Below are 56,978 nucleotides of genomic sequence, written 5' to 3'. Positions count from 1 at the left end.
GGGCATGATGGTCGACGGACAACATGCGGTCATGGCGATCGCACTCGGATTGATCGCCGGTGCTGTGCTCGGTGCGTTCAACGGCGCCGTCATCACATACGGGAAAGTCGCACCGTTCATTGCGACGCTCGCGACGATGACGATTTATCGGGGTTTGACGCTCGTCTATACGGACGGTCGTCCGATTACCGGGTTAGGCGACTCGACGTGGTTCGAACTGCTCGGACGCGGTTACTTCTGGATCATCCCGGTGCCAGCCGTGACGATGTTGATCGCTTTCGGTGTGTTGTACTTCATTTTGAAAAAGACGACGTTCGGTCGTCATACGTACGCGATTGGCGGCAACGAGGAAGCCGCCAAACTGATGGGCATCGGGGTCAACAAAGTCAAAGTCTTGATTTACTCGTTGTCAGGTACGTTAGCGGCACTTGCCGGCATCATTTTAACATCGCGTCTCAACTCGGCCCAACCGACGGCCGGGACGTCTTATGAACTTGACGCCATCGCAGCGGTCGTTCTCGGGGGAACGAGTCTTGCGGGTGGACGAGGCTGGATTGTCGGGACGCTCATTGGGGCGCTTATTATCGGAACGTTGAACAACGGCTTGAACCTTCTCGGCGTCTCATCATTTTTCCAACTCGTCGTCAAAGGGGCCGTCATTTTATTCGCAGTATTGCTCGATCGAAAATAAAACGCTTAATCATCGAAAGGGGAAAACAGGAGATGAAAAAATGGACAGCTTGGCTACTCGTATTGACAATGGTCGTCATGGCAGCTTGTTCGACGGAACAACCGGGGACAAGTTCGGAGCAAGAGACAAAAGACGGGGACTTCAAAATCGGGCTCTCGATTTCGACACTAAACAACCCGTTCTTCGTCGCGTTGAAAGACGGTGCGGAAGAGCAAGCAACTGAACTAGATGCGACACTTACGGTGGCCGATGCGCAAAATGATGCAGCCAAACAAGTGAGCGACGTCGAAGACATGATTCAAAAAGGGATGGACTTGATTCTCATCAACCCGACGGATTCGGAAGCAGTCGGTGCAGCCGTTCAAAGTGCGAACGATGCGGGCATCCCGGTCATCACAGTCGACCGTAACGCCGAGTCAGGCGACGTGGTCGCGCACGTGGCGTCAGATAACGTCGCTGGTGGGAAGCTCGCAGGTGAATATATGGTCGAACTCGTCGGTGAAGGCGGGAAAGTCGTCGAGCTCGAAGGCATTCCAGGAGCGTCAGCCACGCGTGACCGTGGTCAAGGGTTCAACGAAGCGATTGACGGAAAACTTGACGTCGTTGCCAAACAGTCGGCTAACTTTGACCGGGCCCAAGGGTTGACGGTCATGGAGAACATCCTACAAGACAATAAAGACATCGTCGCGGTATTCGCTCATAACGATGAGATGGCGCTCGGTGCCGTTCAAGCGTTGAACAGTGCTGGCTTGAACGATGTCAAAGTCATCGGCTTTGATGCGACGGATGATGCCGTCAAGGCGGTCGAAGACGGAACGATGGCCGCGACGGTCGCGCAGAAACCGACGGAGATTGGAAAACTCGGTGTCGAGGCTGCTGTGAACCACTTAAAAGGGGAGACAGTGGAAGAGAACATCCCGGTCGACCTCGAATTGATTAAATAATATGAACAGCCGACGCATTCGAGGTGCGTCGGCTGTTTTTATGCTTGATGAATAGGTTGGAGTGCTTGAACGACTTCGTCTTTGATCGTGACGCCGCTCGCTTCGAGTTCAGCGATTTTATCGGCGAACTGCGGCAAGTACACTTTGTGGGCGATGAGCAGTTCATCGAGCACCCGTTTCGTGGTCTCGCCGCTCGGGATAAGCGGATTGATGATGAACGCTTGAAGGGCGAGTCCGTAGTCACCGGTCACGGCCGCTTCTTCGACGCACAGCTCCATGTTCTTCATAACTTGGAGCCATCCTTTTTCAGCGGGGGCGAGCGCGCCGAACGCGATTGGTTTCGCACCGGTCGCACCGATATAGGCCGATACTTCGACGACATCGTCTGGTGCGAGATCAGGGACGGCCCCGTTGTTCTTCGTCGAGACGACGATATGTGTGTTCTTATTGGCGTAAATCGAGGCGATTGTCTCACACGCCGCATCCGAGTAGTGGGCACCGCCGCGTTTAGACAGTTGCTCCGGTTTATGGTCGAGGTTCGGGTCTTTATACAGCTCGAACAGCTCGGCTTCCGTCTGCTTCACTTGCTCAGCCCGCGTGCCGACGGCCGGGTCCCGATATTCCTCGAGCATGTGGGCGAGCATCTCTTCGGCACGATAGTAGTATCGGTGATAGCCGCAAGGAATCAAATTCATCTGTTGCAGTTGTTCTTTGAAGAACGGCATGTCATGAATATTGGCGGGGATGCCGGAATCACCGTCATACATCTTGTCGATGATGTCGCGCGTGACGTCTTGACCATGCACGTCATGAACCCGGTGCCAGTGGAAGTGGTTCAATCCGGCGAACGAGTAAATCAACTCTTCCGGTTTCTTGCCGATTAGTTCCGGTTCTGCCATCATCGCATTGACCGGCACGTTGCACAAGCCGATGACTTTGTCCCATTTGCCGTAACGGATGACCGCATCGGTCACCATTCCGCTCGGGTTCGTGAAGTTGACGAGCCAGGCGTCCGGACAGAGCTGTTTCATATCTTCGACGATATCAAGGATGACCGGAATGGTCCGGAACGCCTTCAAGATGCCGCCGGCCCCGTTCGTCTCTTGGCCGACCATGCCGTACGAGAGCGGGATTCGTTCGTCTTTGATGCGGGCGTCGAGCAAACCGACACGGAACTGGGTCGTGACGAAGTCGGCGTCTTGTAACGCTTCTCGACGGTCGAGCGTCAAGTGGACTTTGACGTCATAAGGGGATGCGTCCCACATCCGCTGCGCCATCTGCCCGACGATGTCGAGCTTGTCCTTCCCGGCCTCGATATCGACGAGCCAAATCTCACGAATGGGTAACTCTTCATACCGCTTGATGAAGCCTTCCATCAATTCAGGTGTATAGCTGCTGCCGCCCCCGATGGTGACGAGCTTGATTCCGGTTGTCATTTAAATCTCCTCCTCATTTGTTCACAAAAAAAGTTCTGGATGTGTAAATATATTTGCTGGCTGAATACAACTCCTCATGTCCATTTCAGTATAAAATAAAGAAAAATGAACACAATAGATTTACAGACAACTCCGAAAGCGTTTACAAAATAAAACACATGTATACTTATTTTTGTGAATTCAATTTACGAGAGGAGACCGGACATGCTATTGACCGAGAAAATGAAACAAGACCTGTTCTCTAAATCGGAACGGACCGTCATCGACTATTTGTTCGCCGAACGGGAGCGAATCCACGACAAGACGATGAAACAAATCGCCGAGGTGACGTATACACACCCGTCGATATTAAGTCGTATCGCCATGAAATTGGAGTTTGCGGGTTGGCTCGAGTTGAAGGAACAGTTTTTGGAAGAAATCGAGTATTTAAATCGTCACTTCTCGGATATCGATGCCAATGAGCCATTCTCACCCAAGGACAACTTGATGGTCGTGGCGAACAAGCTGGCGGCGCTCAAGCAGATGACGATTGAGGATACGCTGTCGTTGCTCGATCACGAGGCGTTCGAGCAGGCCGTAACGATGTTATGTGAGGCGCGGCACATCAAAGTCTTTTCTGTCATCCATAATTTGTTGCTCTGTCACGACTTCAAGTCAAAGATGAACCGAATCGGCAAGCAAGTCAGTCTCTGCGAATTCGACGCCGAGTTCGAAGCGGCCAACTCGGACGAAACGACATGTGCGCTCCTGATCTCCTATACGGGAGAAAGTGATTATACGGTCGGACTTATTCCTTACTTAAAGAAACAACGTGTGCCGGTGCTCGCCTTGACGAGTCTCGGAGAGAACGCGATCTCGCATCAGGCCGACTGCACGCTCCGTTTAACGACCCGTGAGCGCCTCTACTCGAAAATTGGGAGCTTCACGACGAACGATTCGATTCATTGTCTGCTCGACCTGTTGTACGCTGGTGTGTTCTCGAAAGACTATGAGGCGAACATGGCTTACAAAGTGCAAATCTCGAAACGGTTCGATCATCGTAAAAGTTCGAGTGAAGTCATGCAGGAAGACTGAAAACACCCCTTCAAGCGAAGGGGTGTTTGTTCAATCGAGCGAACGCAAGAGCGCGCGCACCGGACTGCCATCTCCTTTGACGATTGGGAGCGGCACGGCGTTCAATTCGTAATCACCAGGGGCGATATGGTCGAGGACGAGTCCTTCGAGAATATGGACCCCGTTCCGGGCGAGTGCATGATGCGCCGCCATCTCTTTACTGTCGATCGCGTCGACCGACGGCAGATCGAGACCGATCAAGTAAATCCCAAGTTCGCCAAGCCGGTCGGCGAGTGAAGGTGTGAGTTCAGGGATATGGCTCGGGAACTCCTGCTTATTCGGCCAGCCGTCCGTCTTTAAAATCAATCGTTCGACGCCGGTCAAGTCAAAGCCGTCCAAGTCTGTCGCCTCGATCCGTTCGCGGCCAGGGAGATGGATGACTCGGGCCGGGCCGATATAGAGACCGGGATCAAGGTCGATGACGCGCTGTCCGGCGTCGTCGAAATGGAACGGGGCATCGATGTGCGTGCCTGTATGAAGGCTCATCGTCACTTTCCCGACATTGACCGAACCGCTGTCGGCCATCGGCCAAGCGATTTCGTAACGGAACGCCGTGTCACCTGGCCATGTCGTGATGGAATCTTCGAGCGGTTGCGAAACATCAATCCATGTCATCGTGTTCGTCCTCCTCACAGTTTTGTCCGGACGGTCCAAAGTTCAGGGAAGAAGCGATGGTCGAGGACGCGTCGCAAATAGTTGACGCCGGACGAGCCGCCGGTTCCCATCTTTTGACCGATAATTCGCTCGACCGTGCTCATATGGTTGAAGCGCCACATCTGTTGCTGGCTGCCGATATCGAGCAGTTTCTCTCCGAGCTCATACAAGTCCCAATATTTGTCCACGTCTCGGTACACCTCGGCCCAAGCCGTTTCGACGCTTTCGTTCCATTCCCAGTCTTTCGTGACATCCCGGTTGAGCACGGTGTCATCGATGGCGAGACCACGGCGATGCATTTCGCGGACGGTCATGTCATAGATGCTCGGTGCCTGTAGCGACGATTCGAGAAGCGGGTATAGCTCCTCATCATGGGCGTACACACTGAGTGTGCGCGCGTTCTTAAAGCCGAGGGCGAACTCGATTTGGCGGTTCTGGTACGATTGGAAGCCAGAAGACGAACCGAGTTTGTCGCGGAACTCCAAATATTCAGCCGGGGTCAACGTCGCGAGGACGCTCCACGACTGGATGAGCTGTTGTTGAATCTTCGAGACGCGGGCGAGCATCTTGAACGAACGCTCGAGCTCTCCCGTCTCGATGGCGGTCACGGCTGCCGTCAGTTCATGCAAAATCAATTTCATCCACAGCTCACTCGTCTGATGGATGATGATGAACAGCATCTCGTCATGATGGTCCGATAAGCGGTGCTGACTCGATAAAATCGGGTCGAGTTGTAAATAGTCACCGTATGACATGTCTTTTGAAAAGTCTGTCTGAATCGATTGCTCGACTTTATGTTCAATCCGTTCACTCATATCGATTCTCCTTAGGCCACGACTTCGCGGACGTTCTCGAACGCCTCGTATTCTTTGTTTTCCATAATTGTCTGTAACGTCATCACGACATCATACACATCGGTGAACGTGTTGTAGAGCGCGACCGGTGCGAGTCGGATGATGTTCGGGGCCCGGAAATCCGGAATGACGCGATGTTGTTTGAGCGCTTTACAGATGCGGGCCGCCTCCGGATGCTCGAGGCTCAAATGTGCACCGCGTTGCGTCTCATTGCGCGGGCTGCCGATGACGAATCCGTATGGGGCAAGCACCTCATCAATCAATGCAGTCATATACGTCGTCAAAGCGAGCGATTTCTCACGGATGGCGTCCATCCCGACCTCGTTGAACATCTCGAGGGCACCAAGTTGCGGGGCCAGACTCAAGACGTGCGGTGTCCCGATTTGGAACGCTCCGGCGTCATCGGCCGGCGTCATCGTGTGATCCATATCGAACTGTTTATCTTTGCGTGAACCGAACCAACCGGCCAGGCCAGGTGTCGTCCCGAAATGACGTTCATGGACGAACAGGCCGCCGACACTGCCCGGTCCGCCGTTCAAATGTTTATAGTTGCACCAGTAGGCAAAATCGACGCCCCAGTCGTGGAATGCGTGCGGGATGGCGCCGACCGAATGGCAGGCGTCAAAGCCGATCAAGATATCCCGTTCATGCGCCGCCTTGGCGAGACGGGCCATATCGAGAATTTGTCCGCTGCGATAGAGGACGGTCGGCAAGACGATCAAAGCGATCTCGTCCGTCATCGCTGCGATGATGTCTTCTTCCTTCAAATAGCGTCCGTCCGGGCTCGAGACTTGAACCAAATGTTCGCTCGGGTCGAGTCCACGGAGCTCGAGTTGACTCTTCAAGGCGTAGATGTCAGATGGGAAGGTGAGCGTGTCGGCTAAAATCTTCGTCCGCTTGCCTTCCGGTTTAAAGAATGAGGCGACGAGTTGGTGCAAGTTGACCGTCGTCGACCCGGTGACCATCACTTCTTCGGCTCTGGCTCCGACGAGTGGGGCGTTAAGTGCGGCTAATTGTTCCGATAAGTTGAACCAAGGGTGGCGTCCCGACATCCACCCATCAATCCCGAGCTCTTTCCAATCGCTCAGTGATTCGAGTAACGTCCGTTCGGCCCGTTTCGATAACAGGCCGAGCGAGTTACCGTCCATATAAATGCCGTCTTGCGGCAAATAAAATTCTCCCCGGTATGGTGCGAGCGAGTCGCTGGCGTCGCGTGTTTCTGCGTACGCCCGTGTGAAATCTTGAGCCATATCATTTCCCCCTTTGACTTGCGTGTCATGCTGACAAAAGCGTAGCAATCAGGGCATGGCGTGTCAACACGAATGACCGCAGTTCGGGCATGGTTCGCACGTGCTTCTCGCGCGTGTATATGTGATGATGAAATGGAGAGAGTCAATCTGAGGGAATTGGGTGATTAGACCCACGTGAAAGGAGAAGAGGACATGAAACTAATTGCCATCGATTTAGACGGGACGCTATTATCTCGGACAGGTGTCATCACGGAGGCGAACCAAGAGGCGATTCGCCGGCGTCAGGCCAAAGGGGATTTGGTCTCGATTTCTTCCGGACGTTCGATTCATGATATTGAGGAGCTGTTGAAGCGGAGCGATTTGTCGTGCCCGATTTTGTCAGGGAACGGCGCGATCGCCTTCTATGAAAATGAGCGGATTTATTACCATGCGCTCCCGAAAGATGTCGTGCAAGAGTTGTGGGATGTGGCCCACGAGCACGGAGCGTACGTTGAATTTTATACAAATGCCGGAGTAAAAGTACTTCGTTCGGGTACCGATTTGTTGAAGGGCGAGTTGGATGAGGTGTTGCCGCACGACCAATCGTTCTCACGGGAATGGGGCGAGCGGGAGATTGAGATTCAAAACGAACAATTCGGGTTGACATACGTCGATGCGATTGAGGACATCGACTTTGAGGCCGACGAAGTGTACAAAGTTTTTGTCTATTCGTTCGACCGGCGCAAGCTGCATGAGCTCCGGAAATTGTATGAACCACGGACAGATATTTTAATCACGACGGCGGGCTGGACGAAGATTGAAATCGGTCATCCGAACGCAAGCAAAGGGATGGCGTTGACGCAGTTAGCGGAGCATCATAACATCCCGCAATCAGACATCGTGGCCATCGGTGACAACTTGAATGATATCTCGATGTTTGAAGTGGCGGAAACACGGATCGCGATGGGGAACGCCGTCGATCCGTTGAAAGACATCAGTACCCATATCACGAAAGACGTCGAAGCGGACGGCGTCGCCTATGCGCTCGACCACTATATCGATAACTAATTTTTGGAGAAATGGTGAACAAGGATTCGTCAATCGATAAAACGGTTAATGTATCTGTGTAGTCCTCATTCAACGTGTTGAGCTGAAAGGGGGCAACGGATGAAACAAAGATTCCATCGTTGTTTGACTGAGGCCGGCTCGGTGAAATGAGAGACATGTTGGATGAAGCATCGGCTGACTAGACGACTCTCCTCGTTCAAGCTGTCGTCCACCTGACCTCGCGTAAGGGGTGAGGGGCAGACAAAAGAGAATCGGTGGGAGACTAGACGTTTAGGCAACTCGGTGTTTCAAAAAGGTGGGCCCGATGAGGTTCATGATTGATTTCAACCACATCCGTCAAAACGCAGTCAGAGTCATTGTGGAGACGAGATTCCCGTCAAGGACTTGATTGCTGTTCAGACGAACGTACGCCCCGAAATCACGTTCTGAACCACGTCCGATTTCTAGTTTATATTCATGTACCGCATGGGACGGTCGGCCGGGAAAATTCTCGGTCGGTTGAAAGTCCGCTTTTCTAGAAACGCTCACCGGAAGCGCCACGTTTGTGGCGCTTTTCTTATGGGGAGAAGGTTGTGACGCGGGCCGGTCGTTCGCCGTTTGCTTGACTTGAAACGTATAGGCGGCGTCCGGCCCCGTCCGCGGACGTTAAACCGTACACGTACGAGGGTACCCGTGTCGCCTGAAATGTTATAATGAATCGCAAGTTGTTGCTGCAAGGCGCGTTCGCTACTGGATCTTAGTCGAGTAGCAGACGTAGAGGCAAGTGGTAGAGGAGTGAGGGTATGCCAAAAATTTACTGGCTCGGGACGTTCGCGAGCGGAGTGATTCTGACGACGATGGGAGAAGCGGGCGGAGTCCCGCGGATCGTTCCCTATTTTTTGATGGCGCTCGGTGTGACCGGGTTTCTCGTTCAATCTTGGTTCGAACAAAAACGACGCCGTTAAGCCGGCGTCGTTTTTCATTACATCGATTCTAGGAGTTGGTCAAGCAGCGTGTCGATGTCAGCTTGGAGGACATCGGCCCGGTGTTGCAACGCCATCAGCTCGGTGAGGTCGTTCGTCTCATTCATTTGATGAAGAAGTTCCTGATGCGCTTCTTCAAGCGCAGACAGACGAGCCTCATCCGCCGACGTGTCTCGGGCATCGACCGTTGTCACGGGCGCTTCTGTTGATTTCGTTTTCTTCGGTACCGCCACGACTGCTTCCGGTTCGTACTGGCGTTTTTCGAGCGCATACGTGACATTTCCCGGGAAACGTGTCGCTGTAACGTCAAGCCAATAGGTGACGGGGAACAGTTTGTTCAAGAAGTAGCGGTCGTGCGAGACGGCGACGAGCGTTCCGGTGAAACGATCGAGCGCGTCTTCAAGCGCTTCGCGTGCTTCGATGTCGAGGTGGTTCGTCGGTTCGTCCAAGACGAGCACGTTCACATCCTCATGCATGAGAATGGCGAGCATGAGCCGCATCTTCTCACCGCCGCTCAAATCTTTGACCGGTTTAAAGACACTCGCACCATAGAAGAGGAATTGGGCCAACAGTTGACGGGCCTTTCCCTCGTCGACGGCAATCCGGTCGCGGAACGCCTCGATGAGCCGGTGGGAGTCCTCGAAGTCGATGTGTTGGGACAAGTAGCCGATGCGGGCGCGTTCCGCTCGTCTTACCGTACCCGAGGTCGGTTCGAGTTGGCCGAGCAACACTTTCAACAGTGTCGATTTTCCGCTCCCGTTCGGACCGACGATGGCGACACGCTCCCCGTGACCGGTGTAGAACGACACATGCTCGAAGACGGTCCGGTCGTAACTCACGGTCACATCGGTCGCCTCGAACACATCGCGGCCGGTCCGTCCGTTCGCTGTGAACTGGATGTCAGGTTGGACGGCTTCGAGGCGAGGGCGCTTAATCGTCTCGATGCGGGCGAGCGCCTTCTCCATCGATTTGGCACGGCGGTAAAATTTCTCGTTCGGCGGATTGCCCTCGTTCGCCCATTGCCGAAGCTGGCGAATCGTCTCTTTCATCTTCTTGATTTTCTTTTGTTGCTCCGTGTAGGCGTGGAACTGATCGAGCAATCGTTTTTCTTTTTGCGCAACGAACGCGCTGTAATTGCCGTCAAAACTCGTCAATTTCCCGTCCTCGCACTCGACGATGCGCGTGGCGACTGCATCGAGAAAGACGCGGTCGTGCGAGACGAGGAGTAACGTGGACGGACTTTCACGCAGGAACGTCTCGAGCCAAGCCATCGCCTCTAAATCGAGATGGTTCGTCGGTTCGTCCAGGATGAGCAGTTCCGGTTCTTGGAGCAATGCCAAGGCGAGGCCGACTTTGGTCCGTTCGCCGCCACTGAGCGTATCGAACGGTCGGTCGACGAAGCGGGTCAGGCGCAGCCCGTCGATCATCGCGTTCACTTTTGAATCGATGACGTACCCGCCACCGTTCTCATAGCGCGTCTGCAAGGCACCGTACGTCTCGAGCAGCGCGTCGATGTCGTCATTTGAGGCCATCTGTTCCTCGAGCTGTCGCATCTCGTCACCGAGTCGCGTCAACTCGGCGAACGCGGTGTAGAGCACGTCTCGACCTGACTTACCGGGATGGGCCGGGATTTGGGCCAAATAGCCGACGTGTAACCGTTGTTTGCGATAGATGGTCCCTTCGTCGGGCGAATCGGCGCCGACGATGAGACGCAGAAGCGTCGTCTTGCCGCTCCCGTTCCGTCCGACGAGTCCGATTCGTTCGCCGGCGTTCACATGAAGATTGGCATCGGTCAAGACGGCATGGCCGCCAAATTGTTTTTGGATGTGTTGTAACTCGATTAACATGAGTGGTTCCTCCTAAAGTAGAGGCCTATCAAAAAAGCCGAGCGCAAAGAAGCGCTCGGCAAGAGAGAGAGGCGCTTTGTCGTATTTCAGCAATGTCTAAAAAAGGACAGACGGGTCCTGTGATTATGCGACATCGTGAAAAATCGCACGCAAAATGTACAAATGTTCTGTTGACCAATGCGTACGTCCGACAAAGTTCACCTTTCTCCCTCCTTTCTATCATCATTACGCTCATTGTAAGCGATTTCGGTCGACTCGACAACTAGTGAGACAGGAATATTAGGGGGCAATGTCGTATTGTTTAGGCATCAGAGAGGAGAGACGTCATGCGCAAAGAATGGTTAGGTGCTATCAGTTTAACGCTCGCCGCCAGCATTTGGGGCGGGATGTACGTCGTCAGTAAATATGCGCTCGGCTATATCGAACCGTTCACGCTCATCTGGATGCGTTATGCCGTCGCGTTTGTCGTCCTGTTCGCGATGTGGTGGGCGTTCGGGCGCGAGCGAATCGGTCGACGCGACTGGAAATGGATTGCACTCGTCGGTGTCATCGGATACGTCGCCTCGATTTCGTTTCAGTTCATCGGCACGAAACTATCCGACGCCCATACGGGATCGCTCGTCACGGCGGCGACACCGGCGTTCATGGTGATTTTCGCCCGAGTCATCTTGAAAGAGCGGCTCACACCTGTCAAAATCGGGTCACTCCTGTTGGCGACGCTCGGAGTCATCATCGTCGTCGGTTGGCACGTTGAAGGCACGTATTTCATTGGGAGCCTCGTCTTGGTCGGTGCGGCCATCACGTGGGCGCTCATGTCCATCTATGTGAAAATCGCATCCGAGACGATGTCGTCGTTGACGATCACGACGTTCGCCATCGGTATCGCCTTCGTGTTGATGACGCCGCTCATGGGAATGGAAGTGGCCGCATCCGGCTTACCGAATATGACCATGGTGCTGTGGATGAGCGTATTGTATGTCGGCATCATCTCGACAGCCGGGGCGTTCTTCTTTTGGAACAAAGGGCTCGAGCTCATGGATGCGAGCGTCGGGTCATTATTCTTCTTTTTCCAACCCCTCGTCGGGGGTTACCTCGGCTGGCTCGTCCTCGACGAACGACTCGACCGCAACTTCTTTATCGGCGCCGCCTGTATCGTCACGGCCGTCACGTGGTCGACACTCGCCGAGCGACGGCAAAAGCGTGTCCGCGAGACACGTCAAGCTGAGGAGCGCCATATCTTATAACCAAAGACGACCGACCCGCTCTGGGCCGATCGTCTTTTTAAAATCCGTGATGATCGAGTTTGTCTTCGTCGCGCTTCATCTCGAGTTCGAGCCGCTGAATCGCGAGTTTCTCTTGCTCGATTTTGAGTCGAAGTTCTTCTAAACGAGCCTTCCGTGTCTTATTAAATGTATCTGCGGCGATGGACACGACGACGATGACCATAATATAGAAAAAGAAATCCATTTGATACGCCTCCTTTTAGTGTGAGCCGAACAAATCCGTCACCAGCTGTTGTGTGAGGAGCGCCTCACGACCGTCCGTCATGATGGCTGTATCCTCGGTCACTGCCGAGATAAAGTGGTCGATTGCCCCTTGGAAGCCTCGTTGGGTCAGGAGCGTGTCCCATGACCCGAACGTCTTCGTTGAATGGGCGCCGTGCTCGAACCGTTGAAGCGTCACCATCTCATCGACCGTCACGCGCAGTCCGTCGCGGATGGCGCTGAGTCCTTCATGATTCGTCCCGGCTTTACGGTGCATCGACGTCGTGTGCAGTCCGTGCTCGTCTTGCCAGATATGGCGCGCGAAGTGGAGACCGTTCGCCTCGGTCGTCGCGATTTGGCCCGTCACTAAGCGTAACTCGCTTCCGGCGAAGTACCGGAGCGTGTCGACGACATGCAAATAGTCATCGAGCAACGTGAACTGATAGTCATGGCCGCGCAATCCGTCCCCGCGATGCTTGACGAAGTCGAGCGTGTGGAATGGGGCTGCTGCTTTCACGTGCTGATACATCGGGGCGAACCGGCGATTGAAGCCGACCATGAGCTTCCGGTTCTTCTGCTCGGCCAGCTCGACGAGACGTTCCGCCTGTTCGATTGTCGCAGCGAGTGGTTTATCGACATACACATCGACACCGTTTGCGAGCAGATAAGAGACGACGTCGAAATGCGTCTCGGTCGAACTGTGGACGAACGCCGCGTCGACGGCTGCCGCGAGCTCGGGCAGTCCCGTGAATGATTCCATCCGGTGGGCCCGACAGATCGCCTCACGTTTGGCGACGGTCGGGGAATAGGCACCGACGAGTTCGAACGACGTGCTGTTCGTTAAAATCGGTAAGTACGCTTTCTGAGCGATGCCGCCGAGACCGACGACACCAATTTTAGGCTGACGCATATGTACCACTCCTTTTCTATCATCATAACGAAAAAAGAACCGAATGACACGTACGCGCGGTGCGTCAGGTCATTCGGTCCTTGCTTATAGGCTGGCACTGAGCAAGATGTCGCCCTCTGGTGTCGTGTTGCCCCGTTCGGGTTCTTTCGTGACAGCAACGGTATCCCAGTCCACCTCTGATTCGGTCGAATCGAGCGTATAGATGACGGTCCCGTTCCCTTTGTCGTCCGTAACGAACGCCCCCGTCGGAATCGGCGAACCGTCTTTTAACAACCAAACTTGATACACTTCGTTCGCTTCGAGCGCATCGAGTCCGTTCGTCTGGACGATGAGCTGGCGCTGGCCGTCCTGTTCGGCGAGGTAAGCCACGCCTTCCGATTCGCCTTCGAGCGGGACGGTCTCGGTCAAGGCGATTCCGCTCGGGTCATCTTGGTTCAAGAGCAGATAGCCGTTCCCGATCAAGGAGAGCATGAGTGCGGCCGCGAGAGCGAGCGCCCCCCATGGCGTCTTCTGTTTCTTCTTCGTGGCTGTGAACGGTGTGATCGGGGTCGGTTCGTCTTGCTTCGACTCCGTCTCCGTCTTGTCTTCTGCGAACACGTTGTCGAGGATGCGTGCCTTCATCCCGCTTGGCGGTTCAGCCGGTTCAGAGAGGAACGCGACGCCGCCGACGAGGGCCTCGAGTTGTTCGAGCTCTTCTTGACATGTTTGACATGTCGCGAGATGCGCTTCAAACCGGATGCGTTCGTCTTCTGTCAAATGCTGGTTGAAATAATCGATCAATTGGTCACAAGCGTTCATCGTTCCACCTCCTTATCATTCAAATCATGGGATAAATGCCTTCGTAACTGTTTCAACGCTAATCGAATCCTTCCTTTTACAGTACCGAGCGGGATGCCGCACGTATCGGCAATCTTTTGTTGGCTGAGCCCTTGGAAGTACATGAGACGGACGACTTGTTGTTGCTCGACCGGAAGCTCGGCCATCGCCGTCTCGATTTGGGTCCGCTCTTCTTGCCATTCGACCTCGGTCTCGACGGACGGGGCCGGGGACGGGATAGCTTCCGCGTAGGACTCATCCAGTTGCAGGTCAGGTTTTCGTTTGCGAATCAAGTCGATTGTGACGTGACGGCTCATCGTGAACAGCCACGATTTGAATTTTCCTTTTGTCTCATCATACACGCCGCCACCGCGCCATAGCTTGATGAATACTTCTTGCATCGCTTCTTCGGCGAGGTCGCGGTCTTTCGTCAACTGCATGACGAACGCGTAGAGGATTCGTTCATAGCGGTCATAAAGTGTCTCGAGCGCTTGTTTGTCTTTTTGCCTGACGCGCTCGTACAATTCAATATCAGTCATGGCTGTCTCCTTTATCCATAAGGGAATCCCTTGTATTGATCTAACGGATGAAACCGTGAAATGGATGCCTATTTGAGGTGACTATTTTGTGAACGGTCGTTATGTAGTCCCGTGTTTAACGGGAGCATGTCGATGTCGCGTCGCCGAGTCGGTGAAAGAGTTTCAAATTCAAGGCACTGAGCAGTCGATACGTCACGTAACTAAACAGCATTGCTGTGAGGAATGTGATGAGAAGCGCAAATCCGTTCGGGAGCCATTGTTGCCAAAATGAATATGTCCGTATGCCGAACAAAAAGGTGAAGACGAGCCCGAACCCGATTACGATTCCGCTATACTGACAGTAGTAGCGGCTTAAACGATTTTTCATGTTGCACGTCCTTTCTCCTTTTACTATACGAGAAGGGGGTATGGCGACACAAGGAGGATGACGATGAAACGATTTACAAAGGAAGGACGGACGCTCATCTGTTTTGATTTCGACGAGACGTACTTCCCGCATGCTTGTTCCGCAAAGCAGTTGGAGCACTTGCGGCAACTCGAAGATTTTCTCGATCATCATTCACATCACTTATCGACGATGTGGGTGACGGGGAGTTCGCTCGAGACGATTATGGAGAAAGTGAAGCGGGCCGAGATGCGTTACTTCCCACATCGAATCGCGGCGAGTCTCGGGACAGAGCTGTATCAAGTGACGGCGTCCGGACAACTGGAGCTTGATCCCGGTTATTCGTCACGGTTTCCCGATGATTTTTCAGACCGCGTCACCCAAGTCGTCGACAGGCTAGGGCGAACACTCACGATTGAACCACAGACGAATCTTGGCACAAGCGGCTGGATGCACAATTATTATTACTTCGGCGAGAGCGCACAGGAGCTCGAGCATATTCGTTCGAGTGCCGGTGACTTCGGAATCGCGGTCAACGTTAGTCGTTGCAACCCGCTCGCCGGGGATCCGGCAGACGCCTACGATATTGATTTCATCCCACGAGGGGCGGGGAAAGTCGCTGCAGTCGACTACGTGTGCGACCGATATACGTTTCAGACCGAGCACGCCTATGCGTTCGGGGACAGTGGGAACGATTTAGGGATGTTGAGGTATGTCGGCAACGGCTATGTACTTGGCAACGGGACCGAAGAAGCCAAACGAGAACATGGTCGTGTCACCGAGGGCATGTATGCGGATGGGATTCTAGAAGTGTTGCATCGAGCGGTGCGGTAGACGGATTTAAGCGCTGGCGACTAGACGTAGCGCTGCGGTCTCCACACGTTCGAACAAATGAGTTTTCAGCCGATGGGTCGTCAAATCGAGCGGCAGACGACGTTTCCAAAGCTCTGTGAACACTTCGGAGAGGACGGCCTCGGCCAAGTCGGCTCGCGTCGTCAAGCGGAGGGCGAGTGAATATAAGATGCGATCATAGCGGTCGTAAAGCAGTTCGAGCGCAGAAGTGTCGCGGTTTAACATGCGTGCGTATAAATCGTGATCGGATATGAATGACATGGTGGACTCCTTCAGAATGAGACTCTCTCGTGGTTGGGTTGCGGGCAAATGACGTAACCTTCTTATTTCACTTATAAGGTGAACGTAAACGGTTACTTTCCGATTCGAGCACATTCAAAAACAGCCAATGTTCCGCTGATGAGCGGAATGTTGGCTGTTTTGTAGTTAAAACGACGTATAACAGTGCGGGCACGTCTGTGTGTTCCCGCCGGACCGTTTGAACGTTTTCTTACAGTTCGGACACGTGACGGTCTCGGTGTCTTGACCGAACAGGCTGCCGCGGTTGAATAAAACATTGCTTAAATTTGGCAAGGCTTTGGCCGCATAAATCATGGAAATGAATAAGACGATGGCCAAAACGGCCAACAGCAAATAGGTCATATCGGGTAAACCCCTTTCGCAAAAGATTCATTTCTTCTAGCATACGGCAAATCGCTCAAACGCACACCTCTAGACTGGAGTTACGAACAAATGTTCGATATAATAAAGGTAACAAAAGGAGGGAAATCAGATGAGGCAAGAGGTCATGCGTTGGATGCGGAACGGACAAGTCGTAGAAATGGTGTATATCGATCGGAACGGGGTCATTTCAAAGCGACGCGTCAAACTGATGAAGCTACAAGGCGATCGACTTGTCGCGTGGGATATACGCAAGAAGGCCCGTCGGACATTTTGTATGGAACGTGTCCTCGCCTGTCTCCCGACGATCGAACGAGATTCAGGACGAGAGGAGGGAATTGGATGACACCACTTCCGAAATGTTCGGCGCCGGCCGAACGGGCGCTCAAGGCCGCCTATATCGATACGCTCGAACAGTTGGCCACGTATACGAAGCAAGAGATTGCGGCCTTACATGGGGTCGGGCCAAGTGTGCTGCGAATCTTGGAAACCGCGCTTCATGAGCAAGGACTTCGGTTCACCGACAGCGAAATACATTCCTAGTCCCGTCCTGGACTAGGAATTTTTTGGTTGGGCGATTGCATTGCACGTAAAAAGGGAAGTAATATATTTGTCATCTCCATTACAGCCTAATATCTAGTACCATGACGATAAGGTTTGCGAACCTAGCGACACCCATGAGAAAGGAAGTACACAGCATGAGGACGAAACGTTTATCCGCCATTCTAGAAAATGAGATGGATGACATCGAACGCGATCCATGGGTGACCGGAATTGAGACAGATTCCAGAAAGGTCAGTCCAGGGAATTTATTTATCTGTATCCGCGGTTATACGGTGGACGGACATGAATTCGCTGAGGATGCCGTCTCCAAAGGAGCGGTTGCTGTCATCTCGGAATACCCGCTTGATCTTGAGGTGCCGAACCTTGTCGTCGCGGACACGAAGCGGACAGCCGGCGTGGTGGCCAGTGCCTTTTATGACCACCCCTCACATCGGATGCGTATTTACGGTGTCACCGGTACGAATGGCAAAACGACGACCGCGACATTGACATATGATTTATTTCGTCTGTCCGGACGGCCGGTCGGGATTGTCAGTACGATTGGAGCACGTTATAGAGATCAAACATTAAAAACACCAAATACGACGCCGGAAGCCGTCGTCTTACATCGTATTTTGGCCGAGATGGCGGATGCCGGCGTGACCGACTGTGTCGTCGAAGTCTCCTCGCATGCAATGATGGAAGGACGTGTCGAAGGCGTCCGATTTCACGCGGCGGCGTTCACGAACTTGACGCATGACCACTTGGATTACCATCGCTCAATGGACGAGTACGCCCGGGCCAAAGCCCGATTATTCGAACAAGTCGAAACGACAGACGGGGACGCCATTATTTTGAACGCCGAAGACCCGGCCAGTAAGACGATGGCCGCGTTTGCCCCGACCCGTCGACGTATCATGTATAGCACGCATGCCGACGTACCGGCCGATATCCAAGTCATTTGGCATGACCAAACGGTAGTCGTCAAAATGAACGCACTGACGATTGAGGCGCCGGTCCGCTTCATGGGCGCATTCAACGCCGCCAACCTGGCTGCGGCCATCGGTCTCGTCTCGACGTCGGAACTGATGTTGCGCTCCATCATCGCCAACGTGCCAGGACTCACGCTTCCAAAAGGTCGTCTCGAGCGACTTGATACGGAAGATGGCGAGATTTATATCGACTATGCCCATACGCCGGACGGACTCGAAAAATGTTTGTCGACGCTTCAGCAAGGTGAGCGAGAGCTCGTGGTCGTCTTGAGTGCGGCCGGAGACCGAGATCCGACGAAGCGGGCAGAGATGGGTCGAATCGCGAGCCGCTATTCAGACGATTTAATCGTGACAGTACATGACGTGCGGACGGAAGACCCGAGGCACATCATCGATGGATTGCTCGAAGGTGTTGATTCGAACACGCATTACGTGACGTTCGAGGAACGGCGAGATGCCTTGCGCCATGCAGCGCAACAAGCGCTCGTCGGGAAACGGATCGTCGTCGTCGGAAAAGGTCATGACCACGTCGAACGAGTCGGACAAGAGTCGATTCCGTTCAACGAATCGGACATTTTGCTCGATGAATTAAAAAAATTAAAAGGCCAAGAACCGGCCGTTTAACGAAACGATGACAGCTGTCATCGTTTTTTAATGTGTAATTTTTGCAAAAGAAGGTAATTACTCTTACTGTAACGCTATCGAAGGAGGGAACTACACATGTCAGTTTTGTACAAAGAGTTCACAAATGATGAAGAAGTTGTGACCGCCATTCAATCGATGAAAGCGAAAGGGATTGAGGACAAGCACATTTATGTCGTCACCCACGATGATGACCGGACCGATCGTGTGGCCGATAACGCCGACGCGAATACAGTATCGGCATCAGACGTCGGCCTGGGGACGGCCGCGAAAAATGTATTCCGTAAAAAAGGGGACGAGCTCCGAGCCCAATTCGAACAGCTCGGCTTCTCATCGACAGAAGCGGACCAACTCGAGAAAAAATTAGACCAAGGCAAGGTGATTGTCGTCGTCAAAGACGCACCAGCCGGATTCACTTTATAATTCCACCACCATGGAGAATACAGGGACAGGGCTGAATCGATGGATTCAGCCCTGTTTGTTAGTCATGGATCCGAACGACGGTCCGGCCGCTCAGTTCGCCGCGCATCATCGCCTCAGCGTGGCGAGGGACGTCATGCAACGGAATCTCATGAATCATATGGTTGAGCACGTTAGAATCAAGCAGCTCATCCAATCGTTCCCACGCCTTCAGACGACGTACGATGGGTTGCATGACCGAATCAATGCCGATGAGCCGTACGCCTCGTAAGATGAACGGATAGACGGTCGTGTGGAGCTCATGGCCACCGGCAAGCCCACACGCAACGACCGTCCCTTCATAGCGCGTTCGGCTGAGGATATTACCGAGCGTCTCGCCTCCGACCGAGTCGATGGCAGCATCGAACCGCTGTTCATCCAGCGGTCGGGCCGGTCCTTCGAGCTCGCTTCGGGCCATCACGTTCTCGACACCGAGGTCGCGCAAATACGCCGGGTCTTGTTTGCCGGTCGAGGCAATCACGTGATAGCCGAGCTTGTGGAGCAAGGCGATGGCAAAACTGCCGACTCCCCCGGAAGCACCGGTCACAAGTACTTCTTGACCAGGATGTACACCCTCGTGTTCGAGCGCCTCAACAGCGAACATGGCGGTAAGTCCTGGCGTTCCGATTGTCATTGCATCTCGCAGCGCCATGCCTTTCGGTAGTTTGATGAGCCAGTTCCCAGGGACTTGAGCGTAACGGCTGAAGCCACCGAAATGTCGTTCGCCGATGCCGAAACCGGTCGCAATGATATCGTCGCCGGCTTTGAAATTGAGATGGTCGGATTCAACGACTTTCCCGACGAACTCGCACCCGGGGATGAACGGATAATGACTGACGATTTTGCCGGATCCGGTCAGCCCGAGAGCGTCTTTGTAGTTGAGCGCTGAATAATGGACTTCGACGAGGACGTTGCCGTCTTCTTCTCTCGGAAGGGCGTCGAATTTGACGTCGGTCACCGTGGAATGGAGACGGTCGTCTTTTTTGTCGAGGACGAGTGCTTGAAATGATTCGTTCATGGTCAATTGGCCCCTTTCGCTGATACGTATTCTATTCCTTTGTTATCATTCCCTACCTGCCAAAATATATACACGAATGTTTCGTTCTAACAGGGAGTGGAATGGTACAATGAAAGAGATTCAACTAGAGTGAGGAGGAATGAAGCATGCGGCACGACGACTATGAGTTTGATGAAGAAGTAGAAGAAGTAGAAGAAGGCGAATTGTTTAACGTATACGACATTCTGCCACCGGATGGAACCATTCTTGAGATGGCAACGGCCGAAGAGATGGTACGTGCGGCGGAACTCGAGGCGACACATAATGCGCTCGAGCGAATCCAAGACTCAAACTTTCAGTTGTCAGGGGTAACCTTTAAAGAGTTGCTGGCAGAGTTCGAACGATACGAGCAAGAATCGATGGAATTCTGGACAGGCGTTTATAGCCGATTGCGCATTCCATGGGCATGGACGATTCGAATCGATGTGGCCAACGGTCCGATTCACGTCGTCAATGACCGCGACATCTTTATCGATGAAGCGGACTTCGAAGAGTATGATTTCGAGGAATATGCTGATGATGATTACGAAGAAGAAGACAATCAATGAATCCAAAAACGTCTTTCCCTCATTCAGGGAAAGACGTTTTTTTGCTGTCGAGGAGAGCAACACGGATGCGCGTTACTTCTGTCGCTCCGAACCAAAGCCCGACGCTACATAAGATGGCGACACCGCTCACCATCGCTCCGACAATCGCCGTGTCCCCAATCATCGTGAACGACAATCCGAGACTGAACAAGCCGAAAAATAATAATCCTCCTGCAATCGTCTTCATGACTTAGCCACCCTTTCTCATTTCATCTGTCTCTAGTGTAGGCGGTTGAACCTAAAAAGGGTGGCTGAATTTTATACCAGGTGAAAAATCAGTCTAGGTCATACACCGAATACGTCTTGCCATTCTCGAACGGCTCGTCTAGCAAGTGTTTCGCCAAAATGCGGGCAACCGTCTCAGGGGTGCGCAATCGTCCTTCCGTCACATAGGAGCGGAACTGTTCAACGTCACGGAACGCGTCTTCTGACGAGGCCCGAATGCTTTCCTGCATCGCGGTGTCCATGACGCCTGGATTGAACAAGGCGACCTTGTCGTCCGTCCCGGTCAATTCAAGGGCGACCGTCTCCGTGAAATGGTCGAGCCCGGCTTTCGTCGCACAATAGGCGCTCCAGCCCGAGATGGGGCGCTTGGCGGCCCCTGAGGTCACATGGATGAGCGAGACGGGCAAGTCGTACGCGAGCACCGCGTTCGTCAAGAGCATCGGGGCGAGCAGATTGGCTTGGACGTGGGCGATAAGCTGCGCATCATCCACTTGACCGGCCCGGTGAATCGGTTCAATCAACGCCGCATTTTGGACGACGAGCAAGGACGTTGCCGTCTCGATGAGCGGCTTCATCTGTCCAATCGCGGCCAGTGTGCTTGTCGGATCGGCTAAGTCGACCTTGACGTGACGGAACGAGGCATCGGTCGCCTGCGTCCGTGAAAAATTGACGACCTCATAATCACGCTTCAATAATTCCTCGGCGATGGCACGGCCGAGGCCGCGCGATGCACCGGTCACAATAGCTAGTTTCATGGCAGTTCCTCCTATTCGTGAATCGTCTTCCGATATCCGTAAAACGGACGGAAATTCAATTTCTCGTAATACGTGTGGGATGAAGCGCTCGCGAGCATCTCGAGGCGCGTTTCGGGGTAGAGCGCATGCACGTGTGACAGCAGTCGCTCGCCAATCCCGAGGCGACGGTGCGAGGCCGCGATGAGCAGTTCGCACACGTACAGGCTCACGGTCGTGTCGGTCAATCCACGCAAGTAGGCGATCACCTGTCCTTCTGACTCGACGACATAGGCGACGTTCGATTGCCGCCACGCCTGTTTCGTCAACTCGTGTTGTCGGACGAGTTGACTCCAACCTTCCGCTTCATTCAACGCTTGAATCTGTTCGAAGTCACGTTCTTCGTATGGGCGGATATTCAAGAAGACACACCTGCTTTCTGTTCGATGACTTTCATGAGGTCGAACGCCCCGTCTGACTCGTTCGAACAGACGACCGAGACGATGTCTGTGGCCGGGTAGTAAGCAGAATGAAAACTGACGCCGGGGTCATAACCCATGACATGATATTTGAAGACGTGTCGATTCGCGTCCAATTGAATCCACAGACCGTAGCCATAATGTGCGCCTGTTTCGTTCACTGGCACGTGAGGCGTGAGCAACCGTGACGTCATCGCCTCCCCAAGCAGGCGATGACCGAGCAGGGCGCTCCAAAGTTTGGCCATATCTTGTGCCGTCACGAACGCGCCGCCGTCCGCGCCGCCTTTGACGGGAATCGAATAGTGGTTCGTCCGCCAAGAGCCGTCCACATTGTCGATATACCCGAGCGCCGTGTGCGCTGGTAAGGCATCGAGGGAGAAGTACCCCGAATCGGTCATGTCGGCCGGCTTGAACACGAATCGTTCGATATAGTTCGAGAACATCAACTCGCTCGCTTGTTCGACGATGAGGCCGAGCAAGATATAACCGGCATTATTATATTGAAACACGCCTCGTTCTTGTCGCATCGGCTCGTGTTGGAACATCGGAAGAAAGTCACGTAGCTGCCTGATGTGATACATCGGACGTTGCCGCCACAATTCCTCAAAATCGTCCATGACAGACTCGTCGAAATAATCGGGGATGCCGGACGTGTGAGTGAGCAACTGTTCGACTGTCACGGCCGGATCGAACGTTGGAAAATCGATGGTGAGGCATTCGCCGAGCGTCGATGTGAATGCCAACTTGTCTTGTTCGATGAGCTGGCAGACGGCGATGGCCGTGAACAACTTACAGCCCGAAGCGATACCGAATCGGGTCGACGTTCGATTTTCGATGCGTTCCGCCCGATTCGCATAACCTTGTTGATGGTCGAACAGGATGTCGTTCTGTCGCATGACGAGCGCCGATCCAGAAAAATCAGGTTTAATGGGAAGGTCAGTAAAGTCGTCGTCCAAAAGCTTGTTCATCGGGCACCTCCGAAAGTTTGTCTAGTGTTTTTAGCATAGCATACGGCCAATCAATCCCTAACCACACAAAAAAATGTCTCCTCCGTCAAAGGCGGAGGAGACGCTGATTATTCACCAATCGCTTCTTCACGGTCAGTGTCCGTCGTACCGAGATTCGTCAAGTAAACCTCATATCTCGGGAGCCAGTAGCGATAGGACGCCCAAACGAGGCCACCCGTCACAACGAACAAGGCGATGGTCGCCGGCCAGAACCAGCTCGAGACAATCCCGTCCGCATAGGCGAGACCGATCGGTGAGAAGACGAAGTAGACGAAAATCATCGACGCGACAAGGATGATGGAAGTCGAAATTGCATGACGCCATGGCTTGACGCGGCCAAGATCGATGCGAATCGGATTGATGTGTTGCATCGGTCGAACTTTTGCGAATACGAGCATGATGGTCGTTTCGAGGACGAACAAAATCCCGTAAATGTGAATGAAGTTGATGCCAAGGTCGAAGCCGAACCACTGCTCCGTTCCCCAGACGAGGAAGTAATACGTGACGACGTGGAAGCCGATGACGAGTTTCGCGGCAATCGGCGGTACGCGCTTCACGAGCATCCCGATTAAGACGATGACGAGAATCGGGATATTGAAGAAACCGGTGAAGCGGCGAATCAAGTCCCACAGTCCGTCCGGTGCGTACATCAAGTTCGGAGCGACGAAGAACGAGACGAGCGCGACGAACGTCCCGAACCATTTGCTGACACGAATCAAATCTTTGTCAGACGCGTCCGGTTTGAACTTCGGCTTATAAATATCGAGCACGAATAAGGTGGCGATACTATTGAGCAACGAGTTGAACGAGCTGAACACGGCACCGAGCAAGACGGCGAGGAAGAAGCCCATGAGCCACATCGGCAACAAGTCGGCAATCAAGCTCGGATAAGCGAGGTCCGCCTTATCGACGTTCGTGCCATACAAATGGAACGCGATAATCCCTGGAAGCAGCATGAAAATCGGGACGAGCAACTTCAAATAACCGGTGAAAAGTACCCCTTTTTGACCCTCGGCCAAGTTCTTCGCCCCGAGTGCCCGTTGGATGACATATTGATTGAGCGCCCAATAAAACAAGTTCGCAAAAATCATCCCCGTGAAGATGGACAAGAACGGAACGGAATCGTTCTCTGAACCGATCGCGTTCAGTTTCTCTGGATTCTCGGTTGCAATCGTCTTCATCCCATCGACGAGGTTGCCGTCACCGAGCGCGATGAAGCCGAGCGTCGGGACGAGGAAACCGATGATGATTAATCCGATCCCGTTCAACGTGTCGGAGACGGCGACGGCGCGGAGACCACCGAAAATGGCGTAAACGGCTCCGATAATCCCGATGAACCAAATGACGAGCCAGAGCGACTGCTCGAAGCTGATTCCGAGTAATTCCGGTACGTCAAACAGTTGCAGGACGGCCAATCCGCCGGAATAGAGCATCGATGGGATCGTGACGCACATATAGCCGAACAAGAACAACAGGACCGTCAAGCGGCGGACGTCCTCGTCATACCGTTGGCTCAAAAATTCAGGGATCGTCGAAATCCCGATTCCGAGAAAACGCGGCAGTAAAAAGAGCGCCATGATGATGGCGGCGATTCCGGCTGTGACTTCCCACGCCATGGCTGACATGTTGCCGGCGAACGATTGCCCGTTTAAGCCGATCAACTGCTCGGCTGACAAGTTCGTCAATAAGAGTGATCCGGCGATAAAGATGCCGGTTAGCCCCCGTCCTGCCAAGAAGTAGTCGTCGGCACTCTCGACTTTCCCTTTCGTCATGCGATAAGACACGTAAGCGACGAGCCCCATGAATAAGGCCCCTGTGATTAATATGTAAACAACTTGTTGAATGGTCAACGACATTCCCTCCCTCAACTTCTTCTTATTTATAAGTACTTTTTCATAACTACCCTTCACGAAGTATGATTATTTCCCGTTTTCTCTTTTGTAAAAGAACTGTAACAAACCTCACAACAAAAAAAGACACCTGAGAGGTCAGGTGTCAAAAAAAGCGAAGCAACGAAGTCGCGACCGTGAAATAAATGATTAAGCCGAGATTGTCGACGACTGTTGTGATGAACGGACCCGACGCGACGGCTGGATCGAGTTTCAATCGATTGATCAAGAGCGGCACGAGCGTCCCGACGATGGTCGCCACGCTGAGCGACGCAAAAATCGACAGACCGACGATTATGCCGATTAAGGCACTGTCATAGAGGACGGTGATGACGCCGAAGATGACGACCATACAGGCGAGACCGAGCAAGACGCCCGTCCCGAACTCACGACGAATCATCTTCAACACGTTCTTTCGATTAATCGTCCCGAGCGCGATTGAGCGGACGGCGACGACGAGCGATTGGGTGGCGGCGTTACCGGCCGAACCCATGACGAGCGGCATGAAGACGGCGAGCAAGACGATCGTTTCGAGCGTGTCCTCGAAACCACCGATTGTCGACGCAGTGATCATCCCGAGGAACATGAGGCTAATAATCCATGGCGCGCGCTTCATCGCCGCCTCGACCGGTCCCATGTTGATGTCCGACGAACCTTTCGTCGCCGACAGCTCTTCGAAATCCTCGGTCGTCTCGCGTTCGATGACGTCCATGACATCGTCGACCGTGATGATCCCGAGCAGATGGTCCTCGCTGTCGATGACAGGCAGGGCCAATAAGTCATACTTCTGAACGGTCCGGGCCAAGTCTTCCTGGTCGGCGAGGACGTGGGCCGACACGACGCGCCGGCCCATGATGTCCGCGATTTGCACGTCGAGCGGGGAGACGATCAAGTCGCGTAGCGAGACGACGCCGACGAGCCGGCGATCGGTGTCGATGACGTACAGGTAATAGATTGTCTCGGCTTCCGGTCCAAGTTCGCGCAAGTCTTCGAGTGTCGCACCTACGGTCTTGTCCGCCTTCAACACGATAAACTCGGTCGTCATGATGGCACCGGCCGTATCGTCCGGATAGCGCATCAAGTCTTTGACCTCGGTCGCCTCGGTCTCGTCCATCAACTCGAACAGTTCGTTCATGAAGTCGTCTGGGAGCTCGGTCATCAAGTCGGCGGCGTTATCCGAGAACATATCGTTCAACACACGTACGGCGAACGGACGTGGCATCTCTTGAATGAACTGTTCCTGTTCGTCCAGTTCAAGTTTTTCAAACAAGTCGGTGAACGCTTCCGGGGATAACGCCTCGTAGACGAACTCACGGGCCGGACGTTCAAGTTCGATGAACAGGTCGGCCTGTTCACCAGGGTGGAGGGTGAGGAACACGTCGCGGAAATCGACCGGGCCCCCTTTTTGAATGAGCGCTGTCACTTGGGCTTCATGACGGGCGCGTTCTGTACGTTCGATTGCCATCGACTCACTTCCTTTTCACATCATTTGTCTATATTATGTCACGAGTTTGAGCGGTCTCAAACAAAATCAAAAAAAAGCTATGAATTTTTTTCACAATCTATACAGCGTGTATACGTCACTTTCTCTCGATTCGAGGGGCCACACCGTTTCTCGAGTGATTGTTCATTCATGTCACGTCATGATCTATGCACTTTTCTGTGGAATCCACCACAGTCCAAACGTCGGACTTGCCCATCGTGGAAATGGGTAAGTTGATAATGTAAGGGTAGCAACACACCCGAATCACAAGGAGGAAGCGAGATGATATCGATGACGGATCAACAAACCGCACGGGATACTACGCTGAAACATCCGATCCACGTGTATTCAGAAATTGGTGAACTCAGGACCGTCCTTTTAAAACGTCCAGGACGCGAACTCGAAAATTTGACCCCGGAATATTTGGAACGACTCCTGTTTGACGACATTCCTCATCTTCCAGTCATTCAAAAAGAACACGATTACTTTGCGAGCGTGCTCCAAAACCGAGGCGTCGAAGTGCTTTATCTAGAAAATTTAATGGCTGAGACGTTGTCGTTGCCGGGTGTCCGTGAACGTTTCGTCGCTGATATCTTGTCAGAGTCCAAATCAAATATCAACGGTTCGTACGAGACGCTGAAAGAATATTTGCTCGCCTACGACAATGAAAAGTTGATTGAGACCGTCATGGCCGGGATTCGGAAATCCGAGATTAAGCCCGAAAAACGGCGCCACTTACACGAGATGATTGAGGACACGTATCCGTTCTATCTCGATCCGATGCCGAACTTATACTTCACCCGTGACCCGGCGGCAGCAATCGGCAACGGGCTATCCATCAACCGGATGAAAGAGCCGGCTCGTCGTCGTGAATCGTTGTTCACACAATATATTATGCGTTATCACCCGCGATTCGCGAAACACGACATCCCGATTTGGTCGGACCGCGACTATCGTTTCGCGATGGAGGGGGGGGACGAGCTCGTGTTGTCGAAGGAAGTCGTCGCCATCGGGATTTCCGAACGAACGACGGCCCAAGGGATTGAACGGGTCGCCCTCAACTTGTTGAAAAAAGGCGGTACATTCAAGAAAGTCATCGCCATCGAGATTCCGAAATCGCGCGCGTTCATGCATCTCGACACGGTCTTTACGATGGTCGACCATGACAAGTTCACGATTCATCCGTTCATCCAAGGTCCAGGAGGCAAGATGAATATCTTTGAACTGACGTTGAACGCCGTAGGCGAACTTCACATCACGCAGCATACGGATCTGTTGAACGTGTTAAAAGCCGCACTCGGTCTCGATGAGATCGTCTTAATTCCATGTGGGGGCGGGGACCCGATTGCCGCTGCCCGCGAGCAATGGAACGATGGATCGAACACGCTCGCCATCGCCCCAGGCGTCGTCGTCACGTACGACCGCAACTACGTCTCGAACGAGTTGCTCCGTTCCGAGGGCGTCGAAGTCATCGAAATCATGTCGAGTGAACTGTCGCGTGGTCGTGGGGGTCCACGCTGTATGAGCTGTCCGATTATCCGCGAAGACATTTAACGAGGAGGAAACGAGCATGTCCACAACGTACAACTTTGATTTGAAAGGCCGTCATTTTCTATCATTGAACGATTTTTCAGGAGACGAGTTGAACTATTTGATCGATTTATCGGCCGCCTTCAAGCGTCAAAAGCAACAAGGCGTCCCGCATCGCATCTGTGAAGGGAAGAACGTGGCGCTCTTGTTTGAAAAACCATCGACACGGACGCGTTGTGCGTTTACTGTGGCGGCCATCGATCTCGGCATGCATCCGGAATACCTCGGGAAATCGGATATCCAGTTCGGTAAAAAAGAATCGGTGCGAGACACGGCCATCGTGCTCGGACGTATGTTCGACGGCATCCAGTTCCGTGGGTTCGCCCATGAGACGGTCGAAGGTTTGGCCAAAGATGCCGGTGTCCCGGTATGGAACGGGTTGACGGACTTATATCATCCGACTCAAATCTTGGCCGACTTCTTGACCGTCAAAGAACAGAAAGGCGAGTTGTCTGGCATTCGCTTCGTCTATGTCGGCGATGGACGCAACAATATGGGCAACACGCTCTTGATTGGTGGGGCCAAAGTCGGGATGGACACGCGCATCTGCGCGCCGAAATCGCTCTGGCCGTCAGATGAGGTCGTCGATTTTGCCCGCTCGGTCGCTGCTGAGACGGGAGCGAAAATTACGTTGACCGAGAGTATCGATGAAGCGGTCGCCGACGCCGACGTGATTTACACCGATGTGTGGGTGTCGATGGGCGAAGAGGCGGAATTCGCCGAGCGGATCAAGTTGCTCCATCCTTACCAAGTGAACATGGACATGCTCACGAAGACGAATAATCCAGACGTCATGTTCCTTCACTGTCTGCCAGCCTTCCACGACTTGGAGACCGAGGTTGGCCGAGCCATCCATGCCGAATACGGTCTGACCGAGATGGAAGTCACGGACGAGGTGTTCCGGAGTCGTCATTCCTTCGTCTTTGATCAGGCGGAGAATCGGATGCACACGATTAAAGCTGTGATGGCGGCGACGCTCACCGACACGAACGAATGGCTTGAACGCTGACGGACGGGAGGGGTTTCCCCTCCGGTTCGTACTAAACGAAAGGGATGAGTTCAATGTCTACGAAAATAGCGCATGACTCAAGTGGAACGGCTGGCGTACAACCGGAGAAAAAGGATCGACGATTAGGGCTCGGGGCGTTGACGGCACTCGTCGTCGGTTCGATGATTGGCGGGGGAGCCTTCAACTTGGCGGCCGATTTGGCCCAAGGTGCGAACGCGGGGGCGATTTTGATTGGGTGGGTCATCACCGGAATCGGGATTATCGCACTCGGTCTCAGTTTTCAAAATTTGACGATGCGTCGTCCAGACCTCGACGGAGGGGTGTACAGTTACGCCCGGGCCGGCTTCGGTCAGTTCATGGGGTTCAACTCGGCGTGGGGCTACTGGCTCTCCGCATGGCTTGGTAACGTCGCCTATGCGACGCTCCTGTTCAGTTCGGTCGGTTATTTCTTCCCAATCTTCGAAGGCGGTCAAAACATCGCCTCCATCATCGGCGCCTCGATTATGCTGTGGCTCGTTCATTCGCTCATTTTACGAGGCATTCATGAAGCATCCATGATCAACATCATCACGACGATTGCGAAACTCGTACCGATTTTTGCTTTTATCACCATCACCTTATTCTTCTTCAACCTCGATAATTTCACGTTCGATTTCTGGGGCCAGGGTGGTTTCTCATGGGGTAGTGTGAGAGACCAGGTCGTCTCGACGATGCTCGTCACACTATGGGTGTTCATCGGTGTCGAAGGGGCGGTCGTCTTATCCGGACGGGCCCGCAAGCGCTCGGACGTCGGGAAAGCGACGGTCATCGGGTTGCTCGGGACACTCGTCATCTATCTGCTCATCTCGGTCATGTCGCTCGGTCTCATGAATCCAGAGAACGTGGCGAACGCCTCGCAACCGGCGATGGCGTACTTGCTCGAGTCGGCGGTCGGACCGTGGGGCGCGATGCTCATCAACGGCGGTCTCGTCATCTCTGTCCTCGGGGCGTGGCTCGGGTGGACGTTACTTGCCGCCGAGATTCCATTCGTGGCCGGGAAAGACGGCGTGTTCCCGAAATGGTTCACGAAAGAGAATAAGAACAGCGCGCCGGCCAACGCGCTCTGGCTCACGAACGGATTGATTCAATTGTTCCTCTTCACGTTCCTGTTCTCGGATGCGGCGTATAATTTCGCTTTCTCGCTCGCTTCGAGCGCCATCTTGATTCCGTACGTCTTCTCGGCCTTCTATCAAGTCAAAGTCGCGAAGAACGGCATCGGCTATAACGCCGGTGAACGCCGGACTCGCGACCTCATCATCGGAGCCGTCGCCTCGATTTACGGGATTTGGCTCATCTATGCGGCTGGAATCGACTATCTGCTCTTGACGACCTTACTGTACGCACCAGGTACGTTGCTCTATATCAAGGCACAGCGTGAGAACGGTATCAAGACGTTGACGAAGACGGAATGGATTGTGGCCGGGGTCTTGACCGCGCTCGCCATCTTGGCCGTCGTGCGCATCGTCTCAGGAAATATCTCAGTCTTTTGATCGGGGGAAACCAATATGCGGAATAAACGAGTAGTCATCGCACTAGGTGGAAATGCGATTCAACAAGGAAAAGATGCGACGGCCGAGGCTCAAATTCGAGCCGTCGAGGCGACGGCTGAATCTCTGGCCGCGCTTGTCGCCGAAGGGATTGAGGTCATCATCACCCACGGGAACGGGCCGCAAGTCGGGAATTTGATGTTGCAACAGGCTGCGTCAGATAGTCCGGCGACGCCGGCCTTGCCACTCGACGTTTGCGGGGCGATGACACAAGGGATGATTGGCTATTGGTTCGAGAATGCCCTCACGAAAGCTCTGAGATCGCGCGGTTTGGAACGTTCGGTCGCGCCAATCGTCACGCGGTCGGTCGTCGACCCGAACGATAGTGCCTTCAGTCACCCGACGAAGCCGATTGGTCCCTTCTACGACGAGGCGGAAGCGCAGCAGATGGAACGGACGACCGGTTATGTGTTCAAAGAAGACGCCGGTCGCGGCTATCGCCGCGTCGTCCCGAGTCCGTTTCCAGTGGCGATTCTCGAGCACGCGGTCATCCGTGACCTTGTCGCCCATGAGCACATCGTCGTCGCCTCTGGCGGCGGCGGGATTCCCGTCATCGATACACCAGATGGTTATGTCGGTGTCGAGGCGGTCATCGATAAAGATTTCGCCGCTGCGAAACTCGCCGATCTCGTCGACGCCGACATGCTCCTCATTTTGACGGCCGTCGAGCACGTATTCGTCGATTTTGGGACCCCGTCGGCTCGGGCGCTCGAGGAGACGACGAAAGAACAGCTCGAGACGTATATCGCCGAAGGCCAGTTCGCACCGGGCAGTATGTTGCCGAAAGTTCGGGCCGCCCTTCAGTTCGCCGAGTCAGGCCACGACCGGGTCGCCGTCATCACGTCGCTCGAACAAGCCCTTGCGGCGGTCCGAGGCGAAGTCGGGACGCGCGTCCGACTCGCCGCGACGCTCCAACAATAAACTCAACGCCACAGACAACAGCGTCTGTGGCTTTTTTTCTGAATTGGTAGCTCGTCGTTTTTTATGGTCCGACATGGGGAAGGAATGTTGTATGTCGATTTAGACATTGCTATCATTTTGAGTGTAAACGTTTGCACAAATTAGAAGGGGAGTGACGAAGAGCGGTAACGCTCGAGCTTATGCGTCTATTTGAAGAGGAGAACGTCTATACGCAACAAATGAAACCACAGGCAGATAATCGAGCAATCGTCCAAGGGAGCTGCTATCGCTTCACGGTACTGACGAGCCAACTGATTCGGATGGAATACGCGGAAGATGGAGTGTTCGAGGACCGGCCGACCCAAGTCGTCTTTAACCGGGCGTTCGCAGTCCCGGAGTTTCGCGTGATCGAGGATGAGACGGAACTGCAAATCATCACGGAGCACGTCCACCTCTATTACACGAAAGGGCCGTTCGCGCCGAACACGCTCTACGTCGATGTGAAAGGGAACTTCAGTACGTACTATAGCCGCTATACATTTAACGGACCGGAGCGGACGTTGAAAGGGACGGCGCGCACGCTCGACCATGTCGACGGGGCGACGGAACTCGGTGAGGGCATCGCCTCAAAACAAGGATATGCCGTCATCGATGATTCCGATTCGTTCATCATGACCGAGGACCGTTTTGTGGAACCGAGACGGAAACACATCCATGACTTGTACTACTTCGGATATGGACATGAATATAAGCAGGCGCTGCGTGACTTCTATCAACTGACAGGCCCGACGCCGCTGTTGCCACGAAAAGCGCTCGGCAACTGGTGGAGCCGCTATTGGCGCTACGACGAGACGGAATATAAAGAACTCATGCGTCGGTTTAAGACAGAAGACATCCCGTTCTCGGTCAGCGTCATCGACATGGATTGGCACGTCACCGATGTCCCCGAAGAATACGGGAGCGGATGGACGGGTTATTCATGGAATAAAAACCTGTTCCCGGACCCGAAAGGCTTCTTGACGTGGCTCAAACAAGAGAGTCTGCTCGTCACGTTGAACTTGCACCCGGCGGACGGCGTGCGTGCCTTCGAAGATCAGTATACGGCGATGGCCGAGGCGATGGGCATCGACCCGTCCCAGGGTGACCGCATTCCGTTCGACTTCTCTGATAAGCGCTTCATTCAAGCTTATTTCGAGCAGATGCACCATCCGCATGAAGTCGACGGCGTCGATTTTTGGTGGATTGACTGGCAACAAGGCTCGACCTCGAAAATGGAGGGGCTCGACCCGCTCTGGATGTTAAATCACTATCATGCGGCCGACATCGCCCGTGACGGCAACCGTCCGCTCATCTTCTCCCGTTACGCCGGGCCGGGCAGCCATCGGTATCCGGTCGGTTTTTCGGGCGACACGTTGATTTCGTGGGCGTCCCTGGCCTTCCAACCATACTTTACAGCGACGGCGGCCAATATCGGCTATGGCTGGTGGAGTCATGACATCGGCGGCCATTATCGTGGGTCGAAAGATGATGAACTCGCCGCGCGCTGGGTCGCATTCGGTGTATTCAGCCCGATTATGCGACTGCACTCGACATTGAGTACGTTCAACGGCAAGGAGCCGTGGCGCTTCGGTCTCGAGGCGGAACGGTCGATGAAGACGTTCCTGCGTCTGCGCCATCAATTGATTCCATATACCTATACGATGAACTGGCGAAATCATGTCGGCGCCTTGCCGCTCGTCTTACCGATGTATTACGAGCACCCGGACGAAGACGCGGCATATGAGGTGCCGAATGAGTATTACTTCGGCAGTGAACTCATCGTCTCCCCAATCGTCGAACCGATGAATCGACAGCTCCACGTGGCGGCGACGAACGTCTGGCTACCGAAAAGCGACTGGTTCGACTTCTTCACGGGTCATCGCTACAGCGGAGACAAATCGGTTCGCATGTTCCGTGGGCTCGAAGATCAGGCGGTGTTCGCCAAAGCCGGGGCGATTATCCCGATGGCACCACACCATTCGGGTCGAAACGATACCGACAACCCGGCCGATTTGGAAGTGCTCATCTTCCCAGGCGCCTCGAACACGTTCACGCTCTATGAAGACAATGGGAAGGACCGTGGCTATGAGACGGGAGCCTACGCCGAGACGACGTTCACGCTCGATTGGGAGGAACGGAGCCTTCATATCCAAGTGACAGGTGACCGGTCTGTGTTACCGGTGGACCGCCATGTCACGTTGCTCCTTCGAGGGGTGACCGGGTCTGGTGAATACAAACGGGAGACACAGACGCTTCGCCTCGAGCTCGGACCGATCAGAGACGAGCTGACCGTGGAACTCCCGGTCGATGTGACGGCGAACGACCATCGTCTCGATCGGTTGTATCGCTTCTTGGACCGTGCGGAAATCTCATACGATTTAAAAGACCGGTTATACCGGTCAGCGGCGGCGAAGACGCGACTCGAAGCATGGCTGTTCGATTTACATGCGCTCGAACTCGATCGCGACCTGCAAGACGCGATCATGGAATTGATGCTCGACTGAATACTTTATTGTGACGAAGAGGGGCGGTTCATGCCCTTCTTTTTTTGTCAGAAAATCGTCGGATTTTGTAAGCGTTTTCAATAAGAGGTCGCTTTATACTTAAAAGAGAGGCAAGATGGATTGGAGGATGCGACATGAAACCAAAATGGACGGTGGACGATTTGAGACAGCTTGATGTGTTCGCCAAATGTGCCACACGAGAGCTCGAGGCGCTGTTGCCGCATGTCTATTGCCGCACGTATCGGAAAGGTCAACTCTTGTTCATAGAGGGCGATCCCCGGGAACGGGTCTATTTCTTGATTAGCGGTTATGTGAAGCTTGAACGTTGCAACGAGACGGCGACACATCAATATACGGACTACTTGAAACCGAAGCAGTTGTTCCCGTATCGCGGCTTGCTGACGGAACCGTACTATCAACATTCAGCCGAGGCGTTGACCGATATCGAGGTCATCTATATGCCGACCGATCGATTCGAACAACTCGTCTCGCGGAACGCATCGATGTTGCTCCACATCGTCGGACAGATGAACCGGATTCTCGATTTGCACGAGCGCCGTGTCCAGGACATCATCACACCGAGTGCGACCGACCGGGTGCTCAACACGATTCATTACTTGATTGAAGACCTCGGGGAGGCGGAAGCGACGGGCGTTCGTGTCCGCTGCCCGTTCACGACGATTGAGATTTCGCGCTTGTCGGGCACGTCACGAGAGACCGTATCGAACATCTTGTCGCGGTTGCGAAAAGAAGACGTGCTTCAATTTGATGCGCGGGAATTGATGATCGGTCATCCTGAATATTTTGAACAGTCGCTGTGATGGCGCCGCGTGTGGGACGTGGCGTTTTTTGCATGTCTGAGGAAGCGAAGCGTTCGCCTTGCAAGGGTGCATCAGGTATAATTAGTGAGAATCCTCACAAAGAAAAAGTCTCCTGATTGATAGAAAGGATGAACGCAGTGAAACGACTGCAAGCTCTCGCTTTAGCAGAAAAACGCCATATCGTCGGACTCATCATCGCGGCAGTGATGATCGGGTTGTCGATTTTAGCTCAAGCCTATTTGATTGTCGACATTGTCGATCAAGTCTTTTTAAAAAATGCATCGTTTGAAAGCATCGTTCCGACGCTCGGGTGGCTCATCCTCGCGCTCGTCACACGAGCTGGTTTCGGCTATATGTCGGGGAGGATTGGAGCGAGCCTGTCAGAAAAGGCGAAACGAACACTCCGATTGCAATTGCTCGACCGCTATACGTCGAATCCGATTGAGACGTCACTATCCGGTCAATCCGGTAAAAAGGTGAGCGTGTTCATGGACGCGGTCGACGAAGTCGATGCCTACTTTAGCCAATATTGGCCGCAAGTCATTCAAACGTCGATTATTCCACTACTCATTCTCGTCGTCGTCTTCAGCCAACATTGGATTTCAGGCGTCATCATGATGGTGACGGCTCCATTCATCCCAATTTTCTTCATCATCATCGGGATTGCGACCCAGAAGAAGTCAGAACAGCAGATGGAGAAAATGAATCAGTTCTCCGGCAAGTTCTTGGACGTGTTGCAAGGATTAACGACGCTCAAACTATACGGTCGGACCGAGCGTGAGGCGCAAGCGATTGAAAAGAGCAGTCTCGATTTCCGCGACGCGACGATGGTCGTCTTGAAGACGGCGTTCCTGTCGGGTCTCATGCTCGAGTTCATCTCGATGCTCAGCACGGGCGTCGTCGCACTCGAAGTGGCGCTCCAAATGGTCGTCTGGGAGAACTTGACGTTCTTCTCCGGCTTTTTGATTCTCGTCTTGGCCCCGGAATACTATTTGGCCATCAAAGACCTCGGCGGTGCGTTCCACACCGGACGAGGCAGCATGGGGGCGGCCGACCGTATTTTCGAGGCGCTCGATGCACCGGATGAACGCTTGACCTGGGGCGACCGGACGTTGACGAGCCCGACACCCGACCTCGAGCTCGACGCCGTCTCGTTCGCCTATGAAGGTGGACGCTTTACGCTGCATCCATTAAGCGGTGTGATTCCTGCCGGTGCCCACGTGGCGCTCGTCGGGGCGAGCGGGTCCGGTAAGACGACCGTATTGAACGTGTTGTCCGGGCTCGTGAAACCGGACAGTGGACGTGTCCTCGTCGACGGAGAACCGCTCGAGACATACACCGATTCGTCATGGTATGACACGATTGGCTACATCTCACAAAATCCGTATTTGTTCGCCGGTACCGTCGCCGATAATATCGCCCTCGGGGAAACGGCCGACGAGATAAACATCCTTGAAGCCGCGAATGCAGCCGGATTGAACGATGTCATCGCGCAATTGCCGAACGGCATTCATACCGAACTCGGTGAAGGCGGTTATGGATTGTCTGGAGGCGAACGGCAACGGCTCGCCTTGGCCCGCGCCTTCTTGAAACGACCGGGCATCATCTTGTTCGATGAACCGACGACAGGGCTCGATTTAGTGACGGAGCAAATCGTTCGGCGCTCGATTGAGGAGTTGTCGCGCGAGGCGACGCTTGTCACGGTCGCGCATCGCTTGCATACGATCAAGCAGGCGGACGCGATTTGGTTCATGGACGATGGGAAGCTCCTCGCCCAAGGTACGCATGACGAATTGCTCAGCGTTCCGCAATACGCTGACTTGTTCACGCTACAGAAAGGGGTGAGAGGATGAACTCACTTTGGACGATCACGAAATGGATGATGCGCGAGAAGAAGGATATCGTCCTCTCGATCTTCTTTGGGTACGTGGCCGGCATCGCGGCCGTCGCCTTGTTCGCGGCGAGCGGTTACCTCGTCTCACGGGCCGGTCTCGTACCGCCGCTCTATGCGCTCATGGTGCCTGTCGTTTTGATTAAATTGTTCGGTGTGATTCGGGCGAGTGCGCGTTATCAAGAGCGCCTTGCCTCGCACCGGGCGACGTTCACGATTTTGAGCGAGTTGCGGGTCCGGTTTTACCGCCAGCTCGAACCGCTCGTGCCGAGCATCTTTGCCAAGTATCGGAGCGGAGATTTGCTCGCTCGCGTCGTCGGTGACGTCGAGAGCTTGCAAAACTACTTTTTACGGGTATTCTATCCGCCGATTATCTTGGTGCTCGTCTTCTTGAGTACGATTTTTTTCGTCACGTATTTCTCGATGTGGGTCAGCCTCTGGATTTTGTTCGGTGTGTTCGTGACCGGCTTTTTGATTCCGGCGTTCTTCGCCCGAATCCGTGCCAAGCACGACCGCGAGCTTCGCGCCTTACGGGGTGACCTGTCGAGTGGGATGACAGAGATGATGTACGGATATCGCGATTTGTTGCTTCATCATCAACTTGGACGGACACGCGGCGAGCTGCTCGAACAGAGTGACCGTTACGCCGAAGCGCAGAAGCGGGATGTGACGAATCAGTTCTTCAACTCGTCACTCGTCGTGGCGGCATCCCTGCTCGTCTCGTGGGGTGTTCTTGCCATCGGGGCGTATCTCGTCGTCGACGGCGAGTTGAACGGCCTATTTTTGGCCATGCTCATCATGATGTCGCTCACCGCGTTTGAGAACGCGACACCGATGGCGGTCTTCCCAGGCCACTTTGCCGACAGCAAGCAAGCGGCCGATCGACTGCTCGAAGTCGTCGAGCCGAGTGAAGCAATCGTCGCGGCCGAGGCCACCCGGACGGACATGGTACTCGAATCCGCTCCAGACGTATCGTTCGAGCGCGTGACCTATCGCTATCCGGATACGTACCGCGACGTCCTGAGCGACGTGGATGTGACGTTACGAAGCGGAACGAAGACGGTCATCGTCGGGCCGAGCGGCTCAGGGAAATCGACGCTCCTGCAACTGTTGCTCGCTTTCGTCAGACCTGATTCCGGTGAGATCCGATTGAATGGGCAACGCTTGGATGATGTGACCCAAGCATCGGTTTGGCGTGAAGCCAGCGTCGTCCTTCAAGAGAATCACTTCTTCTTCGGGACGGTGCGCGAGAACTTGGCGCTCGCCGGAGAGTTCACCGACGCTGAGATGGAAGCGGCGCTCACGAGCGTCCGGCTCGGTTTCTCACTCGATGAGCCTGTCCTCGAGAAAGGGGCGAACTTGTCGGGCGGAGAACGGCAACGGCTCGCCATCGCCCGGGCGCTCTTGAAGAACGGGGTGCTCTGGATTCTCGATGAAGCGACGTCGGCCCTCGATGCGCGGACCGAGGCGGACGTGTTCGCCGAAGTCTTCCGCCGTGCCGAGTCATCGACACTCGTCATGGTCAGCCATCGCCTGACCGGGCTCGAGCGCTTCGATCACATCATCGTCATGGAAGGCGGTAGCGTCGTAGAGACGGGAACGTATGATGAACTGATGCGGTCCCGCGGTGTCTTCTATGGCTTGAAACAGATCGAGCAAGATATTTTCGCATGAAAAAACGAGCGGCTCCGTCGGAGAGCCGCTCGTTTTTTGGATGGCAAATTTGGGTGCAACAAATGGGGGTTGTCGCATTGCTTTCAAAAAGAGTGTCGTGGAGGGGAATCCACGTGACGCAATAGTTTGGGGAACGGTTACGTCAAGCTTTTGGGAGCTACATCTTGAGTATAGATGATAACGATTCTCATTGTCAATTAGAAAATGATATAAAAAAACCACAACCGGTTCGGGTTGCGGTCAATCGTCAGCTTGATGGCACGCCCTTGCGGAACGTGAAGCGAATCAAGCTGAACAAATAGCGGATATAGAAGAGCGCGAACGCATAAAATACAGCGATGGCTGATGCGCCGAGTTCAACACCTGGAATGTTCATCAAGAACTCGAGGATGAGAATCGACAGCAAGAAGATGTAGAGGCCAGCGTCGAGATAGAGTGGCATCAATTTGCCACGTTGATGCCAGAACGTCCGGACGAGCGGAGCGACGATCATCCCGATGATGCGTTCCGCGAAACCGATGCTAAGCACGGAAATCATGAACGCAGCGACCGTTTCGAACGAGACGAGCTCTGAGAACGCAAACATCGAGATGAGCAAGAGCGGGCCGATGAAAATCATCATTGAGAGTGACGTGCGTAAAAAGATCAGTAAGTTCCGTTTCATCGTGTCGACTCCCCCGAAGAGCGACTGGCGGAACGTCTTGCCACGTTGATAGTCGAGGATGAACGATCCCACAAACATCAAACCGAATAGTGATAACAATACTGTCATGAAATGTGTTTCCCCTTTTTCTGTCCAAATCTATGATCAACTGTAAGAATCATCGAATCAAAGTCTAGCCTAGTGTACCGATTCACTAGTTGAAAGTAAAGCGGGAAAACTGCGTAAAACCGCAATCTTTAGCGAACGATTCGCCGATTACGACGCCAAGATGAAGCGATTGCGACCAGATTCCTTAGCGTGGTATAACGCTTCGTCGGCATGCTTCAACACGCTGTCGACTTCGATGTCGTTTGAATGGCAGGCGCCGAGCGAGACCGTGATATGTAACGTCCCGGCGCTCGTCTCGAACGGGAACGTCGAGACTTTTTCTCGTATAGATTCGGCGAGGCGAGTCACGTCCTCTCGATTGGCGTTCGGCATGATGATTAAAAATTCTTCTCCGCCGAAACGACCGACAAGATGCCGTTCGTCGCTCTCGGCGACGAGTAACATGCCGAGCTCACGCAATACATCGTCCCCGACGTCATGGCCGTACGTGTCGTTCACGCGTTTAAAGTGGTCGATGTCGACGAGAATCAACGCGTACTCTTTCGCCTCGACGTTCAGGTTGGCCATGGCTTCATTCAATAGACGTCGGTTGGCGATGCCGGTCAATGCATCCGTCCGAGCAAGTTGTTGCTGGTGCTGGACGTTCTCAAAGTGACGTCGCAACTCTTGGAGCAACCGGTAAGAAGCACAGGCACCGCCGTATGCCATCACGACGTAGGCAAAAATGATAGGGTAGAACAATTGAAGCGGTAACGCGTAATAGATGGCGGCACCGAAAACAGCGATACTGATTGTCGTGAAAATGAGTAGCGTATTGCGGGTATTATCGAGTTTGAGGCGCAATAGACTGATGGGAAGGACGAGCCCAATCATGCTCAAAACGGCCAGATAAAAGCCGATGTACGCCCCGTCGGTGACCATCAAAAAACGAGCAGTCAAAAAGATAACGGCGGCAACCGTTCCGCTGACCCATCCACCGAACAGGACGGCGAGTGAGATTGGGATGGAGCGCAAATCAATTAGGATCCCTTCAAGTGGCAGTGCGTTCGCTAGTAAAATCAAGGCGACGAGCCCGGTTTGAACGCCGAGCAGAATTCTGCTTTTTAAAGGTGATTTCGGTGTGAGCCGTGGACGGTTTCGGAAAGGGAGAAACGAAATCGTGAATAGCGTGAATAGGATACACAGATTTAGAAAAAATGAGTTGATGATTGTGAGCATGAACGCATCCCCTAACGTGAAATGGAAATAATTAGTTTCAGTTTAGCACATTACAACCAGGTTGACGCTTGATGGATGGGGATAATGTGTTCACCATTCTCGCCATTCTTCCGTCACGTCTTCTGTCGTCTCATAACCGGCTAAAATGGCACCGGCTTGAATGAAGTCGTACAATTCCTCACGCTCGACCGTCTCGATGAAATGGTCGTGTTCTTCGTCAATTTCGTTTAAACGCAATACGACGTCGCGGACGGCCGCTAACACGTTTGCTTCCGTGCCGTCTGCCTGTGTCAAGGCGGTCACGTACCGCCGAAGCGCGGCATCGACGGCAAAGATGATCTCGACGGTATACACGTCATCTCCCTCGTTCATTCGGTCTTCCCACATCAGTGTCGGGCGATTGGCCCATAATCGTTCAACTTCCATATTAGGTGCCTCCTTCGAAATGGAACATCATCTTCCACTCTATCTTAGCAAATAAGTTTGGTATGATAGAGAAAAAGGGGGACTGTCCGTGCGGTATTGGGACCATTTCAAACGAGCCTTCATTCCGATTGCGCTCATCTTGATCGGGTTAGCCATCTTTTATACATTATCGGCTCGAGGCAATCTGGCATTGACTGCTCTCGGAGCGGCCATCGTCGGCGTCATCTTATTTTTAGTGATGCGACATATGAATCGGGTCGAAGAAGACTAACGAGAACACGTTCGGGGTTCTCGTTTTTTGTTGTCTGTGAGATTTTTTGGGTACACTACATAGTAAGGAGGGATTTATTATGACAAAAGCTACATTTGCGGGAGGCTGTTTTTGGTGTATGGTCAAACCGTTTCATAAATATGAGGGGGTCGAGCGCGTCATTTCCGGCTATACGGGCGGACATGTCGACAACCCGACCTACCAACAAGTCTGTTCAGAGACGACAGGTCACCTAGAGGCGATCGAGGTCACGTTCGATCCGGAAGTCATCTCGTACGAGGAACTGTTGCGCATCTATTGGCGTCAAATCGACCCGACCGATGGTGGCGGACAGTTTAACGATCGGGGTGAATCGTATCGACCGGCGATTTTCTATCATTCAGAAGAACAGCGTGCGGCGGCTGAACGCTCCAAACAAGAAATCGAAGACTCAGGCCGCTTCGATCGACCAATCGAAGTGGAGATTCGCCCAGCGAAGACGTTCTGGGAAGCAGAAGACTACCATCAGGACTATTACAAGAAAAACCCATTCCGTTATGAGATGTACCGGGTCGGTTCTGGCCGGGCCAAGTTCGTGAAAGAGGCGTGGAGTGACAAGAAGATTCAGAAAGAATTGAAAGATCGTCTGACGCCGATGCAATATAAAGTCACGCAAGAGAACGGCACCGAGCCTCCGTTCCAAAACGAATATTGGGATGAGGAGCGGGAAGGGCTGTATGTCGATGTCATCGATGGGACACCGCTCTTCACGTCGCGCGATAAATTCCAATCGAATTGCGGTTGGCCGAGCTTCGCGCGTCCAATCGAAGAGAAGCGCATCGACATGAACATGGACACGACGCACCATATGGTCCGGACGGAGGTCCGTTCGAAGGGAGCCGACAGCCACCTCGGCCACTTGTTCGATGACGGTCCGAAAGAGCTCGGTGGCTTGCGCTACTGCATCAACTCGGCAGCGCTCCGTTTCATTCCAAAAGAAGAACTCGAGTCTGCAGGTTATGGAGAGTACAAGCACCTATTCGATGCGTGAAGGAGAGAAGGCCATGTTCACATCCGTCAAACAACAGATCCGTCGTGAGACGCTCGCGACCGTATTGGACTACTACGACAAATCGATTCGGAATCTATCGGAAGCCGCCAGAGATGAGAAGTATAACAAGATGAGCGCGACGCCGTTCTCGTTTTTCCGTGGGAGTTCGCACTTGTTCTATTACGACTTTGCGAAAGTGCCGCTCGCGTTTGATACGGATGCGTCCCATCCGACGTTCATTCAAGGAGATCTCCATTTTGAGAATTTCGGTGTGTTCGAAGATGGCGCCGGGACGATCATTTACGATGTGAACGATTTTGATGAGGCGTATCTCGGCTCTTATTTGTTTGACGTCCTGCGCATGGCCATCTCAGTTGACTTGTTTGCCGCCGAGTCAGGTTTTGATGCGACTCGGGCCATCGAGACATATGCTGACACGTATGCACGTGCGATTGAGCGTTACGCGAACGGGAAAGACGAAGATGTCCAGTTCACGAAAGCGAACACGTGCAAAGCGATCAAGAAAGTGATTAAAAAGGTCGAGAAGAAGAAAGACGCGTTCATGGCCGAGCGGACGGAAGTGCGGGACGAGGAGCGCTACTTTGCGACGAGTGACGACCTCGTGCCGGTCAGTCCGAAGACGGCGAAGCAAATCAAGCAGGCATGGCCGGACTATTTGTCGTCGTTATCGGAGAAACATCGCCATCACGCCGACCATTACAAGATTAAAGATATCGCCATTAAACGTGAGAGTGGCACCGCTTCGATTGGACTCGAACGATATTATATTTTGATTGAAGGCGCGGACGAGGAGCATGACGAGGATATCATCCTTGAAATGAAACAAGCCCAATCGGCCGTCCCGTCTCTCTTCTTGCCGACGCATCCATTGTTTGAGGACGGGCTGTCCCATCAAGGGGCCCGTGTCATCGCGGCTCAGCGTGCCATGGTGCACAGTCGTGACCCGTATCTCGGCTACTTGACGATTGATGGGAATGAATACTACGTCCGTCAACGGTCACCGTATAAGCGAAAAGTGAAAGCGAAGCACATCAAGAATGAGGAATCGCTCATCGAGACGTTGAAAGTGCAGGCGGAAATCACCGCCAAGATTCATGCCCGGGCGGATGCGGATGCGAACGTGCTCGATTATGAGGCGAGTGAACGCATCGCGGCGGCCATCGGTGTGTCGCGCCCGCTGTTTATCCGTCAAATCACACGTTGGTCCCAATTTTACGCCAATCAAGTCCGGTTTGATTTTGAAGCGTTCCAGACATGGCTCACGACGCGCTCGGAGACTCACGTCTGAACGAGCATCGGACTTGCGGCCAGCCCCTCGTTTGCTTCAGAATGGAACGGTAAAGGATGTGTGCGATAGATGATTACGGAACAACAGGTCATCTTGCAGATGAAGCAAGTGATGACACAAATCGAACAGTCGAGCGGAGAGGCCCAGAAGCGCCATTTGGCCAAGCTGATGGGGTATTGCGAGCTACTGCTCGCCGATTCGGCTCCGACGCAACAAGCAGTGGTTCCCGTGGCCCAACCGGTCGAGTCGAAGCCGCCGCTCGATCGTCAGATGGCGGCGTTCCTTGGAATTCCGCTTGAAGAAGAGGACAAACCGAAAACTGATTCATTGCTCGACTTTTAAGCTGTGCCCCGTGGCACAGCTTTTTTTGTGAGGCGTTCGCGTTGACTTATATACCGTAGGGGGTATAATGGGGTTGACTAAAATATACCTAACGGAGGCGTGACTATGCTTGACTTCTTGTTTGTTGCAGTAGTGATCGGATTGATTTATTTTTGGTGGACGAAGCGGAACGGCACGAAAACAGTCTCGACGGATGAGTTGAAACGAAAGATTGCCGAAGAGCGGAACATTCAATTGCTCGATGTCCGAGAACCGCACGAATACCGAGGTGGGCATATCAAGCAAGCGAAGAACGTGCCACTCTCTGGCTTCGGCAATGCGAGTGCCCAGTATCCAAAAGATCAAGCCCGTCCGGTCTATGTCATCTGTCAGAGCGGGATGCGAAGCCAACGAGCCGCCGCCATGTTGAAGAGCGCAGGTTATACGGACGTCTATTCGGTCAAAGGTGGTATGAATTTCTGGCGTGGATAATGAGAACAGCTCTAGCCGAACAATATGTTCAACTAGAGCTGTTTTTTTGATACGCATCCACATCATTTCAGTTTGAGGGCCTGCATAATTTGCTTCGGCACGTCAGTGTTATCCAGAACGCCAGTGAAGCGGTCGTGCTGAGGACCATAGGCATACAGTGGGACGTCCACACCCGTGTGTTGTGACGTCGTCCAACCAACGTAAGCGCGTTTGCTAATGATTTCATTCAGTACGAGCGTGCGTCTTGGCGATTCGGCCGCTTGGATTGCCTTCACTTCTGCTTCCGTCAGCGTGAGTGACGTATATCGTTCGACGACGTCCCGAACATTCGTCAGCGACTCATCAAACGAATCGACCATAAAATCGCCCGTCGCCGTGACCGAACGAAGCACTTCTGGTTTGGCCACGTACTCATTATAACCGCCGACCGACATGCCTCCCGTATCGTGATCGCCTGCGACGACGACAAGTGTCTGTTTGTCCTTCATGGCGAATTGGATGGCTTTCTGGAAAGCGTCATGGAACGCTTCAGAATCTTTCATCGCCCAAGCGGCATCGTGGGCGTGACCGGCCCAATCGATTTGACTGCCCTCAACCATTAGGAAGAAGCCATCTTTGTCTTGGTTAAGGGATGTCAAAGCGGCCGTGGTCATCTCGGCAAGGCTCGGCTCCTCGGTCATCTCACGGTCGAGTTCTGGTGCCATCGCCTCTGGTGCGAACAGACCGAGCAACTTCGAAGCGTTCGCAGTTTCAAGCTCGTCTGCATTCGTTGCATACGTATACCCAGCTGCCTCCGCTCGAGCAATCAAATCTTCTTTTTGCAAGCCGCCGTCTTGTTCAGTAGTGAAATAGTTTTGACCGCCACCGAGCAAGACGTCCACCTCGAGCTCATCCATATATTGTTTGGCGATCTCGGCCTCGCTCGCGCGCGACGCGACGTGTGAGGCGAAAACGGCCGGCGTCGCATGGGTGATGGTCGACGTGGCTACGAGTCCGGTCGCTTTTCCAATCTGATTCGCTTTTTCGAGCACTGACGTCAGTTCCTTGCCGTTCGGGTCCATGCTGATTGTGCCGTTGTTCGTCTTCACGCCGGTCGCCATCGCTGTCCCGGCGGCTGCCGAATCGGTCACTTTCGAGTTCGCGGAATACGTCCGCATCATCCCGGTCAAATGTTGATCGAGTGTAGTCTCTTCCTCGTCCGCATACCATCGATAGTTGGTGGCGTAAGATGCGGAGTATCCGTCCGGAATCATAAAAATCACATTTTTCACTTGCTTCTGGTTATGTTTGGCGTTCGCGCCAGCTTCTGGTTGAATCCCGCTTCCGCCAACGACCGCGCCGACCGTTAAGCCGAAAGCGAGCGTCCCAATCATCCATTTTTGTTTGCTCATTTGTCTGCCTCCTGCATATGTAATCACTACAGTCCTCACTATAAAAAACAAATGTAAATGTTCCATTTCCCTTTTTTTTAGAATCTGTAAAAAAAGATGGGACCACTTGTAAGCACCAGACTTTATGCCTAGTGACGTTTCCGCTTTCGGTTTTCAGGGGATTCTGCTACGGTAGGAACATAGGAAAGAGAGAGGGGACCAGACAATGGCAGTCATTTTATTTGATATCGATGGGACGCTCGTCGACACGACCGGACCGATGACGCAAGCGATTCACGAGGCGTTGGAGCAACTTCCACATTTACCGAAACCGAGTGAGGATGCGGTCCGTTCCGGTTACGGGTTGGCCGGCAACGCATTTTGGGAACATGTCATCCCGGAAGCGACGATTGAAGAGATTCGCCAAATTCGCAAGTTGCGGCATGAGACGCTCGAGCGGGCGATGGAAGGACAGCTCGTCTTGTTCGACGGCATCTATGAGATGCTCGAGGCGCTTCATAAAAAAGGGCACACGTTGACGACCGCGAGCAACTGCGGTGTCCATTATTTGAACTTGATTCTCGACTCGCAAAATATTCGCCAGTTCATGACGGCGCCAGAATGCCTCGAATCCGTAAGTGGTGAGAAAAAAGCCGACATTTTGACGGCGCATCGCCTCCGTCACGGCGAGAACGACTATGTGATGGTCGGGGACCGGAAATCGGATGTCGAAGCGGCTCGGGCCCATGACTTCCCGGTCGTCTTGACTGGATTTGGGTTTGGAAACGAGGATGAATGGGCGCTCGCGGATCATGTGATTGCGACGCCGAACGACTTGATTACGTATATCGAATCATAAAAAAATTCCGGTTGAACGCGATGTTCAACCGGAATTTTTTTAAAGTCCAAGCGAGATATATTTGATTTCCAAAAATTCTTCGATGCCATGGTGACCACCTTCACGGCCGAGACCGCTCTGCTTCCACCCGCCGAACGGTGCTTGCGGTGTCGACGGGAGACCGTCATTGACGCCGACGATGCCGTATTCGAGCGCTTCGGCCAAATAGAGGGCCTCGTTGATGTCTTGCGTGAAGACATAAGCGGCGAGACCGAACGGGGTCGCATTCGCCCGCTCAATTACTTCCTCGAGCGTATCGAACGACGCAATCGGTGCGACGGGGCCGAACGTCTCCTCGTTCATGCATAGCATATCCTCATTCGCATAGCGGACGACGGCCGGCCGGACGAACAATCCGTCTAGCTGTTCGCCACCCGTAATTTCCCCGCCCCGGATTTGGGCGTCTTCCAAGTGCTTCATCACTTTCTCGACCGCGGCCTCGTCGATGAGCGGGCCGATATCCGTCCCTTCGTCGAGTCCGTTCCCGACTTCGAGCGCCGCGACGGCCTCAATGAATTTTTCAGAGAACGCATCGACGATGGATTGCTCGACATAAATCCGGTTGGCACAGACGCACGTCTGTCCGCCGTTACGGAATTTCGTCGCGACGGCTTGAGGCACGGCCTTGTCGAGGTCTGCCTGCGCTGTGACGATGAGCGGGGCGTGACCACCGAGCTCGAGCGAGATTTTCTTCATCGTATCGGCGGCACCGCGCATGAGCGTCTTGCCGACCTCGGTCGAACCGGTGAACGTCAATTTGCGGACACGGGGATCGTGTTGCCACGTGTTCACGATGTCAGAGGCTTTCCCGGTGACGAGATTGATGACACCGGGGGGGAAACCGGCTTTCTCGGCCAGTTTGACGAGTTCAATGGCCGTCAGCGGCGTCGCGGAGGCCGGTTTCAGGACGACGGTGCAGCCTGCAGCCAGAGCCGGTGCGAGCTTCCGGGTGATCATCGCCGCCGGAAAATTCCATGGCGTGATGGCGGCGACGACGCCGACCGGTTGCTTGATGGCGAAGATTCGCTTCTTGTTCGACGAGGCCGGGATGGTCTCGCCGTACACGCGTCTTCCTTCGGCGGCGTACCACTCGATGAAGCCATTCGCATAGCGGACTTCGCCGATGGCTTCTTGTAACGGCTTGCCTTGTTCTTCGACCATCGTCCGAGCGATGGCTTCCGTATGTTCATCAATCAGGCGGTTCCATTCGAGCAGGAGAGCGCCGCGTTCTTCGGCGGTCTTCTCTTGCCAGTCCTTCAAGGCATCGTGCGCGGCATCGACAGCCTGTTTCGCCTCGGCGGTGTCACTCTTTGTCACCGTGGCCATGATGTTTCCGGTGGCGGGGTTGCGCACCTCGATCGTGTCCGATGTATCAATCCATTCTCCATTGATGAAATTGTTCTCCACTCGCATCTTGATTTCCCCTTTCGTCTAGGTCACATTGTAAAAGTACCCGTTTTCAAAAATCATACACAATTTTACAAAGAGGAGGGTCGCCATGTGGATCATCATCGTAGGTTATGTCGTCGGCAGTATTCTGGGCGGGCGCTTGTACAGCATGTGGAGTGGTCAACATCTGGCTACGACCGGATCGGGGAACACCGGTGCCCGCAATGCGTTACGGATTGGCGGGAAGCGAGCCTTTTTGTTCGTTTACGGATTCGACGTCTTGAAGACGGTACTCGTGTTGTCAATCAGCGGTCCGTACTTTTTTGAGACCGGACTCGCCTTGACGCTCGGCCACATTTATCCGATTTGGCATATTCGTTCCGGGGGGAAGGGGTACGCCGTATTTTCTGGAATTATATTAGCGTACAGCCCGCTATGGTTTATCGTGGGACTTCTGCTGTTGTTGCTTCTCATCAAAGTGACGCGTAACTCGCGCGAGACGGGGCTCGTCATGCTCGTGCTCCTACCGCTCGCGGCCTGGGGGGACGCAACAGATGTCGGATTGGCCGGTTTGACGATGCTACTCATCGTGTATCACCACATAAGGGGGAAACAACGTGATTGAATTTCGAAGAGCAACGCCGGAGGATGCTTCGGCGATTCACCGACTGAACTATGAGACGTTCGTCGAGGAAATCCCGCAGCACCATCCAAACGCGGACCGATTTCTCGTCGACCGCTTTCATGACACGAATACATATTGGATTGGGTTGGCGGACGGGCAGCTCGTTGCCATGTGTGCCATCCGGGACGAGCACCCGTTTTCACTTGAACAAAAAGGTGTGACGCTGCCACCGGGAGAGTGGATTGAAGTCCGGCTATTGGCCGTGACGCCCGCCTATCGGAACACGAGGACGTTTGCCGGACTTATGCGAGCGATGCTCATGGAAGCGACAGACCGGGGTGTGGAAGGGATTGTCATCAGCGGAACCGTACGCGAACAGAAGCTATATCGACGGTTCGGGTTTATCCCGTTCGCAGAACCGGTCGGGACGGCGGAGGCATTATACGTGCCGATGCAGTTGACGCGCTCTGGGTTCATGCAGTCAGAGACCGCGCGAACGTTGCGGCCAAAGCTACTCCTCGCCGGGCCCGTCGAACTGTCGAATCAAGTGCGCGCTGCGCTTGCCGCTCAGCCGATATCACATCGGTCGGCCGAGGCCAGCCGTTTGCTCCATTCGGTCCAGTCGAGGCTGAGCCATCTCGTCAAGTTGCCCCATGTTTACACATTGCTCGGGAGCGGGACGATTGCGAACGATGCCGTCGCCGCCCAGTTGCGCGGACGTGGCGTGATCATCGACACAGGGGAGTTCGGACGGCGGCTGATTGACCATGCCAATCGGGCTGGTCTTGAATTTGATGTCGTCCCGCTTTCGGCTGGGCGTCGTCTCGACTTAAAGCGAATCGGACAACATGCACCAGATTGGATTTGGACGGTCCATTGCGAGACGTCGACGGGGAAGCTGGTCGATTTGGACCAGTTGCGTCAGTATGCACAAACACATCCGATGAAGATTGCAATTGATGCCATCAGTGTGGTCGGGACGAAAGTGACCGACTATTCGTTCGCGCATCTGGTGACGTTCGTCTCGGGCAAAGCGCTCCGGAATGCTCCTGGATTGGCGTTTGTCGCCATGCGAGAACGAGCTGTCCCGAACCCGTCGATTCCTCGTTATTTGGACTTGGCAGGCTATGACCCAATCGCCTTCACGCAATCGGTCCCGCTCATTCAAGCGATGGACGTCGCCTTGCGCGAACTGACGGACGCGGAGATTGCGACCCATCAATCCAAACTTGATGCGTTCGTACATGAACTGGTGCGCCGCGGTGTATCGGTTGAACTCGGGGACTACCAAGCGCCGGGCATTTTTTCGCTCACGCTGCCAGACACACTGTCCTCGATTGAGCTAGGATATCAATTGGCGTTCCACGGCTATCAAGTCCAGTTCGAAAGCGTTTATTTGCGGCGCGCGAACTGTCTCCAAGTCGCGACGATGGGATGGACGACCGACCGGGATTTGCAGCAAGTCGCCGCCTATATCGGGACGTGGCTCCAGAAAAAAACCGCCACTCCAAGGAGTGACGGGTTCAGACGCGGAAATCTTGGCGGGCCAAATGACGAATCTTTCGACCGAGGCGTCTTGAGTTGAAATAAGCGATGACCGAGACGACGCCACCTGACCAGAACAGCCACTCATCCGGTCGGAGATAGCCGAATAGCCCGACGACAAGGCCGAGAATAATCAAGCCAGCGTTGAACGTTTGACGATGGAGCAATTCTTTCGACTCGAGCTCACGTTGGAACATCGCTTGTTCGGACAGGCGCTTCCGGGTCGGCTCTTTCAAATAGTTATCGAGGAGCGGCGGGACGTTCAGCAACTTCTTGCCGTAGTTGAGCGCCGTCATGACGTAACGGTTTTGAATTGTCGTGCCGTCGGTCTCGAGCCATTGAATGACAATCGGTTTACCGAGCGTAAACAAATCGATTTTTGAATCAAGGATTTGTAAAATCCCGAGCAAGGTCGAGGCGGCTCGACCGAAGAACGCGAACTCGGCTGGCAATTGAATCGGCTCGTTCTTGACGAGCAACTGGATGTCTTGCAACACTTTTTCAATCAATTTCGTGTCGACCGTGTCGATATCGGTCTCTAAATAGAACGTGACCGCTTTCTCGAGTGCCTGGCGGATATTGTGCTTGTTCGCCGTCGGCAACAAGAAGCGCAAGTCTTCGAGACCGTCGACGACCCCGTCATAGTCGAGCGAGATGAACGCCTGCAGGATTTTACGAATGGTCGCCATATCTTGTGGTGTCGTCGAGCCGACCATTCCGAAGTCGAGCAGGATGATCGTGCCATCGGCCCGGATCTGCACGTTACCCGGGTGTGGGTCGGCGTGGAATTTCCCGCCGAACAACAGTTGCTCGGCCGCCATCGTGAATAAGCGTTCGGCCAGGGCGGAGCGATCGATGTTATTCTCTTTCAAGAAGGCGAGGTCGGTGATGCGACGCGCATCGACCCAATCCATCGTCAACACCCGGTTCGAACAGAGATGATCATAATAGTCCGGTATGTAGACGTCCGGATTTTCGGCGTACTTCGCTTTGAAATAAAGGGCATTTTTTAATTCGGTTTGGAAATTTAATTCATCCCCGATGACAAAAATCATTTGGCGATATAAGCTATCTAAGTCGGTCGATTTTGCCAGCGAGGTCCGCTTGAGCATCGTCGTGACGATTCGCATCGCTTTAAAGTCGGTCCGAATGATTTTTTCAATGTCCGGACGCTGGATTTTCAGAGCGACACGCTTCCCTGTCTCAAGCAGGGTCGCGCCGTATACTTCCCCAATCGAAGCGGAGGCGACGGCATCGATGCCGACGTCTTTCACGACCTGTGTGTAAGGGACGCCCCATTCTGCTTCCAAGATGGCGCGGGATTTGTCCCAGCCTGAAGTCGGGACACGGTCGACGAGCTCCGACAATTCATTTAAAACGGATGGGGGCAACAAGTCGGCTCGAATCGATAAGAATTGGCCAAGCTTGATTAGCAGCCCCTCGAGTCGGAGCGCGTTTCGCTTATACTCGCGGGCGAGATTCAACATGAGTGTCTCGTATTCTTCGGTCGACGCGAGACCTTGCTGCTGTTTGCGTGAGAAGGCATAAATTTTAATGATGAATCGGGCGAACATTGTGACGATAATCCATATGCGGAACAAGGCGATTCGTTTCATAAAGTACCGACATCCTTTACAAGCAGTCGCTCGACTGGTCTGATTTTTTGTATCTTAACTTTACCACAGAATGCTTTCAAGAAAGGGCAAGGGATGTTTATGGAGTGGGAATTACTCAACGTCGTCGGGACGATCGCGTTCGCGGCGAGCGGCGCCATCATCGCGATGGACGAGAAATATGATATTTTTGGGGTATGGTTGCTCGCCTTTACGACAGCCTTCGGCGGCGGAGCAATCCGAAACGTCTTGCTCGGCAACCCCGTCAGCTTGATTTGGCAACAAAATGATCTCTTCATCCTTTGTTTTCTTGTCGCATTGCTCATCTTCCTGCTGCCGAGCGTCGTTTTGCCCCATTGGGAACGCTGGGGTGTCATCGTCGATGCGATTGGGCTTGTCGCCTTTTCGTTTCAAGGCGCACAAGTCGCCATCAAGCTCGATTTACCATTATCGGCAGCGATTGCGGCTGCCGTCTTGACAGGTGTCGGCGGGGGTGTTGTCCGTGATTTGTTGGCCGGCCGTAAGCCGCTCGTCTTACAATCGGAAGTATATGCGATTTGGGCCATCATCATCGCGGTCGTCACGTATTATTTCCGGCTCGAAGGTGGGCTTGCGGTGTATGCGCTATTAATTGTCGTGGCGACGCTTCGAGTGATATCCTACTATCGAAAGTGGAATTTACCTGCACGCAAAGTGCGATAAGGGGGAAACTAGTATGAAAGTATTGCTGATCATCGGCGCTGCCTTGATGGCACTCGGCGTCGCGTTCGGTGCGTTCGGGGCCCACGCCTTGAAAGAACGTCTGACACCGAACATGCTCGCGAACTGGCAGACAGGCGTGCTCTACCATATGATTCATGCCATCGGGATTATCGCCTTGGCGAGCGTCTTGATGAAAGTGAGCATCAGCCAGTTCAGCACGGCAGGCTGGCTCATGTTCGCCGGAATCATCTTCTTCTCGGGGAGCCTTTACGTGATGGCGCTGACCGGAATCACGAAGCTCGGAGCGGTCACACCGATTGGCGGCGTCTTGTTTATCGCGGCCTGGGTGTTCGTTATCATTGGCGCGCTCAAACTGTAATCAAACGTTAACGCCTGATTAACAGTCCTCCTGTATCATTCGGAGTGTGAGACCCCTTGTCTCCACACCAACGAACAATTGGCCCGTTTAGCCTTTTTCGCCTGGAGCGAGAGACTAAACAGGCCCTTTTTACGTTTTTTGGAAATGGTTAGACTTAGAAAAATACCTGGATTATACTTTTTTAATATAAGGTCAATAATTTCCTATTTTCATCTATTATTACAACTATGTTTCGAGAAAAGAAAAGTGAAAAAATGTTGAAATATAAAGGGGTGGGGAGCCGTATAAGGTTTCCCCCCCCTTCGTCGTAATAAAAGTGAAATATAACTTTAACAGGAAAACATTCGACACTTCGATATAATTAGTCGTGTTGAAACTAAAAAATTAATCGTTTTTGTTACATAGCAAAACGACTGACCTTTAAATAGTACGTGAACCCTAACCCCGTCAATAGAAAGGATGTCCCCATTGATCAATTGGAAACGCACCGTCTCGACACTCACGCTTAGCGCGCTTCTTCTTGGGACGCACTCGGTGGCTGATGCCTCGACGTCAATCAAGGAGAAACAAGAGCAGCAGAAGAAAGTGCAAGAGCAACGGAATAACGTCAAACAGAACCAATCGAATACGTCTTCGAAAATTAAGCAAAATAAAAATGAAATCTCGAAAGTTCAAGCTGAAGTCAACAAGATGGATGCCCAACTTCAAGACATCATCAATGATGTCGCAGCGAAACGCCAAGAAATCAAGCGTACTGAGTTGAAAATTGAAGACCTCGAAGCTGACATTAAAGGCTATGAGAAGAAGATGAAGGCTCAAGAAGCAATGATGAAAGAGCGTATGGCCACGATGCAAACGAATGGCGGCGGCTCAATCAATTGGGCTGAGTTCATCTTCGGTTCGAAAAACTTCTCGGACTTGATCACACGGATGATCACGGCCGGAACGATTCAACGAAGCGACCAAGAGTTGTTTGAAGACTATGAAGCGACGCGTCAATCGTTACAAGAAGCGCAAGCATCACTTAAAGAAGAACGCATATCGCTCTTGAAGCAACAAAAAGCGCTAGAAGTACGTCAGGCTCAACTCGAGAAGAAGATGAAACAGCGCGAAGCTCGCATCAAAGAGCTCGAGGACAAGAATATCAAATTCGAATCGCAAATCTTCGACCTTCAAGAAATCGAAGCGACGTTAATCGCGCAAGAAGAAGCGATTGCGGCTGAGATTGAAGCGCAACGTCGTGAGGAAGAAGAAGCGCGTCGTCGTGCTGAAGAGGCGGCTCGTCAAGAAGCAGCGCGTAAAGCTGAAGAAGCTCGCCAAGCAGAAGCGGCGCAAGCAGCAGCAGCGGCCCGTCAAGCAGAAGAAGCAAGAGCGGCAGCGGCTAAAGCCGAGGCAGAACGAGCAGCAGCTCAAAAACAGCAGAACAATAACAATAATACCCAGTCGTCTTCATCTTCAAACCAGACGACACAAAATAGCACACCGGCACCGAAACCGGCTGCGCCAGCACCAAAGCCGGCGCCGGCACCAGCGCCTAAACCAGCTCCGACGGCACCGACCACATCGGCACCGGCACCATCGGGCGCAATGTTCATTCAACCGACAACGGGACGTTTCTCACAAGGATGGGGACCGGCAAGCGGTCAATTCGGCTACTCGTTCCATAACGGCGTCGATATCGCTGGACCTGTCGGAACACCAATCCGTGCCTCGGCAACGGGAACGGTCATCCGTGCAGGCTGGGGTGGCGCATATGGGAATCACGTCATGATCGCCCACGTCATCAACGGACAAGTCTGGACGACGGTCTATGCACACATGAACTCGGTCTCAGTAAGCGCCGGTCAACGCGTGACGCAAGGGTCGAACATCGGTGGACTCGGCAACACGGGTAACTCTTCAGGCCCGCACCTTCACTTCGAGATTCACCAAGGAAGCTATTCATATTCAGGAACGAGCGCGGGAAGCACAGTCAACCCACGTCAGTTCTTCTGATATTCAACGAGGACCCGTCAATCGTGACAGGTCCTCGCTTTGTGTTCCAGCAAAACTAAAAACAAGCGCCTATCCGTTGCGGACAGGCGCTTGTTTCAGTTGGCTTGCTCGATGTCGTCTGATTGATCTTTTGCTTTGCGGAACCGCTCACGGACGAGATAGATGACGGTCAATCCGACCAACCATGGAATCCCGAACTTGAGCAGAATATTGAAGTCGGTGAACCATGTTGTGATCATGAGGCTGAGCAATAGTCCGGCACCGAGTAACGGCAAGAACGGGTAACCGATCATGCGGACCGGTAATTTGCGTCCTGTCCACTTCTTACGGAAGAACAAGTGGGAGACGAATACCATGAACCATGTGAAGATGGCTCCGAACATCGAGATGCCCATCAAGAATGGATACGATGTTTCCATGAACACTTGAAGCAATGCCGCGAGAATAATCCCGCCTGTTGAGACGAGCAAAGCGGGCATTGGAATCCCGCTAGTGCTGACTTTTTTAAAGATGCGCGGAGCATCACCGGCCTCGGCGAGGGAATACATCATTCGCGTTGACGCATAGAGCTGTGCATTCATCGCCGACAAGGCAGCGATTAAGATGACGAAGTTCAAAATGCCAGCAGCGCCAGGCACGTCGAACTGTTGCATGACGAGAACGAACGGGCTTTGATCGATGCCGGCTTGCTGCCATGGGATGAGCATGAGCATGATCCCAATCGTGATGAGATAAAAGAACGTCAGACGGAACACAGTCGCGCGCAACGCTTTCGGTACGGCGCGGTCCGGGTCTTTCGCTTCGCCGGCCGTGACGGCGACGAGCTCGGTCCCGAGGAAACTGAAGAGCGAGATGAAAATCGTCACCCACATCCCGTAAAACCCGAAGGCGAAGAAACCTTCATCGCCGGTCGTGATCGATTCGATTGGTGAACCGGGTTGACCGAACAGCGTGGCGGCACCGAGGACGATAAACAGAATGATGGCCGTCACTTTGATGAACGATAACCAGTATTCGGTCGTCCCGAACGTATGGACGTGCCGGGCGTTGACGTAGATGAGCAACCCGCCGAATACGGCGACCCAGACGAATCCGTTCACGTCGGGGAACCAGTACCGCATATAGATGGCGATTGCGCTCACTTCGACGCCGATGGCGAGGACGTTGGCGACCCAGTACGAGTAGCGGACCAAAAAGCCGGCGAGCGGATGGACATAGCGTTCGGCGATTGTGCCGAACGAGCCCGAGGTCGGATGGGCGACGGTCATCTCAGCGAGACAGCCCATCAATAACAGGACGATGAAGGCTCCGATGGCGTAACTGACGAGCACACTCGGTCCTGCCGTTTGGATAGCGAGCCCGCTTCCGAGGAAGAGGCCCGTCCCGATGGCGCTACCGAGCGAAATCATCGTCAACTGCCGCGTGGACAGTTCACGTTTTAATTTGCTAGTTTCCAAAGTCAATTCTCCTTTAGTTGAGTGAAGTGTTGTTGGGGACGACTATAGCAGACAAAAAAATCAAGTGTCAACTCGCGAAATCGCAAAAGACGGTATCGATTCGGCCGCACCTATAGAAGCAAAGTTTTTTTACATGCTTTTGTTTGACAGGAGGTTTCTCGACCTGTATAGTACGAGTTAACTTAATTGAAACGAATAAAGGCGTCGACGAAGAGAAGTAACGACGGTCCCCGTATGACAGAGAGCTGATGGTTGGTGTGAATCAGTATGCGGGACGTCGCGAATGGACTTCCGAGCTCTAAACCGAAACTTTTAGTAGGCTTTAGCGGGTCACCCACCGTTACCATGGGAAAGCGGATGTTTGTCCGTGAAGTGGGTTCTACGGAACCAACGAAGGTGGCACCACGGGGTTACTCGTCCTTCTCATAGCGCAAGCTATGAGTCGGGCGGGTAACCCTTTTTCGTTTCAACACATCATAAATCAGTGATTGAGAAGAGTAGCGTGAACAAGTCTCGTTCAGAGAGCCGGGGGTGGTGGGATCCCGGCCGAGGCCATCACGTGAATGGGCTCATGAGAGCATGGCTGAATCAAGTAGGTCATGACGGTTTCCTCC

57 protein-coding genes and 2 other annotated features (2 of these 59 only partly in view) are annotated in these 56,978 nt (G+C 53.4%); of the genes, 31 read left to right on the top strand and 26 right to left on the bottom strand.

All coding sequences use genetic code 11. The annotated features are described in order from the left end of the window. Both KNP82_RS08525 and rbsB read left to right on the top strand, forming a co-directional pair. Positions 1-691, top strand: the 3' portion of a protein-coding gene (locus tag KNP82_RS08525; protein WP_029594521.1) for an ABC transporter permease subunit. 266 nt of this gene lie to the left of the window's left edge; 691 of the gene's 957 nt are visible here — the last part of the coding sequence; its start codon lies off the left edge, out of view; the stop codon is at positions 689-691. A gap of 32 nt (positions 692-723) precedes the next feature. Then, a complete protein-coding gene (rbsB, locus tag KNP82_RS08520; RefSeq protein WP_021065943.1) occupies positions 724-1,635 on the top strand; it encodes a ribose ABC transporter substrate-binding protein RbsB in 912 nt (303 codons plus the stop codon). Positions 1,636-1,673: 38 nt separating this feature from the next. Here the strand turns inward: rbsB and KNP82_RS08515 are convergent, their stop codons facing one another. Further along, complete coding sequence (locus KNP82_RS08515) at positions 1,674-3,071, bottom strand: 6-phospho-beta-glucosidase (RefSeq protein ID WP_029594522.1); 1,398 nt, start codon at positions 3,069-3,071, stop codon at positions 1,674-1,676. 204 nt (positions 3,072-3,275) lie between these two features. On the opposite strand from KNP82_RS08515, the gene KNP82_RS08510 reads away from it, so the two are divergent. Beyond that, positions 3,276-4,145 carry a MurR/RpiR family transcriptional regulator gene (locus tag KNP82_RS08510; protein WP_021065945.1) on the top strand — a complete coding sequence of 290 codons (870 nt, stop codon included), beginning with the start codon at positions 3,276-3,278 and terminating at the stop codon, positions 4,143-4,145. A gap of 30 nt (positions 4,146-4,175) precedes the next feature. Here the strand turns inward: KNP82_RS08510 and kynB are convergent, their stop codons facing one another. The 3 genes from kynB to kynU are packed head-to-tail and all read right to left on the bottom strand — an operon-like array spanning position 4,176 to position 6,942. Beyond that, a complete protein-coding gene (gene kynB, locus KNP82_RS08505) occupies positions 4,176-4,799 on the bottom strand; it encodes an arylformamidase (protein WP_021065946.1) in 624 nt (207 codons plus the stop codon). 14 nt (positions 4,800-4,813) lie between these two features. Then, positions 4,814-5,653 (bottom strand): tryptophan 2,3-dioxygenase, encoded by an 840-nt coding sequence (gene kynA / locus KNP82_RS08500; RefSeq protein WP_029594523.1) that lies wholly within the window; start codon positions 5,651-5,653, stop codon positions 4,814-4,816. An 11-nt stretch (positions 5,654-5,664) separates the two neighbouring features. Then, positions 5,665-6,942 (bottom strand): kynureninase, encoded by a 1,278-nt coding sequence (kynU, locus tag KNP82_RS08495; protein WP_021065948.1) that lies wholly within the window; start codon positions 6,940-6,942, stop codon positions 5,665-5,667. Between the two features lie 192 nt (positions 6,943-7,134). Between kynU and KNP82_RS08490 the strand changes: the two genes are divergently transcribed. Further along, positions 7,135-7,989 (top strand): HAD family hydrolase, encoded by an 855-nt coding sequence (locus KNP82_RS08490; protein ID WP_029594524.1) that lies wholly within the window; start codon positions 7,135-7,137, stop codon positions 7,987-7,989. Between the two features lie 782 nt (positions 7,990-8,771). Further along, positions 8,772-8,933, top strand: a complete 162-nt coding sequence (locus KNP82_RS08485; protein WP_021065950.1) for a hypothetical protein — start codon at positions 8,772-8,774, stop codon at positions 8,931-8,933. A gap of 17 nt (positions 8,934-8,950) precedes the next feature. Here KNP82_RS08485 and abc-f read toward each other — a convergent pair whose 3' ends face one another. Continuing rightward, a complete protein-coding gene (gene abc-f, locus KNP82_RS08480) occupies positions 8,951-10,798 on the bottom strand; it encodes a ribosomal protection-like ABC-F family protein (protein WP_214827598.1) in 1,848 nt (615 codons plus the stop codon). A gap of 326 nt (positions 10,799-11,124) precedes the next feature. Here abc-f and KNP82_RS08475 point away from each other — a divergent pair, with 326 nt between their 5' ends. Next, positions 11,125-12,042 (top strand): DMT family transporter, encoded by a 918-nt coding sequence (locus tag KNP82_RS08475; protein WP_214827596.1) that lies wholly within the window; start codon positions 11,125-11,127, stop codon positions 12,040-12,042. A gap of 37 nt (positions 12,043-12,079) precedes the next feature. Here KNP82_RS08475 and KNP82_RS08470 read toward each other — a convergent pair whose 3' ends face one another. The 5 genes from KNP82_RS08470 to KNP82_RS08450 form a co-directional block, all read right to left on the bottom strand. Then, the gene (locus KNP82_RS08470) at positions 12,080-12,265 is read right to left on the bottom strand and encodes a hypothetical protein (RefSeq protein WP_021065953.1); all 186 of its coding nucleotides are present in this window, start codon (positions 12,263-12,265) and stop codon (positions 12,080-12,082) included. 15 nt (positions 12,266-12,280) lie between these two features. After that, positions 12,281-13,192, bottom strand: a complete 912-nt coding sequence (locus tag KNP82_RS08465; protein ID WP_214827594.1) for a Gfo/Idh/MocA family protein — start codon at positions 13,190-13,192, stop codon at positions 12,281-12,283. 84 nt (positions 13,193-13,276) lie between these two features. After that, complete coding sequence (locus tag KNP82_RS08460; protein WP_214827592.1) at positions 13,277-13,990, bottom strand: anti-sigma factor; 714 nt, start codon at positions 13,988-13,990, stop codon at positions 13,277-13,279. Continuing rightward, on the bottom strand, positions 13,987-14,547 hold the full coding sequence (locus KNP82_RS08455; RefSeq protein ID WP_214827590.1) for an RNA polymerase sigma factor: 561 nt from the start codon (positions 14,545-14,547) through the stop codon (positions 13,987-13,989). Before KNP82_RS08455 ends, KNP82_RS08460 begins: the two co-directional genes overlap by 4 nt. Before the next feature lie 115 nt (positions 14,548-14,662). Then, entirely contained in the window at positions 14,663-14,914 is a 252-nt protein-coding gene (locus KNP82_RS08450; RefSeq protein ID WP_214827588.1) for a hypothetical protein, read from the bottom strand. A gap of 63 nt (positions 14,915-14,977) precedes the next feature. Between KNP82_RS08450 and KNP82_RS08445 the strand changes: the two genes are divergently transcribed. Continuing rightward, positions 14,978-15,766 (top strand): HAD family hydrolase, encoded by a 789-nt coding sequence (locus tag KNP82_RS08445; RefSeq protein ID WP_214827585.1) that lies wholly within the window; start codon positions 14,978-14,980, stop codon positions 15,764-15,766. 6 nt (positions 15,767-15,772) lie between these two features. On the opposite strand, the gene KNP82_RS08440 is transcribed toward KNP82_RS08445, so the two are convergent. Next, positions 15,773-16,045: a sigma factor gene (locus KNP82_RS08440; RefSeq protein WP_214827583.1), complete on the bottom strand. Its 273-nt coding sequence runs from the start codon at positions 16,043-16,045 to the stop codon at positions 15,773-15,775. Positions 16,046-16,210: 165 nt separating this feature from the next. After that, the gene (locus tag KNP82_RS08435; protein ID WP_251128688.1) at positions 16,211-16,426 is read right to left on the bottom strand and encodes a hypothetical protein; all 216 of its coding nucleotides are present in this window, start codon (positions 16,424-16,426) and stop codon (positions 16,211-16,213) included. 130 nt (positions 16,427-16,556) lie between these two features. On the opposite strand from KNP82_RS08435, the gene KNP82_RS08430 reads away from it, so the two are divergent. The 4 genes from KNP82_RS08430 (at position 16,557) to KNP82_RS08415 (ending at position 19,044) form a co-directional block, all read left to right on the top strand. Continuing rightward, the gene (locus KNP82_RS08430; RefSeq protein WP_029594535.1) at positions 16,557-16,790 is read left to right on the top strand and encodes a hypothetical protein; all 234 of its coding nucleotides are present in this window, start codon (positions 16,557-16,559) and stop codon (positions 16,788-16,790) included. Further along, positions 16,787-16,987: a helix-hairpin-helix domain-containing protein gene (locus KNP82_RS08425; RefSeq protein ID WP_029594536.1), complete on the top strand. Its 201-nt coding sequence runs from the start codon at positions 16,787-16,789 to the stop codon at positions 16,985-16,987. The genes KNP82_RS08430 and KNP82_RS08425 overlap by 4 nt, the downstream gene beginning before the upstream one ends. A gap of 155 nt (positions 16,988-17,142) precedes the next feature. Beyond that, on the top strand, positions 17,143-18,603 hold the full coding sequence (locus KNP82_RS08420) for a UDP-N-acetylmuramoyl-L-alanyl-D-glutamate--2,6-diaminopimelate ligase (protein ID WP_029594537.1): 1,461 nt from the start codon (positions 17,143-17,145) through the stop codon (positions 18,601-18,603). 96 nt (positions 18,604-18,699) lie between these two features. Beyond that, positions 18,700-19,044, top strand: a complete 345-nt coding sequence (locus tag KNP82_RS08415; RefSeq protein WP_029594538.1) for a YflT domain-containing protein — start codon at positions 18,700-18,702, stop codon at positions 19,042-19,044. 58 nt (positions 19,045-19,102) lie between these two features. Here KNP82_RS08415 and KNP82_RS08410 read toward each other — a convergent pair whose 3' ends face one another. Next, on the bottom strand, positions 19,103-20,098 hold the full coding sequence (locus tag KNP82_RS08410) for an MDR family oxidoreductase (protein WP_214827580.1): 996 nt from the start codon (positions 20,096-20,098) through the stop codon (positions 19,103-19,105). Between the two features lie 146 nt (positions 20,099-20,244). Between KNP82_RS08410 and KNP82_RS08405 the strand changes: the two genes are divergently transcribed. After that, a complete protein-coding gene (locus KNP82_RS08405; protein WP_214827577.1) occupies positions 20,245-20,685 on the top strand; it encodes a hypothetical protein in 441 nt (146 codons plus the stop codon). Positions 20,686-20,704: 19 nt separating this feature from the next. Here the strand turns inward: KNP82_RS08405 and KNP82_RS08400 are convergent, their stop codons facing one another. The 6 genes from KNP82_RS08400 to mgtE form a co-directional block, all read right to left on the bottom strand. Continuing rightward, complete coding sequence (locus KNP82_RS08400; protein ID WP_034779520.1) at positions 20,705-20,911, bottom strand: hypothetical protein; 207 nt, start codon at positions 20,909-20,911, stop codon at positions 20,705-20,707. A gap of 88 nt (positions 20,912-20,999) precedes the next feature. After that, positions 21,000-21,704 (bottom strand): SDR family NAD(P)-dependent oxidoreductase, encoded by a 705-nt coding sequence (locus KNP82_RS08395; protein ID WP_214756028.1) that lies wholly within the window; start codon positions 21,702-21,704, stop codon positions 21,000-21,002. 11 nt (positions 21,705-21,715) lie between these two features. Further along, the gene (locus KNP82_RS08390; protein ID WP_138858658.1) at positions 21,716-22,102 is read right to left on the bottom strand and encodes a GNAT family N-acetyltransferase; all 387 of its coding nucleotides are present in this window, start codon (positions 22,100-22,102) and stop codon (positions 21,716-21,718) included. After that, the gene (locus tag KNP82_RS08385) at positions 22,099-23,127 is read right to left on the bottom strand and encodes a serine hydrolase domain-containing protein (RefSeq protein ID WP_214827574.1); all 1,029 of its coding nucleotides are present in this window, start codon (positions 23,125-23,127) and stop codon (positions 22,099-22,101) included. The genes KNP82_RS08390 and KNP82_RS08385 overlap by 4 nt, the downstream gene beginning before the upstream one ends. A gap of 107 nt (positions 23,128-23,234) precedes the next feature. Further along, entirely contained in the window at positions 23,235-25,016 is a 1,782-nt protein-coding gene (locus tag KNP82_RS08380; RefSeq protein WP_058765098.1) for a solute:sodium symporter family transporter, read from the bottom strand. A gap of 145 nt (positions 25,017-25,161) precedes the next feature. Then, complete coding sequence (gene mgtE / locus KNP82_RS08375) at positions 25,162-26,520, bottom strand: magnesium transporter (RefSeq protein ID WP_214827572.1); 1,359 nt, start codon at positions 26,518-26,520, stop codon at positions 25,162-25,164. 342 nt (positions 26,521-26,862) lie between these two features. Between mgtE and arcA the strand changes: the two genes are divergently transcribed. The 8 genes from arcA (at position 26,863) to cydC (ending at position 38,552) form a co-directional block, all read left to right on the top strand. After that, positions 26,863-28,092 (top strand): arginine deiminase, encoded by a 1,230-nt coding sequence (arcA, locus tag KNP82_RS08370; protein ID WP_029594553.1) that lies wholly within the window; start codon positions 26,863-26,865, stop codon positions 28,090-28,092. A gap of 16 nt (positions 28,093-28,108) precedes the next feature. After that, positions 28,109-29,137 carry an ornithine carbamoyltransferase gene (argF, locus tag KNP82_RS08365; protein WP_214827571.1) on the top strand — a complete coding sequence of 343 codons (1,029 nt, stop codon included), beginning with the start codon at positions 28,109-28,111 and terminating at the stop codon, positions 29,135-29,137. Positions 29,138-29,190: 53 nt separating this feature from the next. After that, positions 29,191-30,666 carry an arginine-ornithine antiporter gene (gene arcD / locus KNP82_RS08360; protein ID WP_214715650.1) on the top strand — a complete coding sequence of 492 codons (1,476 nt, stop codon included), beginning with the start codon at positions 29,191-29,193 and terminating at the stop codon, positions 30,664-30,666. Positions 30,667-30,681: 15 nt separating this feature from the next. Further along, the gene (arcC, locus tag KNP82_RS08355; RefSeq protein WP_029594557.1) at positions 30,682-31,644 is read left to right on the top strand and encodes a carbamate kinase; all 963 of its coding nucleotides are present in this window, start codon (positions 30,682-30,684) and stop codon (positions 31,642-31,644) included. A gap of 179 nt (positions 31,645-31,823) precedes the next feature. After that, on the top strand, positions 31,824-34,166 hold the full coding sequence (locus KNP82_RS08350; RefSeq protein WP_214827570.1) for a glycoside hydrolase family 31 protein: 2,343 nt from the start codon (positions 31,824-31,826) through the stop codon (positions 34,164-34,166). Between the two features lie 134 nt (positions 34,167-34,300). Beyond that, positions 34,301-34,987: a Crp/Fnr family transcriptional regulator gene (locus tag KNP82_RS08345; protein WP_214716397.1), complete on the top strand. Its 687-nt coding sequence runs from the start codon at positions 34,301-34,303 to the stop codon at positions 34,985-34,987. Positions 34,988-35,115: 128 nt separating this feature from the next. Next, complete coding sequence (gene cydD / locus KNP82_RS08340) at positions 35,116-36,840, top strand: thiol reductant ABC exporter subunit CydD (RefSeq protein ID WP_214716395.1); 1,725 nt, start codon at positions 35,116-35,118, stop codon at positions 36,838-36,840. Then, positions 36,837-38,552, top strand: a complete 1,716-nt coding sequence (gene cydC / locus KNP82_RS08335; protein WP_214716393.1) for a thiol reductant ABC exporter subunit CydC — start codon at positions 36,837-36,839, stop codon at positions 38,550-38,552. The genes cydD and cydC overlap by 4 nt, the downstream gene beginning before the upstream one ends. A 247-nt stretch (positions 38,553-38,799) precedes the next feature. On the opposite strand, the gene KNP82_RS08330 is transcribed toward cydC, so the two are convergent. From KNP82_RS08330 to KNP82_RS08320, 3 genes are all read right to left on the bottom strand, one after another. Then, positions 38,800-39,324, bottom strand: a complete 525-nt coding sequence (locus KNP82_RS08330) for a hypothetical protein (RefSeq protein WP_058764968.1) — start codon at positions 39,322-39,324, stop codon at positions 38,800-38,802. A gap of 147 nt (positions 39,325-39,471) precedes the next feature. Beyond that, complete coding sequence (locus KNP82_RS08325) at positions 39,472-40,542, bottom strand: diguanylate cyclase (protein WP_214716391.1); 1,071 nt, start codon at positions 40,540-40,542, stop codon at positions 39,472-39,474. Between the two features lie 90 nt (positions 40,543-40,632). Continuing rightward, positions 40,633-40,968: a hypothetical protein gene (locus KNP82_RS08320; RefSeq protein ID WP_214716401.1), complete on the bottom strand. Its 336-nt coding sequence runs from the start codon at positions 40,966-40,968 to the stop codon at positions 40,633-40,635. An 88-nt stretch (positions 40,969-41,056) separates the two neighbouring features. Between KNP82_RS08320 and KNP82_RS08315 the strand changes: the two genes are divergently transcribed. From KNP82_RS08315 to KNP82_RS08295, 5 genes are all read left to right on the top strand, one after another. Next, the gene (locus tag KNP82_RS08315) at positions 41,057-41,239 is read left to right on the top strand and encodes a hypothetical protein (protein WP_214716382.1); all 183 of its coding nucleotides are present in this window, start codon (positions 41,057-41,059) and stop codon (positions 41,237-41,239) included. A 79-nt stretch (positions 41,240-41,318) separates the two neighbouring features. After that, a complete protein-coding gene (gene msrA / locus KNP82_RS08310) occupies positions 41,319-42,269 on the top strand; it encodes a peptide-methionine (S)-S-oxide reductase MsrA (RefSeq protein WP_214716380.1) in 951 nt (316 codons plus the stop codon). 13 nt (positions 42,270-42,282) lie between these two features. Further along, a complete protein-coding gene (locus KNP82_RS08305; RefSeq protein WP_214756045.1) occupies positions 42,283-43,578 on the top strand; it encodes a DUF2252 domain-containing protein in 1,296 nt (431 codons plus the stop codon). Between the two features lie 69 nt (positions 43,579-43,647). Next, entirely contained in the window at positions 43,648-43,920 is a 273-nt protein-coding gene (locus tag KNP82_RS08300; RefSeq protein ID WP_058764957.1) for a DUF5327 family protein, read from the top strand. Between the two features lie 105 nt (positions 43,921-44,025). After that, positions 44,026-44,391 (top strand): rhodanese-like domain-containing protein, encoded by a 366-nt coding sequence (locus tag KNP82_RS08295; protein ID WP_214756046.1) that lies wholly within the window; start codon positions 44,026-44,028, stop codon positions 44,389-44,391. Positions 44,392-44,453: 62 nt separating this feature from the next. On the opposite strand, the gene KNP82_RS08290 is transcribed toward KNP82_RS08295, so the two are convergent. Beyond that, the gene (locus KNP82_RS08290) at positions 44,454-45,782 is read right to left on the bottom strand and encodes an alkaline phosphatase (RefSeq protein WP_214756048.1); all 1,329 of its coding nucleotides are present in this window, start codon (positions 45,780-45,782) and stop codon (positions 44,454-44,456) included. 205 nt (positions 45,783-45,987) lie between these two features. On the opposite strand from KNP82_RS08290, the gene KNP82_RS08285 reads away from it, so the two are divergent. Next, positions 45,988-46,620, top strand: coding sequence for an HAD family hydrolase (locus tag KNP82_RS08285; protein WP_021065989.1), 633 nt, complete (start codon positions 45,988-45,990; stop codon positions 46,618-46,620). 39 nt (positions 46,621-46,659) lie between these two features. On the opposite strand, the gene KNP82_RS08280 is transcribed toward KNP82_RS08285, so the two are convergent. Beyond that, the gene (locus tag KNP82_RS08280) at positions 46,660-48,072 is read right to left on the bottom strand and encodes an NAD-dependent succinate-semialdehyde dehydrogenase (protein ID WP_214716372.1); all 1,413 of its coding nucleotides are present in this window, start codon (positions 48,070-48,072) and stop codon (positions 46,660-46,662) included. 85 nt (positions 48,073-48,157) lie between these two features. On the opposite strand from KNP82_RS08280, the gene KNP82_RS08275 reads away from it, so the two are divergent. Together KNP82_RS08275 and KNP82_RS08270 are read left to right on the top strand one after the other, a co-directional pair. Beyond that, positions 48,158-48,673: a glycerol-3-phosphate acyltransferase gene (locus KNP82_RS08275; protein WP_214798607.1), complete on the top strand. Its 516-nt coding sequence runs from the start codon at positions 48,158-48,160 to the stop codon at positions 48,671-48,673. Then, positions 48,666-50,258 (top strand): GNAT family N-acetyltransferase, encoded by a 1,593-nt coding sequence (locus tag KNP82_RS08270; protein ID WP_214798609.1) that lies wholly within the window; start codon positions 48,666-48,668, stop codon positions 50,256-50,258. The genes KNP82_RS08275 and KNP82_RS08270 overlap by 8 nt, the downstream gene beginning before the upstream one ends. Here the strand turns inward: KNP82_RS08270 and KNP82_RS08265 are convergent. Beyond that, positions 50,197-51,834 (bottom strand): ABC1 kinase family protein, encoded by a 1,638-nt coding sequence (locus KNP82_RS08265; protein WP_214798611.1) that lies wholly within the window; start codon positions 51,832-51,834, stop codon positions 50,197-50,199. The genes KNP82_RS08270 and KNP82_RS08265 overlap by 62 nt on opposite strands. A 93-nt stretch (positions 51,835-51,927) precedes the next feature. On the opposite strand from KNP82_RS08265, the gene KNP82_RS08260 reads away from it, so the two are divergent. From KNP82_RS08260 to KNP82_RS08250, 3 genes are all read left to right on the top strand, one after another. Continuing rightward, the gene (locus KNP82_RS08260; protein ID WP_021065994.1) at positions 51,928-52,533 is read left to right on the top strand and encodes a trimeric intracellular cation channel family protein; all 606 of its coding nucleotides are present in this window, start codon (positions 51,928-51,930) and stop codon (positions 52,531-52,533) included. 13 nt (positions 52,534-52,546) lie between these two features. Next, positions 52,547-52,912 (top strand): DUF423 domain-containing protein, encoded by a 366-nt coding sequence (locus KNP82_RS08255; RefSeq protein ID WP_021065995.1) that lies wholly within the window; start codon positions 52,547-52,549, stop codon positions 52,910-52,912. A gap of 459 nt (positions 52,913-53,371) precedes the next feature. Further along, complete coding sequence (locus KNP82_RS08250; protein WP_214827569.1) at positions 53,372-54,907, top strand: murein hydrolase activator EnvC family protein; 1,536 nt, start codon at positions 53,372-53,374, stop codon at positions 54,905-54,907. 95 nt (positions 54,908-55,002) lie between these two features. Here the strand turns inward: KNP82_RS08250 and KNP82_RS08245 are convergent, their stop codons facing one another. Next, positions 55,003-56,370: an amino acid permease gene (locus KNP82_RS08245; protein WP_031199974.1), complete on the bottom strand. Its 1,368-nt coding sequence runs from the start codon at positions 56,368-56,370 to the stop codon at positions 55,003-55,005. Between the two features lie 189 nt (positions 56,371-56,559). Beyond that, positions 56,560-56,789 (top strand) — a binding site (T-box leader). 50 nt (positions 56,790-56,839) lie between these two features. Then, positions 56,840-56,978: a binding site (T-box leader), on the top strand (it continues 86 nt past the right edge of the window).

Origin of the sequence: Exiguobacterium sp. s26 (assembly GCF_018618235.1) — a bacterium.
GTDB lineage: Bacteria > Bacillota > Bacilli > Exiguobacteriales > Exiguobacteriaceae > Exiguobacterium > Exiguobacterium chiriqhucha.
The sequence above is the reverse complement of the archived record's forward strand: the minus strand, read 5'-3'. Positions and strand labels throughout refer to the sequence as shown.

Bases quoted from the DNA above. Each gene is read 5' to 3' on its own strand.
- rbsB (WP_021065943.1), top strand. From the start codon at position 724: ATGAAAAAATGGACAGCTTGGCTACTCGTATTGACAATGGTCGTCATG.
- KNP82_RS08515 (WP_029594522.1), bottom strand. From the start codon at position 3,071: ATGACAACCGGAATCAAGCTCGTCACCATCGGGGGCGGCAGCAGCTAT.
- KNP82_RS08510 (WP_021065945.1), top strand. From the start codon at position 3,276: ATGCTATTGACCGAGAAAATGAAACAAGACCTGTTCTCTAAATCGGAA.
- kynB (WP_021065946.1), bottom strand. From the start codon at position 4,799: ATGACATGGATTGATGTTTCGCAACCGCTCGAAGATTCCATCACGACA.
- kynA (WP_029594523.1), bottom strand. From the start codon at position 5,653: ATGAGTGAACGGATTGAACATAAAGTCGAGCAATCGATTCAGACAGAC.
- kynU (WP_021065948.1), bottom strand. From the start codon at position 6,942: ATGGCTCAAGATTTCACACGGGCGTACGCAGAAACACGCGACGCCAGC.
- KNP82_RS08490 (WP_029594524.1), top strand. From the start codon at position 7,135: ATGAAACTAATTGCCATCGATTTAGACGGGACGCTATTATCTCGGACA.
- KNP82_RS08485 (WP_021065950.1), top strand. From the start codon at position 8,772: ATGCCAAAAATTTACTGGCTCGGGACGTTCGCGAGCGGAGTGATTCTG.
- abc-f (WP_214827598.1), bottom strand. From the start codon at position 10,798: ATGTTAATCGAGTTACAACACATCCAAAAACAATTTGGCGGCCATGCC.
- KNP82_RS08475 (WP_214827596.1), top strand. From the start codon at position 11,125: ATGCGCAAAGAATGGTTAGGTGCTATCAGTTTAACGCTCGCCGCCAGC.
- KNP82_RS08470 (WP_021065953.1), bottom strand. From the start codon at position 12,265: ATGGATTTCTTTTTCTATATTATGGTCATCGTCGTCGTGTCCATCGCC.
- KNP82_RS08465 (WP_214827594.1), bottom strand. From the start codon at position 13,192: ATGCGTCAGCCTAAAATTGGTGTCGTCGGTCTCGGCGGCATCGCTCAG.
- KNP82_RS08460 (WP_214827592.1), bottom strand. From the start codon at position 13,990: ATGAACGCTTGTGACCAATTGATCGATTATTTCAACCAGCATTTGACA.
- KNP82_RS08455 (WP_214827590.1), bottom strand. From the start codon at position 14,547: ATGACTGATATTGAATTGTACGAGCGCGTCAGGCAAAAAGACAAACAA.
- KNP82_RS08450 (WP_214827588.1), bottom strand. From the start codon at position 14,914: ATGAAAAATCGTTTAAGCCGCTACTACTGTCAGTATAGCGGAATCGTA.
- KNP82_RS08445 (WP_214827585.1), top strand. From the start codon at position 14,978: ATGAAACGATTTACAAAGGAAGGACGGACGCTCATCTGTTTTGATTTC.
- KNP82_RS08440 (WP_214827583.1), bottom strand. From the start codon at position 16,045: ATGTCATTCATATCCGATCACGATTTATACGCACGCATGTTAAACCGC.
- KNP82_RS08435 (WP_251128688.1), bottom strand. From the start codon at position 16,426: ATGACCTATTTGCTGTTGGCCGTTTTGGCCATCGTCTTATTCATTTCC.
- KNP82_RS08430 (WP_029594535.1), top strand. From the start codon at position 16,557: ATGAGGCAAGAGGTCATGCGTTGGATGCGGAACGGACAAGTCGTAGAA.
- KNP82_RS08425 (WP_029594536.1), top strand. From the start codon at position 16,787: ATGACACCACTTCCGAAATGTTCGGCGCCGGCCGAACGGGCGCTCAAG.
- KNP82_RS08420 (WP_029594537.1), top strand. From the start codon at position 17,143: ATGAGGACGAAACGTTTATCCGCCATTCTAGAAAATGAGATGGATGAC.
- KNP82_RS08415 (WP_029594538.1), top strand. From the start codon at position 18,700: ATGTCAGTTTTGTACAAAGAGTTCACAAATGATGAAGAAGTTGTGACC.
- KNP82_RS08410 (WP_214827580.1), bottom strand. From the start codon at position 20,098: ATGAACGAATCATTTCAAGCACTCGTCCTCGACAAAAAAGACGACCGT.
- KNP82_RS08405 (WP_214827577.1), top strand. From the start codon at position 20,245: ATGCGGCACGACGACTATGAGTTTGATGAAGAAGTAGAAGAAGTAGAA.
- KNP82_RS08400 (WP_034779520.1), bottom strand. From the start codon at position 20,911: ATGAAGACGATTGCAGGAGGATTATTATTTTTCGGCTTGTTCAGTCTC.
- KNP82_RS08395 (WP_214756028.1), bottom strand. From the start codon at position 21,704: ATGAAACTAGCTATTGTGACCGGTGCATCGCGCGGCCTCGGCCGTGCC.
- KNP82_RS08385 (WP_214827574.1), bottom strand. From the start codon at position 23,127: ATGAACAAGCTTTTGGACGACGACTTTACTGACCTTCCCATTAAACCT.
- mgtE (WP_214827572.1), bottom strand. From the start codon at position 26,520: ATGGCAATCGAACGTACAGAACGCGCCCGTCATGAAGCCCAAGTGACA.
- argF (WP_214827571.1), top strand. From the start codon at position 28,109: ATGTCCACAACGTACAACTTTGATTTGAAAGGCCGTCATTTTCTATCA.
- arcD (WP_214715650.1), top strand. From the start codon at position 29,191: ATGTCTACGAAAATAGCGCATGACTCAAGTGGAACGGCTGGCGTACAA.
- arcC (WP_029594557.1), top strand. From the start codon at position 30,682: ATGCGGAATAAACGAGTAGTCATCGCACTAGGTGGAAATGCGATTCAA.
- KNP82_RS08350 (WP_214827570.1), top strand. From the start codon at position 31,824: ATGCGTCTATTTGAAGAGGAGAACGTCTATACGCAACAAATGAAACCA.
- KNP82_RS08345 (WP_214716397.1), top strand. From the start codon at position 34,301: ATGAAACCAAAATGGACGGTGGACGATTTGAGACAGCTTGATGTGTTC.
- cydD (WP_214716395.1), top strand. From the start codon at position 35,116: ATGAACGCAGTGAAACGACTGCAAGCTCTCGCTTTAGCAGAAAAACGC.
- cydC (WP_214716393.1), top strand. From the start codon at position 36,837: ATGAACTCACTTTGGACGATCACGAAATGGATGATGCGCGAGAAGAAG.
- KNP82_RS08330 (WP_058764968.1), bottom strand. From the start codon at position 39,324: ATGACAGTATTGTTATCACTATTCGGTTTGATGTTTGTGGGATCGTTC.
- KNP82_RS08325 (WP_214716391.1), bottom strand. From the start codon at position 40,542: ATGCTCACAATCATCAACTCATTTTTTCTAAATCTGTGTATCCTATTC.
- KNP82_RS08320 (WP_214716401.1), bottom strand. From the start codon at position 40,968: ATGGAAGTTGAACGATTATGGGCCAATCGCCCGACACTGATGTGGGAA.
- msrA (WP_214716380.1), top strand. From the start codon at position 41,319: ATGACAAAAGCTACATTTGCGGGAGGCTGTTTTTGGTGTATGGTCAAA.
- KNP82_RS08305 (WP_214756045.1), top strand. From the start codon at position 42,283: ATGTTCACATCCGTCAAACAACAGATCCGTCGTGAGACGCTCGCGACC.
- KNP82_RS08300 (WP_058764957.1), top strand. From the start codon at position 43,648: ATGATTACGGAACAACAGGTCATCTTGCAGATGAAGCAAGTGATGACA.
- KNP82_RS08295 (WP_214756046.1), top strand. From the start codon at position 44,026: ATGCTTGACTTCTTGTTTGTTGCAGTAGTGATCGGATTGATTTATTTT.
- KNP82_RS08290 (WP_214756048.1), bottom strand. From the start codon at position 45,782: ATGAGCAAACAAAAATGGATGATTGGGACGCTCGCTTTCGGCTTAACG.
- KNP82_RS08285 (WP_021065989.1), top strand. From the start codon at position 45,988: ATGGCAGTCATTTTATTTGATATCGATGGGACGCTCGTCGACACGACC.
- KNP82_RS08280 (WP_214716372.1), bottom strand. From the start codon at position 48,072: ATGCGAGTGGAGAACAATTTCATCAATGGAGAATGGATTGATACATCG.
- KNP82_RS08275 (WP_214798607.1), top strand. From the start codon at position 48,158: ATGTGGATCATCATCGTAGGTTATGTCGTCGGCAGTATTCTGGGCGGG.
- KNP82_RS08265 (WP_214798611.1), bottom strand. From the start codon at position 51,834: ATGAAACGAATCGCCTTGTTCCGCATATGGATTATCGTCACAATGTTC.
- KNP82_RS08260 (WP_021065994.1), top strand. From the start codon at position 51,928: ATGTTTATGGAGTGGGAATTACTCAACGTCGTCGGGACGATCGCGTTC.
- KNP82_RS08255 (WP_021065995.1), top strand. From the start codon at position 52,547: ATGAAAGTATTGCTGATCATCGGCGCTGCCTTGATGGCACTCGGCGTC.
- KNP82_RS08250 (WP_214827569.1), top strand. From the start codon at position 53,372: ATGTCCCCATTGATCAATTGGAAACGCACCGTCTCGACACTCACGCTT.